General features: G+C 72.0%; 49 protein-coding genes and 1 tRNA gene. 21 read left to right on the top strand and 29 right to left on the bottom strand.

Annotated features, from left to right (window positions below; genetic code table 11):
* Positions 1 to 13 precede the first annotated feature (13 nt).
* A complete protein-coding gene (locus ACWDX6_RS19710; RefSeq protein WP_451486179.1) occupies positions 14 to 1,204 on the bottom strand; it encodes a hypothetical protein in 1,191 nt (396 codons plus the stop codon).
* A gap of 271 nt (positions 1,205 to 1,475) precedes the next feature.
* Here ACWDX6_RS19710 and ACWDX6_RS19705 point away from each other — a divergent pair, with 271 nt between their 5' ends.
* Positions 1,476 to 2,069 (top strand): histidine phosphatase family protein, encoded by a 594-nt coding sequence (locus ACWDX6_RS19705; protein WP_451486178.1) that lies wholly within the window; start codon positions 1,476 to 1,478, stop codon positions 2,067 to 2,069.
* 41 nt (positions 2,070 to 2,110) lie between these two features.
* Here the strand turns inward: ACWDX6_RS19705 and ACWDX6_RS19700 are convergent, their stop codons facing one another.
* Positions 2,111 to 3,403 (bottom strand): tetratricopeptide repeat protein, encoded by a 1,293-nt coding sequence (locus ACWDX6_RS19700; RefSeq protein ID WP_451486177.1) that lies wholly within the window; start codon positions 3,401 to 3,403, stop codon positions 2,111 to 2,113.
* A 225-nt stretch (positions 3,404 to 3,628) separates the two neighbouring features.
* Between ACWDX6_RS19700 and ACWDX6_RS19695 the strand changes: the two genes are divergently transcribed.
* Together ACWDX6_RS19695 and ACWDX6_RS19690 are read left to right on the top strand one after the other, a co-directional pair.
* Complete coding sequence (locus tag ACWDX6_RS19695) at positions 3,629 to 4,069, top strand: hypothetical protein (protein ID WP_451486176.1); 441 nt, start codon at positions 3,629 to 3,631, stop codon at positions 4,067 to 4,069.
* A gap of 164 nt (positions 4,070 to 4,233) precedes the next feature.
* Complete coding sequence (locus ACWDX6_RS19690; RefSeq protein WP_451486175.1) at positions 4,234 to 5,109, top strand: spermidine synthase; 876 nt, start codon at positions 4,234 to 4,236, stop codon at positions 5,107 to 5,109.
* Between the two features lie 28 nt (positions 5,110 to 5,137).
* Here the strand turns inward: ACWDX6_RS19690 and ACWDX6_RS19685 are convergent, their stop codons facing one another.
* Positions 5,138 to 5,692: a hypothetical protein gene (locus ACWDX6_RS19685; protein WP_451486174.1), complete on the bottom strand. Its 555-nt coding sequence runs from the start codon at positions 5,690 to 5,692 to the stop codon at positions 5,138 to 5,140.
* Between the two features lie 78 nt (positions 5,693 to 5,770).
* On the opposite strand from ACWDX6_RS19685, the gene ACWDX6_RS19680 reads away from it, so the two are divergent.
* From ACWDX6_RS19680 to ACWDX6_RS19670, 3 genes are all read left to right on the top strand, one after another.
* A complete protein-coding gene (locus ACWDX6_RS19680) occupies positions 5,771 to 6,481 on the top strand; it encodes a response regulator transcription factor (protein WP_451486173.1) in 711 nt (236 codons plus the stop codon).
* Positions 6,478 to 7,890, top strand: coding sequence for an ATP-binding protein (locus ACWDX6_RS19675; RefSeq protein WP_451486172.1), 1,413 nt, complete (start codon positions 6,478 to 6,480; stop codon positions 7,888 to 7,890). Before ACWDX6_RS19680 ends, ACWDX6_RS19675 begins: the two co-directional genes overlap by 4 nt.
* Before the next feature lie 142 nt (positions 7,891 to 8,032).
* Positions 8,033 to 9,520: a cellulose binding domain-containing protein gene (locus ACWDX6_RS19670; protein WP_451486171.1), complete on the top strand. Its 1,488-nt coding sequence runs from the start codon at positions 8,033 to 8,035 to the stop codon at positions 9,518 to 9,520.
* 95 nt (positions 9,521 to 9,615) lie between these two features.
* Here the strand turns inward: ACWDX6_RS19670 and ACWDX6_RS19665 are convergent, their stop codons facing one another.
* The 6 genes from ACWDX6_RS19665 to ACWDX6_RS19640 all read right to left on the bottom strand — a co-directional run bounded on the left by ACWDX6_RS19665 (position 9,616) and on the right by ACWDX6_RS19640 (position 15,491).
* Positions 9,616 to 10,416: an alpha/beta fold hydrolase gene (locus ACWDX6_RS19665; protein ID WP_451486170.1), complete on the bottom strand. Its 801-nt coding sequence runs from the start codon at positions 10,414 to 10,416 to the stop codon at positions 9,616 to 9,618.
* Positions 10,417 to 10,578: 162 nt separating this feature from the next.
* Positions 10,579 to 12,396 carry a rhamnogalacturonan lyase gene (locus ACWDX6_RS19660; RefSeq protein ID WP_451486214.1) on the bottom strand — a complete coding sequence of 606 codons (1,818 nt, stop codon included), beginning with the start codon at positions 12,394 to 12,396 and terminating at the stop codon, positions 10,579 to 10,581.
* 178 nt (positions 12,397 to 12,574) lie between these two features.
* A tRNA-His gene (locus tag ACWDX6_RS19655) sits at positions 12,575 to 12,647 on the bottom strand.
* A 104-nt stretch (positions 12,648 to 12,751) separates the two neighbouring features.
* Positions 12,752 to 13,354: an oligoribonuclease gene (gene orn / locus ACWDX6_RS19650; RefSeq protein WP_451486169.1), complete on the bottom strand. Its 603-nt coding sequence runs from the start codon at positions 13,352 to 13,354 to the stop codon at positions 12,752 to 12,754.
* Between the two features lie 150 nt (positions 13,355 to 13,504).
* Positions 13,505 to 14,671: a helix-turn-helix domain-containing protein gene (locus ACWDX6_RS19645; protein ID WP_451486168.1), complete on the bottom strand. Its 1,167-nt coding sequence runs from the start codon at positions 14,669 to 14,671 to the stop codon at positions 13,505 to 13,507.
* A gap of 427 nt (positions 14,672 to 15,098) precedes the next feature.
* Entirely contained in the window at positions 15,099 to 15,491 is a 393-nt protein-coding gene (locus ACWDX6_RS19640) for a hypothetical protein (protein WP_451486167.1), read from the bottom strand.
* Positions 15,492 to 15,807: 316 nt separating this feature from the next.
* On the opposite strand from ACWDX6_RS19640, the gene ACWDX6_RS19635 reads away from it, so the two are divergent.
* Positions 15,808 to 16,329, top strand: coding sequence for a universal stress protein (locus ACWDX6_RS19635; RefSeq protein ID WP_451486166.1), 522 nt, complete (start codon positions 15,808 to 15,810; stop codon positions 16,327 to 16,329).
* A 150-nt stretch (positions 16,330 to 16,479) separates the two neighbouring features.
* Complete coding sequence (locus ACWDX6_RS19630) at positions 16,480 to 17,046, top strand: GPR1/FUN34/YaaH family transporter (RefSeq protein WP_451486165.1); 567 nt, start codon at positions 16,480 to 16,482, stop codon at positions 17,044 to 17,046.
* Positions 17,047 to 17,182: 136 nt separating this feature from the next.
* On the opposite strand, the gene glmS is transcribed toward ACWDX6_RS19630, so the two are convergent.
* A complete protein-coding gene (gene glmS, locus ACWDX6_RS19625) occupies positions 17,183 to 19,000 on the bottom strand; it encodes a glutamine--fructose-6-phosphate transaminase (isomerizing) (protein WP_451486164.1) in 1,818 nt (605 codons plus the stop codon).
* Positions 19,001 to 19,041: 41 nt separating this feature from the next.
* A complete protein-coding gene (locus ACWDX6_RS19620) occupies positions 19,042 to 19,317 on the bottom strand; it encodes a hypothetical protein (protein WP_356894081.1) in 276 nt (91 codons plus the stop codon).
* Between the two features lie 188 nt (positions 19,318 to 19,505).
* Here ACWDX6_RS19620 and ACWDX6_RS19615 point away from each other — a divergent pair, with 188 nt between their 5' ends.
* Together ACWDX6_RS19615 and ACWDX6_RS19610 are read left to right on the top strand one after the other, a co-directional pair.
* Entirely contained in the window at positions 19,506 to 21,122 is a 1,617-nt protein-coding gene (locus tag ACWDX6_RS19615; protein WP_451486163.1) for a beta-N-acetylhexosaminidase, read from the top strand.
* Between the two features lie 244 nt (positions 21,123 to 21,366).
* A complete protein-coding gene (locus ACWDX6_RS19610; protein ID WP_451486162.1) occupies positions 21,367 to 22,218 on the top strand; it encodes a hypothetical protein in 852 nt (283 codons plus the stop codon).
* Here ACWDX6_RS19610 and ACWDX6_RS19605 read toward each other — a convergent pair.
* The 11 genes from ACWDX6_RS19605 to ACWDX6_RS19555 all read right to left on the bottom strand — a co-directional run bounded on the left by ACWDX6_RS19605 (position 22,208) and on the right by ACWDX6_RS19555 (position 36,108).
* Positions 22,208 to 22,852: a hypothetical protein gene (locus tag ACWDX6_RS19605; protein ID WP_451486161.1), complete on the bottom strand. Its 645-nt coding sequence runs from the start codon at positions 22,850 to 22,852 to the stop codon at positions 22,208 to 22,210. The two genes, ACWDX6_RS19610 and ACWDX6_RS19605, sit on opposite strands and share 11 nt — an antisense overlap.
* 177 nt (positions 22,853 to 23,029) lie before the next feature.
* Positions 23,030 to 24,805 (bottom strand): IucA/IucC family protein, encoded by a 1,776-nt coding sequence (locus tag ACWDX6_RS19600; protein WP_451486160.1) that lies wholly within the window; start codon positions 24,803 to 24,805, stop codon positions 23,030 to 23,032.
* Positions 24,802 to 25,353, bottom strand: a complete 552-nt coding sequence (locus ACWDX6_RS19595; protein WP_451486159.1) for a GNAT family N-acetyltransferase — start codon at positions 25,351 to 25,353, stop codon at positions 24,802 to 24,804. Before ACWDX6_RS19595 ends, ACWDX6_RS19600 begins: the two co-directional genes overlap by 4 nt.
* Positions 25,350 to 26,621, bottom strand: a complete 1,272-nt coding sequence (locus ACWDX6_RS19590; protein ID WP_451486158.1) for a lysine N(6)-hydroxylase/L-ornithine N(5)-oxygenase family protein — start codon at positions 26,619 to 26,621, stop codon at positions 25,350 to 25,352. Before ACWDX6_RS19590 ends, ACWDX6_RS19595 begins: the two co-directional genes overlap by 4 nt.
* The gene (locus ACWDX6_RS19585; RefSeq protein ID WP_451486157.1) at positions 26,602 to 28,080 is read right to left on the bottom strand and encodes a pyridoxal phosphate-dependent decarboxylase family protein; all 1,479 of its coding nucleotides are present in this window, start codon (positions 28,078 to 28,080) and stop codon (positions 26,602 to 26,604) included. The genes ACWDX6_RS19590 and ACWDX6_RS19585 overlap by 20 nt, the downstream gene beginning before the upstream one ends.
* Before the next feature lie 150 nt (positions 28,081 to 28,230).
* Positions 28,231 to 29,070: a siderophore-interacting protein gene (locus tag ACWDX6_RS19580; protein WP_451486156.1), complete on the bottom strand. Its 840-nt coding sequence runs from the start codon at positions 29,068 to 29,070 to the stop codon at positions 28,231 to 28,233.
* A 4-nt stretch (positions 29,071 to 29,074) separates the two neighbouring features.
* Positions 29,075 to 30,115, bottom strand: coding sequence for an ABC transporter substrate-binding protein (locus ACWDX6_RS19575; RefSeq protein WP_451486155.1), 1,041 nt, complete (start codon positions 30,113 to 30,115; stop codon positions 29,075 to 29,077).
* A gap of 327 nt (positions 30,116 to 30,442) precedes the next feature.
* Positions 30,443 to 31,609, bottom strand: coding sequence for an acyl-CoA dehydrogenase family protein (locus ACWDX6_RS19570; RefSeq protein WP_451486154.1), 1,167 nt, complete (start codon positions 31,607 to 31,609; stop codon positions 30,443 to 30,445).
* 2 nt (positions 31,610 to 31,611) lie between these two features.
* Positions 31,612 to 32,559 carry a hydroxymethylglutaryl-CoA lyase gene (locus ACWDX6_RS19565; RefSeq protein WP_451486153.1) on the bottom strand — a complete coding sequence of 316 codons (948 nt, stop codon included), beginning with the start codon at positions 32,557 to 32,559 and terminating at the stop codon, positions 31,612 to 31,614.
* Positions 32,556 to 34,493, bottom strand: coding sequence for an ATP-binding protein (locus ACWDX6_RS19560; protein ID WP_451486152.1), 1,938 nt, complete (start codon positions 34,491 to 34,493; stop codon positions 32,556 to 32,558). The genes ACWDX6_RS19565 and ACWDX6_RS19560 overlap by 4 nt, the downstream gene beginning before the upstream one ends.
* A 7-nt stretch (positions 34,494 to 34,500) precedes the next feature.
* On the bottom strand, positions 34,501 to 36,108 hold the full coding sequence (locus ACWDX6_RS19555; RefSeq protein WP_451486151.1) for a carboxyl transferase domain-containing protein: 1,608 nt from the start codon (positions 36,106 to 36,108) through the stop codon (positions 34,501 to 34,503).
* 87 nt (positions 36,109 to 36,195) lie between these two features.
* Between ACWDX6_RS19555 and ACWDX6_RS19550 the strand changes: the two genes are divergently transcribed.
* The 3 genes from ACWDX6_RS19550 (at position 36,196) to ACWDX6_RS19540 (ending at position 37,955) form a co-directional block, all read left to right on the top strand.
* Complete coding sequence (locus tag ACWDX6_RS19550) at positions 36,196 to 36,807, top strand: SACE_7040 family transcriptional regulator (RefSeq protein ID WP_451486150.1); 612 nt, start codon at positions 36,196 to 36,198, stop codon at positions 36,805 to 36,807.
* A 65-nt stretch (positions 36,808 to 36,872) separates the two neighbouring features.
* Positions 36,873 to 37,091 (top strand): hypothetical protein, encoded by a 219-nt coding sequence (locus tag ACWDX6_RS19545; RefSeq protein ID WP_451486149.1) that lies wholly within the window; start codon positions 36,873 to 36,875, stop codon positions 37,089 to 37,091.
* A gap of 81 nt (positions 37,092 to 37,172) precedes the next feature.
* Entirely contained in the window at positions 37,173 to 37,955 is a 783-nt protein-coding gene (locus tag ACWDX6_RS19540; RefSeq protein WP_451486148.1) for a phosphatase, read from the top strand.
* Positions 37,956 to 38,086: 131 nt separating this feature from the next.
* On the opposite strand, the gene tesB is transcribed toward ACWDX6_RS19540, so the two are convergent.
* The 3 genes from tesB to ACWDX6_RS19525 all read right to left on the bottom strand — a co-directional run bounded on the left by tesB (position 38,087) and on the right by ACWDX6_RS19525 (position 41,402).
* Positions 38,087 to 38,962: an acyl-CoA thioesterase II gene (tesB, locus tag ACWDX6_RS19535; RefSeq protein ID WP_451486147.1), complete on the bottom strand. Its 876-nt coding sequence runs from the start codon at positions 38,960 to 38,962 to the stop codon at positions 38,087 to 38,089.
* A complete protein-coding gene (locus ACWDX6_RS19530) occupies positions 38,963 to 40,120 on the bottom strand; it encodes an acyl-CoA dehydrogenase family protein (RefSeq protein WP_403294507.1) in 1,158 nt (385 codons plus the stop codon).
* Positions 40,121 to 40,247: 127 nt separating this feature from the next.
* Entirely contained in the window at positions 40,248 to 41,402 is a 1,155-nt protein-coding gene (locus ACWDX6_RS19525; RefSeq protein ID WP_451486146.1) for a helix-turn-helix domain-containing protein, read from the bottom strand.
* 167 nt (positions 41,403 to 41,569) lie between these two features.
* Here ACWDX6_RS19525 and ACWDX6_RS19520 point away from each other — a divergent pair, with 167 nt between their 5' ends.
* Positions 41,570 to 42,178, top strand: a complete 609-nt coding sequence (locus ACWDX6_RS19520) for a hypothetical protein (protein ID WP_451486145.1) — start codon at positions 41,570 to 41,572, stop codon at positions 42,176 to 42,178.
* 4 nt (positions 42,179 to 42,182) lie between these two features.
* On the opposite strand, the gene ACWDX6_RS19515 is transcribed toward ACWDX6_RS19520, so the two are convergent.
* From ACWDX6_RS19515 to ACWDX6_RS19500, 4 genes are all read right to left on the bottom strand, one after another.
* Positions 42,183 to 42,650, bottom strand: a complete 468-nt coding sequence (locus ACWDX6_RS19515; protein WP_451486144.1) for a hypothetical protein — start codon at positions 42,648 to 42,650, stop codon at positions 42,183 to 42,185.
* Positions 42,651 to 42,727: 77 nt separating this feature from the next.
* Positions 42,728 to 42,940: a DUF397 domain-containing protein gene (locus ACWDX6_RS19510; protein ID WP_451486143.1), complete on the bottom strand. Its 213-nt coding sequence runs from the start codon at positions 42,938 to 42,940 to the stop codon at positions 42,728 to 42,730.
* Complete coding sequence (locus ACWDX6_RS19505; RefSeq protein WP_451486142.1) at positions 42,933 to 43,727, bottom strand: helix-turn-helix domain-containing protein; 795 nt, start codon at positions 43,725 to 43,727, stop codon at positions 42,933 to 42,935. Before ACWDX6_RS19505 ends, ACWDX6_RS19510 begins: the two co-directional genes overlap by 8 nt.
* A gap of 85 nt (positions 43,728 to 43,812) precedes the next feature.
* Positions 43,813 to 45,267: a PucR family transcriptional regulator ligand-binding domain-containing protein gene (locus tag ACWDX6_RS19500; RefSeq protein WP_451486141.1), complete on the bottom strand. Its 1,455-nt coding sequence runs from the start codon at positions 45,265 to 45,267 to the stop codon at positions 43,813 to 43,815.
* Between the two features lie 163 nt (positions 45,268 to 45,430).
* Here ACWDX6_RS19500 and ACWDX6_RS19495 point away from each other — a divergent pair, with 163 nt between their 5' ends.
* From ACWDX6_RS19495 to ACWDX6_RS19465, 7 genes are all read left to right on the top strand, one after another.
* Positions 45,431 to 46,942, top strand: a complete 1,512-nt coding sequence (locus ACWDX6_RS19495) for a sodium:solute symporter (RefSeq protein ID WP_451486140.1) — start codon at positions 45,431 to 45,433, stop codon at positions 46,940 to 46,942.
* 83 nt (positions 46,943 to 47,025) lie between these two features.
* Positions 47,026 to 48,021, top strand: a complete 996-nt coding sequence (speB, locus tag ACWDX6_RS19490) for an agmatinase (RefSeq protein ID WP_451486139.1) — start codon at positions 47,026 to 47,028, stop codon at positions 48,019 to 48,021.
* A 255-nt stretch (positions 48,022 to 48,276) separates the two neighbouring features.
* Positions 48,277 to 49,959 carry a thiamine pyrophosphate-binding protein gene (locus tag ACWDX6_RS19485; RefSeq protein ID WP_451486138.1) on the top strand — a complete coding sequence of 561 codons (1,683 nt, stop codon included), beginning with the start codon at positions 48,277 to 48,279 and terminating at the stop codon, positions 49,957 to 49,959.
* Between the two features lie 133 nt (positions 49,960 to 50,092).
* Positions 50,093 to 53,857 (top strand): ABC transporter ATP-binding protein, encoded by a 3,765-nt coding sequence (locus ACWDX6_RS19480; protein WP_451486137.1) that lies wholly within the window; start codon positions 50,093 to 50,095, stop codon positions 53,855 to 53,857.
* Between the two features lie 72 nt (positions 53,858 to 53,929).
* Positions 53,930 to 54,373 carry a hypothetical protein gene (locus ACWDX6_RS19475; RefSeq protein ID WP_451486136.1) on the top strand — a complete coding sequence of 148 codons (444 nt, stop codon included), beginning with the start codon at positions 53,930 to 53,932 and terminating at the stop codon, positions 54,371 to 54,373.
* Between the two features lie 65 nt (positions 54,374 to 54,438).
* Entirely contained in the window at positions 54,439 to 54,846 is a 408-nt protein-coding gene (locus tag ACWDX6_RS19470) for a hypothetical protein (protein WP_451486135.1), read from the top strand.
* An 87-nt stretch (positions 54,847 to 54,933) separates the two neighbouring features.
* Positions 54,934 to 56,400 carry an aminopeptidase gene (locus ACWDX6_RS19465; RefSeq protein ID WP_451486134.1) on the top strand — a complete coding sequence of 489 codons (1,467 nt, stop codon included), beginning with the start codon at positions 54,934 to 54,936 and terminating at the stop codon, positions 56,398 to 56,400.
* The last annotated feature ends 122 nt before the right edge of the window (positions 56,401 to 56,522 follow it).

Genomic DNA, 56,522 nt, shown 5'->3' with positions numbered 1-56,522 from the left:
CGCGGGTGCGTGGTCAGCAGGGGCATTCGACGGCCTCCCTCGGGGCCCGGGCGGGGGCGCACGCCAGCGCCTCCGCCCGAAGCGCCGCCGCCCGGCGGACCGCCTCCACGGTCGGATCGTCCGGGTCGCCCGCCTCACCCCGGGCCGCCGCGAGGACCTCCCCGATCGTGGTCAGCCCGCCCAGCTCACCGCGTACCGACCGGCCGAGGGCCTCCACCGCGCCCGCCAGGCGCGCCTGCTCCCGGCAGTGGAAGGCCAGCTCGCAGGCGGACAGACACTCCGGCGCGTAGGCGTGCGGCACGGCCTCCACGGCCTGCGCCAGCTGCTCCGCCGAGCACCCGTCCACATCGAAGGTGACCCCCTCCGGGAGGGTGTCCGCGATCTCCTCCACCCGGGTCAGCCGGGCCAGCTGGCGGCGGGTCACCGACAGCTGCTTGCGTACGTCCACCACCGAGGCGGTCGGCAGATTGGAGAAGTCCTTCGGGCAGACCAGCAGCACCGACTGCGCCACCGCCGCGCCCCGCGTCAGCGCCGCCACCCGCTCCAGGGCCAGGACGTACACCGCCGCCTGCCGGGCGGCCGCGCCGACCTTCGAGGCGTCCGCCGAACCGTCGATCATCGGGAAGGACTTGATCTCGACGACCGTCCACCGCCCGTCGGGGTGGACCACGACCGCGTCCGGCTCGAGATAGGCGGGGGAGCCCGCCACCTCCAGAGCCAGCATCGGATGGTCGAGCAGCGCCCACCCGCCGGCCCCGGTCGCCTCGCGCAGCGCGAGCGCCGTGCGGGCCGCCCGCCCCTCGGGCCCGGCCGCCGCCAGATCCGGCACCCGCACCGTCCCGGGCTCGTCGATCCCGAGCAGCCGCAGCAGCTCGCGGCCGCCGTCCGCCTTGACCTTCGCCTCGAAGGCGTTGCCCCGCATGAACGCGAACTGCGACTGGCCGAACGCCGCCGGCGCACCGAGCTTCGACGCCAGCGCGCCCTTGTCGACCCCGGCGCCGTCGAGCAGGGCGCGCCGCCGGCAGCCGGGGTTGGCGGCCAGCGCCGCCAGCGCCCGCGCATCCAGCGGATGCGGCACGGCGGCCGGTCCGCGAAGCTCGGCGAGCCTTTCCCACGCTCTCGGCTTCGCCGGAGCGGGGGAGGCCCCATGCCGGAGTGTCGTCTGCGGAGGCCGAGGGGCTCCGCTGCCCAGGGATTCGCTCACCCGCGGAAGTCTCGCATCCGCCACTGACAAGTGGGGCCGGCCCGGGAGAAAGCACCCGGTCCGCCGGGGGGATTTGAAGCACCCCCGGTCTGCCTGGCGAGGAAGTACCCCGGTCTGTGGTGGGGAGGAAGCACCCGGCCCGCCCGGGGCGGAGCGCCCGGCCCGTGAGTCACGTCGCGGGCGCGGGAGCGACGGGCGTTGCCCGGTGTTCACGTGGGCGATGATGGGGGAGCACCCGTTGTGAACCCGGAGTACCCCAGGGAGAGCCTTCATGGCACCGCGCATCCTGCTCGCCCGGCACGGCCAGACCGAATGGTCGCTGCTCGGACGCCACACCGGCAGGACGGACATCCCCCTGCTCGACGAGGGCCGGCGCGGCGCGAAGCTGCTCGGTGAACGGCTGCACAGGGCGCCGTGGCGCGGCCTGCCGGAGCTGGAGATACGCACCAGCCCGCTGGCACGCGCGCGTGAGACCTGCGACATCGCCGGCTTCGGTGAGCGTGCGCGGGAGTGGGACGCGCTGATGGAGTGGGACTACGGCGCGTACGAGGGCCTGACCCCGGCCCAGATCCAGGACCTCGCCCCGGGCTGGCTGCTCTGGCGCGACGGCGTTCCCGAGGGGGAGACCCGGGAGCAGGTCGCGGCCCGCGCCGACGAGGTCGTGGAGTGGGCGCGGTCGGCGGACCGGGACGTGCTCGTCTTCGCGCACGGCCACATCCTGCGGACGATCGGCGCGCGCTGGCTGGGCGAGGACATCTCCTTCGGCTCCCGCATCCGTCTGGACCCGACCAGTCTGTCGGTCCTGGGCTGGGCCTACGGCGCGCCCGCGGTGGAGCGCTGGAACGACACGGGCCACCTGGAGTAGGGCCTGTGCCCGGCCGCCGCCGGGACGGGAGCCGGCCGGAGTCAGGAGGTCGTCGCCAGGACCCGCTGTGTCGCCGCCAGCATGCGGCGGATGCGGGACGACTGGACCTCGCCCAACGCGTCCACCACGCGTTTCGCCTCCGCCGCCGCCTCCTCCCGGCGGCCCGCGTGGGCGAGGTCGCTCGCCAGTTGGGCGCGGTAGAGGGCGAGGTTGCGGGCGAAGTGGGGATTCTGCAGGACCGTCGCGCGGTGGGCGTGGCGGGCCGCGCGGCCCCAGTCCCCCAGCGCCGACCAGCACTGGGCCTCCAGCGCCTCCAGCTCCGGCTCCCCGAAGAAGGACATCCACTCCGGGTCGCTGTCGACGGGGCCCCGGGCGAAGAGGCCGTGGGCGCGGCCGAGGGCCTGTTCACAGGCGGCCCGGTCACCGAGCCCGGCCCACGCTCCCGCCTCCCGCAGGGTGAGCAGCGAGAGCAGCCGGGCGGAGTTGAGCGGCTGCGCCGCGCGCAGCCCGGCCTGTGCCGTCCGGACCGCCTCGCGGTACCGGCCCGCGTCCCTGGCCAGGAACGACGTGTTGCAGAACGCGTGCGCCTCCAGGGCCGGATCACCGGCCACGCGCGCGGTGGCGAGGGCCTCGGCGTAGTGGGAGCGGGCGTCGTCGAGGCGGCCGGAGTCGTGGGCCAGCCAGCCGACGGAGATGGCCAGTTCGCCGGCGCCGGCGTGCAGCCGGTCCTCGGTGGAGCGGCGGGTGGCGGTGCCCGCGTCGAGCAGGGCGTACGCCGCTCGCAGCGGCTGGGCGGCCGCCTTGTAGAGCCCCTCGGCGCCGTGCCGGTCGTCGAGCAGCCGGATCCGCCGGACTGCTTCCTCGACGGCCCGCACCTCTGTCTCGCCGATCCTGTGGGTTGCGCGAGGGGCGGGGATCGCGGCGGCCGTGCCGCCCAGCCCCAGCGAGGCGGCCGCCACGGTGGCGGTGCCGCTCGTCATGAATGCGCGACGCAGCACGTCGCTCTCCTCATCGTTCCGGGTCGTGATGGCGGGTACGAGCGGTGCTTGGGCCGCGACGGCGGACCGTCGTCGGCCGCGTACCGTCTCCCGCGCCGAGAAGCCCAGGTCCGCCAGGCCCAGACCGGGGAACATGTGCAGGAACACCCGTTCGTACGCGTAGTTGGGGCAGCGGATCTCGCCCGCCTCCACGCGTCCGATGTACCGGGCGTCGCAGGCGACCTGCTCGCCGATCTCCCGCGCGGCCCGGCGGACGGCGGCGGCGAACTCCGCCGGCGACTGCTGCCCGCGGAGCCTGCGGAAGGCGAGATTGGGAACTGCCCGTGACATCGCCATGGCCGAGCCCTCTCCTGGTGCTGCCGGTGTTCCGGCGGGGCAAGAACGTACCCGCTGTGACGGGGCGGACACGCTGAGTTTGGCTACAAATCGGATATCTCGCTCGCGATCTGCCATGAACTGCCATCCTTTGCGGCGGCGTGCCGCCGTAGCCGTTGACGCGCACGGGCGTTGAACCATGCGGAGAGACGGAACGTGTCCTCTCAGGAGCGAGGAGGGGTCCCCATGATGGAGATCGGATCGCGGTCGACCGAGCGGCACGCACCCACCCCGGAAGCCGGCACCCCGCACGGCGAGGCCTGCGACCTGGTGACCGTGCCCGTGCGGCAGGGGCTGGAGGCCGTCGACATCCTGCGCCGGTGCGGTGCTCCGGTGGTCGGCCCGGTGGTGCACGACGGGGCCTGCCACACCCTCGGCTTCCTGGTCCCGCCCGGTACGGCCGAGGCCTGGGACATGCCGGGCAGCGCCTGTACGCAGACCTCGGGCCGCGGCTTTCGCGTCCCCGAGCTGCCGGAGCTCCCCGAGCCGGCCGCCGGCGGCGCCCCGCGCCCCGCGGGCTGGCTGCTGCCCCCCGGCGACGGGGGCCAGGTCACGGATCCGGCGGTGCTCCGCGAGGCCCTGGGCCAGGCGGCCCGCCTGATCGAGGCGGCCGACGGCTGCCGCTGAGGGCGACGGGTGAAACGTGGCCGACGCTCCTGCGCCACGCGATCCCGCACCGAGGCCGGGCTCTGCCCTCCGGCCCAGCTCGACGATCCCCGTCCCGCGGCCCCGCGCCCCGAGCCTCTCGCCCCCAGCCTCCCGCGAGCAGCCGTTCTCCGCGAGTGCCGATAATGGGGGGTGTGGCCAGGAACAAGCAGCGAGGACGGGTGGCGGGCGCCGTCGCCGTCGTCGAGACCGTCGACGGCGGGCTCGCCGAACTCATACCCGACCGGGAGCGGCCGCGCGGCTGGACGCTGCTGATCGACGGCGCACCGCAGTCGCACGTCGATCTCGACGACCCGGCCCATCTCTCCTTCGAATACCAGCGGCGCCTCGGCCACATCGCCGACCTCGCGGCCCCGCCGAACCGGCCCGTCCAGGCCGTGCACCTCGGCGGCGGAGCCTTCACGCTCGCCCGCTACATCGCCGCCACCCGGCCCCGCTCCACCCAGCAGATCGTCGAGCTCGACGGTCCACTGGTCCAGCTGGTCCGCCGCGAACTGCCCCTCGACGCGGCCGCCCGCGTCCGGGTCCGCTCCACCGACGCCCGGGCCGGGCTCTCCAAGGTGCAGGACGGATGGGCCGACCTGATCATCGCGGACGTGTTCAGCGGCGCCCGCACCCCCGCGCATCTGACCAGTACGGAGTTCCTCGCCGAGGTCCGCCGGGTCCTGAAGCCCGGCGGTCTGTACGCCGCCAACCTCGCCGACGGGCCGCCGCTGACCCACCTGCGCGGCCAGATCGCGACCGCCGCCACCGTCTTCCCGGAACTGGCGCTGACCGCCGACCCGACCGTGCTGCGCGGCCGCCGCTTCGGGAACGCCGTGCTGCTCGCCTCCGACCGCGAGCTCCCCGTCGCCGAGCTGACCCGGCGCGTGGCGACCGACCCGCACCCCGGGCGGGTCGAACACGGCAGGGCGCTCGCCGACTTCACCGGCGGCGCGTCCCCGGTCACCGACGCCAGCGCCAGGCCCTCTCCCGTACCGCCGGCGTCCGCGTTCCGCTAGACCCCGCCCACCGGGCCGACCGCGATCCCTACCGGTCCTCGATCTCCACCCGTGGCGCCGTGTCGTGCCAGACGCAGAAGACCGACAGCTCGCGGCCGTCCCTGGTGAACGTCACCCGGATCCAGGTCGGCTGCTTCCAGACCTGCATCTGCCAGCCCGACGCGGGGGTCGCCGAGACCAGCTCGGCCGAGGTGGGGCCGAGGTCGAAGACGACCCGGCCGCCGTCCACGGCGTAGCTCTTCACGCTGCCGCCGTCCGGGCTCCGCTCCGTGCCGGGCTTCGACGCGTCCGGCTCGCGTGACGGTGTCGGCACCGGGGTCTTCGTCGGCCTGTCGCTCGTGCGCGGCTCGGCGCTCGGGGAGGCCGGGGGCGTGCTGGGGCGCCGGGTGGAGGAGGCGAGCGGGTCACCCGCCCCGGCGGGCGGTGTCCCGGTGCTGCCGGCCGGGATGGGCAGGGCGCGCGGCGGGTCGTAGGCCGTGCCGGACAGTACCGAGTGCACGCCCCACCACGAGAGCGTGACCGCCGCGCCCGTGGCGAGCGACCACGCCAGGGCGTGAACAAGTCCTCTACGCATCCGGGCCATACTGCACCACCGCGCGCACCGGTCCACCGGAGGGTGGAGCCTCCCGGCCGTTCCCCCGTATGGCGTACGGTGCGGGCCATGGCAAGTGTGCTCGTGGTCGAGGACGACCAGTTCGTGCGCTCCGCCCTCATCCGGCACCTGACTGCGCTGCCTGCGGAATCCCACACCGTACGGAGCGTCGGCACGGCCCTGGAGGCGCTGCGCGAGGTCGCCCATTTCCGGTTCGACGTGGTCGTCCTGGACCTCGGACTGCCCGATCTCGACGGGTCCGAGGCGCTGAAGATGCTGCGCGGGATCACCGACGTACCGGTGATCATCGCGACGGCGCGGGACGACGAGACGGAGATCGTCCGGCTCCTCAACGACGGCGCGGACGACTACCTCACCAAGCCCTTCTCGGTGGAGCACCTCTCCGCGCGGATGGCCGCCGTGCTGCGCCGGTCGCGGGCCGCCGCCGGAGACGCGCCGCCGTCCCGGGTGATCCGGGTCGGCGGTCTCTCGGTCGACCCGCTGCGGCGCCAGGCGGAGCTCGACGGGGCCTCGCTCGACCTGACGAGGCGGGAGTTCGACCTGCTGGCCTTCCTCGCCGGCCGGCCGGGGGTCGTCGTGCCCCGCAAGGAGCTGCTGGCCGAGGTGTGGCAGCAGTCCTACGGGGACGACCAGACCATCGACGTACATTTGTCATGGCTCCGGCGTAAGTTGGGCGAGACGGCCGCCCGGCCCCGCTATCTGCACACACTGCGCGGAGTGGGCGTGAAGCTGGAGCCGCCCCGGGAGACCCAGCCGTGAGATGGGCGCTCGTCAAGGTGGCGCTGGCCGTCACCGCCATGGTCGTCGTCGCCTTCGCCGTACCCCTCGGGCTCGTCGTCAGGGAGATGGCCAGCGACCGCGCCTTCTCCAACGCCGAGCGGCGCGCCGCCGGACTCGCTCCGGTCCTCGCGATCACCACCGACCGCGAGGAGCTGGACCGGGCCGTCGCCACCACCGAGGACGGGGCCGCCGGGCGCATGGCCGTCCACGTCCCGGCCGCCGACGAGCCCGGCGGTGAGGCCCTGGAGATCGGGACGCGCCGGGCGAGCGAGGAGGACCTGCGGACCACCCGGAAGCTGGGGCGGGCCACCATCGCCGAGGTCCCGGGCGGCTCGGCGCTGCTCCAGCCCACCGCCCTGAGCTCGGGCCAGGTGGCGATCGTGGAACTCTTCGTGCCCGAGGGCGAGGTGTCGAACGGTGTCGCCACCGCCTGGCTGGTCCTGGCCGGGGTCGGCATCGCGCTGATCGTCGGCTCGGTCGCCGTCGCCGACCGGCTCGGCGTACGGATGGTCCGGCCCGCCCAGCGGCTCGCCGGGGCCGCCCACGACCTGGGCGAGGGGAGGCTCGGCGCCCGCGTCCCGGAGGAGGGGCCGCCGGAGCTCAAGTCGGCCGCGATCGCCTTCAACTCCATGGCCGACCAGGTCGTCCAGCTGCTCGCCAACGAGCGTGAGCTGGCCGCCGACCTCTCCCACCGGCTGCGCACCCCGCTGACCGTGCTCCGGCTCAACGCGGCCTCGCTCGGCTCTGGTCCGGCCGCCGATCAGACCAGGGCCGCCGTCGAGCAGCTGGAGCGTGAGGTCGACACCATCATCCGCACGGCCAGGGACGCCAAGCCGCAGACGCGGGCGGCCGGGCCCGGCACCGGGTGCGACGCCTCCGAAGTCGTACGGGAGCGGATGGAGTTCTGGTCCGCGCTCGCCGAGGACGAGGACCGCAAGGTACGGGTGGCGGGCGTCGAACGGCCGGTGCGGATCCCGGTCGCCCGCCCCGAACTCGTCGCCGCCCTGGACGCGTTGCTCGGCAACGTCTTCCGCCACACCCCCGAGGGCACCGCCTTCTCCGTGGACGTGCACAACGGCGACGACGCCGTCATCGTCCTGGTCTCCGACGCCGGGCCCGGCATCGCCGACCCGGCGGCCGCACTGGCCCGGGGCAACAGCGGCCATCGTGACGGTTCCACCGGCCTCGGTCTGGACATCGTGCGCCGGATGGCCGAGTCCACCGGTGGGGACGTCCGCATCGGCCACTCGGTCCTCGGCGGCACCGAGGTCCGCGTCTGGATCGGGCTCGGCGGCAGGCGGTCGGGCGGTACGGGAGGGCGGCGCGGACAGCGGGACGGCCGCCGCAAACGGGGCGGGCCGGGCGTCCGCAGGGCCTCGGAGGGCTGAACCTTTCGCCCTCCCGATGGCTCCCTTAAGCCGAGCCTAAGAATCCTGAACCCCGCACTCCTCGTACGTATTTGTCGGTTTCTCCCTCGCTAGCGTGCTGCCGCACCCACCCCCACCCCCGGCAGACAGAGGCAGGCACGCGATGGGCACCAGTTCGCACCGGCGCAGGGCGAGCGGCAGGACCAAGGCCGTCGGCGCGGTCGTCGCGGCGGCGGTGATCGGCGGCGCGGTCCTCGCGTTCACCGGCACCGCCCAGGCGGCGGCCGTCGGCGCCGCCTACACCAGGACCAGCTCCTGGACCGGCGGTTACACCGGCCAGTACGTCATCACCAACGAGACCTCCACGGCCCAGTCGGACTGGACGCTGGAGTTCGACCTGCCCGCCGGGACGACCGTCGGCTCGCTCTGGAACGGCGAGCACACCGTCTCCGGCCGTCACGTCACCGTGAAGCCCGCGAGCTGGAACAAGCGGCTGGCCCCCGGCCAGTCCGTCACCGTCGGCTTCGTGACGTCGGCCGCCGGAGAGGCCGGCGACCCCGCCGACTGCCTGATCAACAAGGCCGCCTGCTCGGTCGGCGGCGCCACCCCGACCCCGAGCGGCCGCCCCACCGGGCAGCCCACGGCCACCGCCGCTCCGACGTCCTCCGCGACCCCCACCGCGTCGGCCACGCCGAGCCGGCCTGCCACCCCGACCGCGTCCCCGAAGCCCACCGCGAGCGCCACCGGGTCTCCCGGCACCGCCGCGACGTTCGCGCCGTACGTCGACACCTCCCTCCACCCGGCGTACGACCTGCTCGCCACCGCCGCCGCCACGGGTGTGAAGGAGTTCAACCTCGCCTTCGTCACCTCCGGCGGCACCTGCGCCCCGCTGTGGGGCGGGGTCACCGGCCTCGCCGACGACAAGGTCGCGGCCCAGATCGGCGCCCTGCGGGCCAAGGGCGGCGACGTCCGGGTCTCCTTCGGCGGCGCCGCAGGCCATGAGCTCGCCCTCAACTGTGCGACCGCCAGCGATCTCGCCGCCGCCTACGGCAAGGTCGTCGACCGGTACAAGTTGACCAAGGTGGACTTCGACATCGAGGGCGCGGCCCTGCCGGACACCGCCGCCAACACCCGCCGCTCCCAGGCCATCGCCCAGCTCCAGAAGTCCCACCCCGGCCTGAACGTCTCCTTCACCCTGCCCGTCATGCCCGAGGGCCTCACCCAGCCGGGCGTCGACCTGCTCGCCGACGCGCGGAGGAACGGTGTCCGGGTCGACGCCGTCAACATCATGGCGATGGACTACGGACCGGCCTACAGCGGCGACATGGGCCAGTACGCGATCCAGGCCGCGACCGCCACCCAGGCCCAGATCAAGGGCGTCCTCGGCCTCTCCGACACGGCTGCCTGGAAGACCGTCGCCGTCACCCCGATGATCGGCGTCAACGACGTCACGACCGAGATCTTCACGGTCGAGGACGCCACCCAGCTGGTCGACTTCGCGAAGTCCAAGGGCATCGGCTGGCTGTCGATGTGGTCCTCGACCCGCGACAAGCAGTGCGCGGCCGGCGCCGTGAACCACGCCGACGCCACCTGCTCCTCGATCCTCCAGCAGCCGCTGGCCTTCACCAGGGCGTTCTCCGCCTACAACTGAGGGCCGACCACGACCACCACGCCCCCCCACACCGCGCGCCCCGGCCGATCCACCCCACCACCGGCCGGGGCGCGCATCCCCTCATGACGCTCCCGTCAGCCCGCCTCCACCTCGGTCAGGAACTCGCCGATCAGCTTTCCCCACACCGCCGGGCTCTCGGCGAACGGCGCGTGTCCGGTTGCCAGTTCGGTCAGGCGTGCGCCCGGGATACCGTCGGCGACCGCCCGGTGCAGGGCGGGTGCGACGAGCCGGTCCTCGGTCGTCGAGATGACCAGGGTGGGCACGGCCACCCGGGCCAGGTCGTCCCGGACGTCCGCCCGGGCCACCAGGTCCGCGTGCTCGGGCGTCCCCGCCGGGATCGACTCGCCCGTCAGCCGGACGACGCCCTCCACGACCTCCGGTGTCATCGGATCGAGCATGGCCGGGCTGAACACCAGGGGGACGAGGAGACGGGCCACCCACGTGTGCCGGCCGCTGTCCGCGAGGTCCCGCCAGAGCAGCGACGTCTGCCGCAGGGCGTGGTCGGCGTAGGCGAACGGCGCGGTCAGGACGAGGGCCGCGACCCGCTCCGGGTGCCGGACCGCCGCCCGTATCGCGATCGTCGTCCCCAGGGAGTAGCCGCAGACGGCGAAACGCTCGACGCCCGCCGCGTCGGCGGCGGCCACCAGTCCGTCGGCGAGCGCGTCCAGCTCCAGCGGGGCCGTGGCGCGCGGCGCGGCGCCCGTCCCGGGCAGGTCGAATCCGACGACCCGGCGGCCGCCCGCGGCCAGCTCCTGCCGGATCGGGCCGTAGTTGGACTCGATGCCCCCGCCGGAGCCGTGGGCCAGCAGCAGCGCGCGGCCGGCCGCGTCGCCCGCCCCGGCAGCCGTCACGGATGTCGTCCTGGACGTGGTCATGGAGAGGCCCCCCGCATCTGTGGTACGCATCTGTAGCGAGCGTTACGAAAATAATGGCGTCAGGATGTCACAACACGTCCGTCCCGCCGGGCGGTTCGTGAGCTTCGGACTCGACGGCGCCTGGCCGGGGGCGAACCCGCCCCCGACCGGCCTCTCCTGTCCTTACGGGGTCGTGATCAGCGGACGCGGGGCGGTCCGCATACCGGCGCCCAGGTGGAAGCTCGGGTGCGGGGGCTGGTTGTAGGCGGTGTTCTGCCAGGCCAGCCCCGTGCGGTACATCGTGTCGTGCAGCAGGGTCGTGATCCTCGTACCGGTCTCGTGCGGGGTGGAGTAGATCCGCAGCGCACGGTTGTCCGCCGTACGCCACACGACCTCCTCGCGCCAGTCGCCGAGGATGTCACCGGAGAGCGCCGGAGTCGCCTTCGTACTGTTGTTGGAGGCGACCGAGGCGCCGGTGAGAAGCCGGGTCTCACCCCCCGTGCCGTACTTGTCGATCCGGGTGCCGTCGAGCAGCTCGCGGGTGGTGTCGCCGTCCCACCAGTTCAGGAAGTTCGCCGAGGAGGGCTCGCGCCCCTTGGCCGCCCCGGCCCCGTCCCGTATCGAGGTGTCGGACGAGGACCACACCTCCGCGCCGTCGTTGCCCGCCCAGATGTCCCCGGCGAGCCCGCGCCCGTTGTCGCAGCAGGCCGCCAGCTGCCAGCGGATCGTGCCGTTCGCCGGGTTGATGTAGAGCTCGGAGGGCTGGGAGGACGACTCCGACACCTTGAAGTACTCCAGGCCCGGCGTCGACGGGTCGAGGTCGCCGAGGTGCTGGGCGTCGCCGTGGCCCTTCCTGGTGGTCCACAGGCCGTTGCCGTTGTCGTCCACGGCCATCGACCCGTAGACGATCTCGTCCTTGCCGTCGCCGTCGACGTCACCGACGGACAGGCTGTGCGAGCCCTGCCCGTCGAATCCCTTTCCGGCGTTCGCGGAACTCGACGAGTCGAAGGTCCAGCGGCGGGTGAACTGGCCGCCGCGCCAGTCCCAGGCCGCGATCACGGACCGGGTGTAGTAGCCGCGCGCCATGATGAGCGAGGGCCGGGCGCCGTCCAGGTAGGCGGTTCCGGCGAGGAACCGGTCGACCCGGTTGCCGTAGTTGTCGCCCCAGGAGGAGACGGTGCCGCGCGCGGGGACGTAGCCGGTGGTGCCCATCGCGGCGCCGGTGAGCCCGTTGAACATGGTCAGGTACTCGGGCCCGGCCAGGACGTATCCGCCGCTGTTGCGGTGGTCGGCGGACGCGCTGCCGATCACCGTGCCGCGCCCGTCGACCGTTCCGTCGGCGGTCTTCATGGCGACCTCGGCCCGGCCGTCGCCGTCGTAGTCGTACGCCTGGAACTGGGTGTAGTGCGCGCCGGAGCGGATGTTGCGGCCGAGGTCGATCCGCCACAGCCGGGTGCCGTCGAGCCGGATGCCGTCGACGATGGTGTTGCCGGTGTAGCCGGACTGCGCGTTGTCCTTGGCGTTGGTCGGCTGCCACTTGAGTACGAAGTCCAGCGCGCCGTCCCCGTCGAGGTCGGCGACGGACGCGTCGTTGGCCTCGTAGGTGTACGCCACCCCGTCGGGTGTGGTGCCGCCGGCCGGGGGAGTGAGGGGCACGTCCTTGTAGCCGGTACGGAACTGGACGGCGTGGACGGAGTCGCCCTGTTCCACGCCGCCGACGACGGCGCGGACGGTGTAGTCGGCGTGGCTGGGCGCGCCGGCGTGGAAGTAGTTGGTGGAGGCGGTGACGGGGGCGGCGTTCACCTTCGTACCGGCCCGGTAGACGTTGAAGGCGACGGTGTCCGGGTCGGTTCCCAGCCAGCGCCAGCTCACGAGGTTGCCGGTGCCGGTGTGGACGCTGACCACGCCCCGGTCGAGCCGTTCCGCCTGCCGCGCGGTGGCGGCGGCCGCCGCCCCGGGGCTGCTGACGGCGAGCCCGGCGGCGGCGAGGACACCGGCCATGAGCAGGACCGGAAGGCCGTGGCGACGGGCGGGGCGGGGTGGTTGCGGGTGCTGCACGAGTCCTCCTGCGGGGGGAAGAGAGCCGTTGCGTACCTCGCAGTCGCCGCCGCGCCGGGATCGGTTGCCCGGAGAACGCTCAAGGCCCCGGTTCCGAAGAACCGGGGCCTTGAGCCATCAGGGTGAGTAACGGGACTCGAACCCGCGACATCCTGGACCACAACCAGGTGCTCTACCAGCTGAGCTATACCCACCACGACCGGCGGTTTTCCCGAAGGTTTCCCCGACCGGCCGAGAAGAAGTCTACAGGGTCCCGGCGGGTGCTCGCGCCCGCATTACGTCGGGCGCGAGCGGGGGCTCATTCCGCGGGCAGGACGTGGCGTGCGGCGATCTGCCGGGCGGTGTCCGAGTCCGGGCCGGGCTGCGGGACGAAGATCGCCTCGCGGTAGTAGCGCAGCTCGGCGATGGATTCGCGGATGTCGGCGAGCGCACGGTGGTTGCCGCTCTTCTCCGGACTGTTGAAGTAAGCCCTCGGGTACCAGCGGCGGGCCAGTTCCTTGATCGAGGACACATCGACGATCCGGTAGTGGAGGTGGCTCTCCAGAGCGGGCATGTCCCGGGCGAGGAAGCCGCGGTCGGTGGAGACCGAGTTCCCGCACAGCGGTGCCTTGAGGGGCTCCTTGACGTGCTCGCGTACGTAGGCCAGGACCTGGGCCTCGGCGTCGGCGAGGGTGGTGCCGCCGGGCAGGGCGTCGAGGAGGCCGGAGGCCGTGTGCATCCGGCGCACGATCTCCGGCATGGTCTCCAGCGCCGCGTCCGGCGGGCGGATCACGATGTCCACCCCTTCGCCGAGCACGTTCAGTTCCGAGTCGGTGACCAGCGCGGCCACCTCGATGAGTGCGTCGTCCGTCAGCGAGAGCCCGGTCATCTCGCAGTCGATCCACACCATGCGATCGTTCATGCGTCCTACCTTATGGGGTCGGTCGTGATCGGACCGGCTCGTGGCTCCTGGCGCCTGTCCGGCGGATCGGGGCCGGACAGGCCGACGGGCGCCCAGGGGGGTGTCCCGGGGCGCCCGCCGTCTTGCGGTGCGCGGCTTGTGGCGCGCGGTCTAGTGACTCCGCTGGCCCGGCAGGGCCGGGCGGCCGGCCGCGTACATGTCGGACTGCGGCTTGCCGTGTTCCAGCGGGGCTCCCGGGCGCCGGACCGCGGGGGAGACCTGCGGGGGCACGACCGGGTCCATGACCGCCGTGGCCGTCTCGCTCTGCGGGCGACGGGCCCGGTAGGCGGCGCGGTAGGCGGCCGGCGACGAGCCGAGCTGCCGCCGGAAGTGGCCGCGCAGCGCCACCGGGGAGCGGAAGCCGCAGCGGCCCGCGACCTCGTCGACGGAGTAGTCGGAGGTCTCAAGCAGCCGCTGAGCCTGCAGCACCCGCTGCGTGATCAGCCACTGCAACGGCGCGGAGCCCGTCAGCGAGCGGAACCGGCGGTCGAAGGTCCGCCGCGACATGTACGCGCGTGCGGCGAGCGTCTCGACGTCGAACTGCTCGTGCAGGTGCTCCAGCGCCCAGGCCACGACCTCCGCGAGGGGGTCGGAGCCGATCTCCTCGGGTAAAGACCTGTCGAGATAGCGCTCCTGACCGCCGCTGCGCCGCGGCGGGACGACCAGCCGGCGCGCCAGGGCGCCCGCGGCCTCCGCGCCGTGGTCGGTCCGCACGATGTGCAGACAGAGATCGATTCCGGCCGCCGTTCCGGCGGAGGTGAGGACGTCGCCGTCGTCGACGAAGAGCTCCCGCGGGTCCACGTGGACCGAGGGGTAGCGCTTGGCGAGCGTCGGCGCGTACATCCAGTGCGTGGTCGCGGGCCGGCCGTCCAGGAGGCCGGCGGCGGCCAGGACGAACGCCCCGGTGCACAGTCCGACGATCCTGGCGCCTTCCTCGTGCGCCCGGCGCAGCGCTTCGAGCGCCTCCGGCGGTGGCGGCGAGGTGATCGACCGCCAGGCCGGTACGACGACGGTGCCGGCCCGGCTGATCGCGTCCAGGCCGTACGGCGCGGTGAGTTCGAGCCCCCCGGTGGTCCGCAGAGGGCCGTCCTCGCCGGCGCACACGAGCAGCCGGTAGCGGGGCACCCCGGCGTCCTGCCGGTCGATTCCGAACACGGAGAGCGGGATGGAGCTCTCGAAGATGGGGCCGCCGCTGAACAGCAGCACTGCGACGACTTCGCGACGGCGGCGCCCGGAAAGTTTCCGGGCGGCCTCCGGTGCGGCGGAGTCCTGGCTCATGACGCTAAGCCCCCCTCGGTGTTCGCGTCTCCCTGGTCCTGTCGCTCCTGCACGTTTCCCCTCGGTTTTGCACGAGACCCCAGTCTTCGATACCCATGATCGAATCTACTGCGTTCCGTGGCGCCGGCGTGACAAGTTCTCGATCCGGCACATTGTCGACAAGGCAACTTGGCGCGAAGCATTCGATCAGGAAGCGTTCCACTCACGGCCCGCGCAGGGAAGTGCGCGTTCCGTGCATGGCCCGTCCCCGTAGGGTGCGCGGGCCCGCCGCGGGGCTTTCTCGCCTGGTGGCGACGGGGTCGGGGAGCGGTTCCGTCAAGGACTCGCCGACCTGTGGAAGTTGGCTGAAAACATACGGGTGTGGGTGTGCGAACCTGTCAGCTCTACGGGGTGTTCGTCAGGTCGGGGCGCGGCGCGCCGGCCCGCGTCACCCGTGACGGTGCCGCCGACCGCCCGCCGGGCGCGGTGCGCGGTGCCCGGTGGCCTCGGCCCGCAGCCCGCGCTCGGAGCGGCGCAGCAGCACCCGGCAGGCCGCCGTCACCGCGAGAAGTCCCAGGGCCGCGCCCGCGGCCCCGGCCAGCGAGGTGCCGTAGACGACGAGGACGACCGGGACGAGCCCGCAGCAGAAGACCGCCCAGCGGACGACGTCGCCCGCCGTGTCCCCCGCCGCCCCGGCGCCGCCGCTCGCTCTTCCCGTGGGCTCCGTCGTCGCTCCCGCCGCGGGCGCCGTCGACGCCGGGCGGCCCGGCGCGCGGCGACGGCCGCGCGGCGGAGCGGGGACAGGGGGCTGGGCGGCGGTGGCTGCCGATGGTGCGGGCACGGGCGGTCTCCCTGCGACGGTGGCTGGACCAGTGGCAACGAGGAGCGGAACGTTCCGGTCACTGCCGGGGGCGTCCGTTCGGCCCCCGTACGGACACCTGTAGGACACAACCGGCATTGCCATAACGGGACGGGCTCGTGCATGCTCCCTGGGACGCCGGGCGACCGCCGCGCGCAGCACGGCCGGCTCTGGGCGCGGGAGGAGTGTCGCCGTACCCTTGGGGGTATGGGGTTGGGAAGATGATTCCCGGACACAGCTCCGCCGCCAACCGTTGTTCCGTTCCCTTCCCAGAAGGATCTTCTTCGCCGAGACACCGATGGCCGGTCACGAATTCTCCGAACCCGCGGACCGCAAGCGCGTCGCCGACTCCACGGTGGACCCCTTGGCGGTGGAACAGCCACGTCACTCCTGTGATCCCGCTTTCCGGCATGGAGTGGTCGTCGGTTTCGACGGCTCGACCTCCAGCGAGCGAGCCCTCGCGTACGCCATCGGCATGGCCCGCCGCTCCGGCTCCGGTCTGATCATCGTGCATGTCGCCAACCGGCTGCCCACCACGGTCTGGGCGGGGTGCGAGCCCCCGGTCTTCGTCGACGTACCGGACCACCGCACCGAGGTCCTCGGCCTGGAGCTCGCCTGCGCGGACTATCTCGCCGAGGTTCCCTGGATCCTCGTCGAGCGCGGCGGCGACATCTGTCATGAACTGGAGGAGGTCGGCCGGGAGTACTCGGCCGACGCGATCGTGGTCGGCTCCACGCACGGCATCGTCGGCCGGATCTTCGGCTCGGTGGCCGGACGGCTCGCGCGCCGCGCCCAGCGGCCCGTCGTCGTCATCCCGTAGCACGCCTCCCTCGCCTTCCTCTCCAACTGCCTTGGCTCGGCCATAAATTCGGCCATCCTCAGGTGAATTGTGCGCTTGTGAAGGGTAGATAAGGGTCACCGGAACAAAGCGGCCCAAGCAGCACAACTGCCCGTCTGAAGGGAGCCCGCCGTGGACAATGACGTCGCCGCGGGAAACAGCACCTCCATGCTCGGCCAACTCGCACTCGGACTCACTCTGCTGGCCTTCGGGCTCGGCGGCACCGGTGTGATCGACAACGTCGCGGCGTCCGACGCCGCGGCCCTCGCCACCTGGGTCGGCGGGGTGGCACTCTTCCTCGCCGGTCTGCTCGCCCTGCACGCGGGCGACGGCCCGACCGGCACCGCCTACGCGGCGCTCGGCGCCTTCTGGTTCACCTGGGGGACCGGGGCGGGCGGCGGCGCGTCGGCCGAGGCGTCCGGGCTCTTCCTGCTGCTGTGGGCGCTGCTGGCGCTCACGCTGACGATGGCGGCCAAGGGCAGCGGTCTGTTCGGGCAGGGTGTGTACGGGCTGCTGTTCGTGGCGCTGCTGCTGGACGGCATCGGCGCCCTCGCCGGCAACGGCGGCCTCGCCAAGGCGGGCGGCTGGATCGCGGCGGTCGCGGGCCTCGCGGCCTGGTACGGCGCCACGGCGGCGGTGGCCCACTGGCCGATGTCGCTCGGCCGCATGTCGCGGAAGAACGCGACGGCCACCACCTGACGCGAACCGAGCCCCCAGAAAAAGCGAAGCGGTCCCTGCGTGCAGGGACCGCTTCGTGTGTCCGGTCGAGCGTCCGGGGACAGGCCGGACGCGCCGCTCGACCGTGGTCGAGTCTCCGGGGGACAGGCCCGGAGGGCTACTCGACCGTGACGGACTTGGCCAGGTTGCGCGGCTTGTCGATGTCGCGGCCCATGGCGAGCGCCGTGTGGTAGGCGAGGAGCTGGAGCGGGATGCCCATCAGGATCGGGTCGAGCTCGTCCTCGTTCTTCGGCACGACGATGGTGTGGTCGGCCTTCTCCTGCGGCTGGTGCGCGACGGCGAGGATGCGGCCGCTGCGGGCCTTGATCTCCTCCAGGGCGGCGCGGTTCTTCTCCAGCAGGTCGTCGTCGGGGACGATGGCGACCGTCGGCAGGGCCGGCTCGATCAGCGCGAGCGGACCGTGCTTCAGCTCGGAGGCCGGGTACGCCTCGGCGTGGATGTACGAGATCTCCTTGAGCTTCAGGGAGGCCTCGAGCGCGACCGGGTAGCCGCGTACGCGCCCGATGAACATCATCGACTGGGCGCCCGCGTACTGCGCGGCGAGCTCCTTGATGTCGTCCTCGGACTTCAGGATCTCGCTGATCTGCGCGGGCAGCTTGCGCAGGCCTTCGATGATCCGCTTGCCGTCGGTCACCGAGAGGTCGCGGATGCGGCCCAGGTGCAGGGCGAGCAGGGCGAAGGCGACGACCGTGTTGGTGAAGCACTTGGTGGAGACGACGCAGACCTCGGGACCGGCGTGGACGTACACGCCGCCGTCGGCCTCGCGGGCGATCGCCGAGCCGACGACGTTGACGACGCCGAGGACGCGCGCGCCCTTGCGCTTCAGCTCCTGGACGGCGGCGAGCACGTCGTACGTCTCACCGGACTGGGAGACGGCGATGTAGAGGGTGTCGGGGTCCACGACCGGGTTGCGGTAGCGGAACTCCGAGGCCGGCTCGGCGTCGGCCGGGATACGGGCCATGGACTCGATCAGGCCCGCGCCGATGAGGCCGGCGTGGTACGAGGTGCCGCAGCCGAGGATCTTGATCCGGCGGATGGTGCGGGCCTCGCGGGCGTCGAGGTTGAGGCCGCCCAGGTGGACGGTGGAGAAGCGGTCGTCGATCCGGCCGCGCAGCACGCGGTCGACCGCGTCGGGCTGCTCGGAGATCTCCTTGTGCATGTACGTGTCGTGGCCGCCCATGTCGTAGGAGGCGGCCTCCCACTCCACGGTCTCCGGGGTGGCGGTGGTCGACGCGCCCGAGGTGGTGTACGTACGGAAGTCGTCGGCCTTGAGGGTGGCCATCTCGCCGTCGTCGAGGGTGACGACCTGGCGGGTGTGGGCGATCAGCGCGGCGACGTCGGAGGCGACGAACATCTCCTTCTCGCCGATGCCGAGGACGACCGGGGAGCCGTTGCGGGCCACCACGATGCGGTCGTTGAAGTCGGCGTGCATGACGGCGATGCCGTACGTGCCGTCGATCACCTTGAGCGCCTCGCGGACCTTCTCCTCCAGGGTGGTGGCCTGGGAGCGGGCGATGAGGTGGGTGATGACCTCGGTGTCGGTCTCGGAGGCGAAGACGACGCCGTCGGCCTCCAGCTTGGCGCGCAGCTCCGAGGCGTTGTCGACGATGCCGTTGTGGACGACGGCGACCTTGTTCTCGGGGTCCAGGTGCGGGTGCGAGTTGATGTCGCTGGGGGCGCCGTGGGTGGCCCAGCGGGTGTGGGCGATGCCGGTGGTGCCGGTGAAGCGCTTGGGGACGCGGGCTTCCAGGTCGCGGACCCGGCCCTTGGCCTTGACCATCTTCAGACCGCTGGCCTTCGGGCTGGTGATGACGATGCCGGCAGAGTCGTACCCCCGGTACTCCAGCCGCTGCAGTCCTTCGAGCAGCAGCGGGGCGACGTCACGCTTTCCGATGTAACCGACAATTCCGCACATAAAGGTTTAACCCCTCCAAGTCAGTGGGCGTGCTCGGCCGCTCAGCCGTAGACGATGCGGCGCAGCTGCCGGAGCGAGAGCTCCGGTGGTGCCACCGCGCGGTGCGGCAGTTCGGCCGCGATGCGTTCGAAGATCTCCGCGTTCACGGCCCCACGGGACTGCAGTTCCCGATGACGCCGACGGACGAAGTCCTCGGTCGACTCGTCGAAGTACGCCAGCACGTCGAGCACCACGCGGGCCGCCTCACCGCGCTGGAGCGCGGTGCTGCGCACCAGATGGTCGATGAGGTCGTCGTGTGACGGGCGGCGTTCGAGCACCCGTGAATACTGAGGGGTACCGGTGGTTCTTTGCAAGAAATCTGCCCGCTATCGGGCAGCACCCCTCATGATCGACGCTTTTGCCCCTTGAAATTGGTCTACACCTTGACCGGGGTGGGGGTGCACGGTACGGATGGTGACCGACCGGATACGCATCCCCACAGTCGCGAAGCCCGTCGAAAGGGACCATGCCTGTGAAACAGCGCAGAACGTTCCCCCGTGTGCTCGGTGCCGTGCTCCTCGTCGCCGCGGCCGGTATCTCCTCCGTCGGAGCCACCGCCCCCGCCGCCGCCCCGGCCCCCGCACCCGCCCCGCGCCCGCTCGGCCAGATCGTCCCCGCCCCCGCCTCCGTGGCGCCCCGCGGAGCCCCGTACGCCATCACCGCCGCCACCCGCATCCGGGTCGACGAGGACTCCCGCGAGTCCCGCGCCATCGGCGACTACCTCGCCGGCGTCCTGCGCCCCTCCACCGGCCATCCGCTGCCCGTCGTCGACGAGAAGAGGGGACGCGGCGGCATCCTGCTGCGCCTGTCGCCCCGCGACCGGGCCCTCGGCGAGGAGGGCTACCGGCTGACGTCCGGCCCGGGAGGCATCACCCTCACGGCCCAGCGGCCCGCCGGGCTCTTCCGCGGCGTCCAGACCCTGCGCCAGCAGCTGCCCGCCGCCGTCGAGGAGGACACGGTGCGGCCGGGACCCTGGACGGTCGCGGGCGGCACCATCACCGACACCCCCCGCTTCGCCTACCGGGGCGCCATGCTCGACGTCTCCCGGCACTTCTTCACCGTCGACGAGGTCAAGCGCTACATCGACCAGCTCGCCCTCTACAAGATCAACAAGCTGCATCTGCACCTCTCCGACGACCAGGGCTGGCGCATCGCCATCGACTCCTGGCCCCGGCTCGCCACCTACGGCGGCTCCACCGAGGTCGGCGGCGGCCCCGGCGGCCACTACACCAAGGACGACTACAAGGAGATCGTCCGCTACGCCGCCTCCCGCTACCAGGAGGTCGTCCCCGAGATCGACATGCCCGGACACACCAACGCCGCCCTCGCCTCGTACGCCGAGCTGAACTGCGACGGCGTCGCGCCGCCGCTCTACACCGGCACCGCCGTCGGCTTCAGCTCGCTGTGCGTGCCGAAGCCGGTCACGTACGACTTCGTGGACGACGTGATCCGCGAACTCGCCGCGCTGACCCCCGGGAAGTACCTCCACATCGGCGGCGACGAGGCGCACTCCACCACCCACGAGGACTACGTCGCCTTCATGGACCGGGTGCAGCCGATCGTGGCGAAGTACGGCAAGACCGTCATCGGCTGGCACCAGCTGACCGGGGCCCGGCCGGCCGAGGGCGCGCTCGCCCAGTACTGGGGCCTCGACCGCTCGTCGGGGGCCGAGAAGGAGCAGGTCGCGGCGGCCGCACGGGCCGGGACCAAGGTGATCCTCTCGCCCGCCGACCGGGCCTATCTCGACATGAAGTACACCAAGGACACCAAGCTCGGCCTCTCCTGGGCCGGCTACGTCGAGGTCCAGCGGTCCTACGACTGGAACCCGGCCACCCTCCTGCCCGGCCTGCCCGAGTCGGGCATCGCGGGCGTCGAGGCGCCGCTGTGGACGGAGACGGTCTCCGAGAGCGCCCACATCGACCACATGGCGTTCCCGCGCCTGCCGGGCATCGCCGAACTGGGCTGGTCCCCGGCGGCCTCCCACGACTGGGAGGCGTACCGGGAGCGGCTGGCGCAGCAGGGGCCGAGGTTCGAGGCGCTCGGCATCGGCTACTACCGTTCGCCGCAGGTTCCGTGGCCGTAGGGCGCAGACCGTAGGCCATAGCCGGAGGTCAGCCGGGTGGCGCGCTCTGCGTGCGCGGCGGGGCGGCGGCGCCGAGACTGGCGGCATGTCCGTGCCGCAAGGGGAGCCGTCCCGGCCGACGCCCGAGCCACCGCTTGAGTCCGCGTCCCCGCCGGAGCCACCGCTTGAGTCCGCGCCTGCGCCCCCGTCCCCGTCGTCGGCTCCACCGCCGCCGACGGGGACCTTCTTCGACAAAGCGGCGTACGTGGTGGCGCCCGGCACCGCCGCCATCGGGCTGCTGTACTACTTCGGCAGCGTGTACACCGACGCCTATTACGCCAGCTTCGGTGTCCCCTCGGCCGACCTGCAGCTCTCCGTCCAGGCCTACCTCGCCAAGAGCCCGGACGCCATCTTCGGCCCGGTGTGGTTCCTGCTGGTCTGCGGACTGTCCGTGCTGCTGGTGCTCGGCCGGATCGGCCATGTGCTGGCCCACCCCGGGAAGGAGCGCCGGCGCCGCACGGTGAGCCGGTGCTTCTTCGTCGCCGGCATCCTCATGGTGCTGCTGGGATTTCCGCTCTTCTTCGGAGGGCTTCCCGTCCCTCTCCCCGCGAGTTGGTGGGTGACTCCGATCGTCCCGTCGCTCGTGGCGGCGCTGGGCGCCACCCTGGCGTTCTTCTCCGTGCAGCAGCGTCTTCAGGCGAGCGCCGACGACCCGGACCGGCACGAAGGGACCGCCGACCGGATGTGGTCCGCGGGCGGCGCCCTGCTGATCGGACTGCTGGCCCTGAGCCTGTTCTTCGGCACGACCCGGTACGTGGTGATGCAGGGGGAGACCCTTGCCTCGAACGAGATCCAAGGGGGGTTCCGGGAGAGCCTGCCGGTGGTGGTCTATTCGAGTATCCCGATCGTCCACAACGCGACGGCCATCGGTTACCGGGACATGGGCGACGGAAAGGGACCGTACCGGCACCGGTACGTCGGATTCCGCCTGCTCGTGAAGTCTCCGACCCGTTTTTATCTGGTCTCGTACGCCTCACGGACCATGGACTATCTGACGGTCGTGCTGCCCGACGACGAGTCCCTGCGCGTGGAGCTGACCTCGCCCGTCACGGGATGACGTCGCCCTCGGTCCCGGGGTCCACCGATGGGGTGTCGGTCGGCGTGATGTCGGTCGGATCGGTGGTCGGATCGGTGGTCGGATCGGTCGGCGTGGTGTCGGTCGTCGGTGACTCGGTGACGGTGGAGCCGTTCTCGACCGCCTCCCCCGAGTAGGGCACGGTGAGCGTTTCGCCCTCCTCGGTCGGGATGGTCACCACTCCGGAGTAGGACCCCGCCACGAACGACGTGTGATCGATGGTCATCTCACACTCCTGCCCGTCGGGCAGCAGATCGGGGCAGTTGCCGCGCCCCACCAGCGTCTGCCCCTGGCCGGGGTCGTCGGGCTGCGACTGCGGATCCTTCAGGGGGAAGCCCCTGCCGCTCTCGTTCTTGACCTTGATCTTCCCGCCCGTGCGCTGGTTCACCTTGGCCGTCGGCACACGGACCGGAGCCGCCTGGCCGCCTCCGCCCTTCCCCGGGAAGACGGTCCCCAGGGTCTCCCCCTGTCCCGTCTCCGTCGGAGAGGCCGCCGTCTCCGTTCCCTCCCCCTGCTCCGTGCCGCCGCCCCCGCCCCCACCCCCGCAGGCGGCCGATCCGGCGAGGGCCACGGCCATCGCCGCTCCGACGAGGACACGGGCGATTCGAGGCTTCACGGCGTCAGCACCTCCGCTACCGGCCGGCGGGTCCGGCCCCTGGCCAACCTGGCACAGCCACCGGACGCAGCGGACCCGATTCGTGCGGTGACACAGCGTGATCGCCTGAATGGAGGGGGGACGTACGGCGAGGGCCCGGGCGGAGGACCGTAAACTCCGCCCGGGCCCTCGCCGGTCTCAGTGGGCGAACCGCGCGATCGGGTTCACCAGGTCGCCGACGAGCTGGAGCGCCGCCGACGGGTCCGCCAGGTCCACCATCTGCTTGTTGTTGCGCAGCTGGAGCCGGTTGAGGGCCGACAGTGCGAACGTCTCCGCGAACATGTCGTACTGCGCGAACTTGTCCGCCAGCTCCGGCTTCGACTCCTGGTAGCGGCGCACGCACTCCGCGACCGTCCGCCAGAACGCGTCCTCGTCGAGCACGCCCTCCGCCGCCAGCGTCGCCCCCAGGAAGCGGAAGAAGCAGTCGAAGACATCCGTGAAGATCGACAGCAGCTTCATGTCCTCCGGGACCTCGGCCCGGATCCGCTCCACCGCGGGCGGCAGGACCGCGTCCGGGTCCATGACGCAGATCTCCTCGGCGATGTCCTTGAACACCGCCCGGACGACCGCGCCCCGCTCGTCGAGGACGAGGATCACGTTCTCGCCGTGCGGCATGTAGACCAGGTCGTAGGCGTAGAAGCAGTGCAGCAGCGGCAGCAGGTACGCGTCCAGATAGCCGCGCAGCCACTCCGTCGGGGCCAGGCCGGAGTCCTTGACCAGCGCGCCCGCGAACGAGGCGCCGTCGTGGTCGACATGGAGCAGCGAGGCCATGGTCGCGAGCCGCTCACCGGGGGCGAGGGACGGCACCGGCGACTCGCGCCACAGCGCGGCGAGCATCTTGCGATAGGGCGAGTAGCGGTCGGTGGCGGCCTCGTACTCCAGGTGCCGGTAGCCGATCGCGGCCCGCTCCCGGATGATCGAGAACCGGGCGGCCTTCAGCACCGGGTCGGACTCGATGAGGCCGTGCAGCCAGTCGTTGATCGCCGGGGTGGCCTCCATGTACGCCGCCGAGAGCCCGCGCATGAAGCCCATGTTGATGACGGACAGTGCCGTCTTCACGTAGTGCTTGGCCGGGTCGGAGGTGTTGAAGAAGGTACGGATCGACTGCTGCGCCAGATAGGCGTCGTCGCCCTCGCCCAGGTACACCAGCCGCTCCTGGGCGACCTCGGCGGCGAAGGTGACGGAGAGCTTGTTCCACCACTGCCAGGGGTGGGCCGGCATCAGCAGGTAGTCGGCCAGGTCCAGGCCCCGCTCGGCGAGGATCGCGGCGAAGCCGTCGACCGCCTTGTCGCCCAGCTCGGCGCGGATGAAGGTCTCGTACTCCAGGCCAGCACCCGCCGTGAAGGTGGTGCGGTCGCGGCGCGCCGCCAGCCAGATCAGGTGGAGGGGTGTCGCGGCCTCGGGGGCGTACGCGCGGTACTCGTCCACGCCGAAACCGAGACGGCCGTTGTTGGCGACGAAGCAGGGGTGGCCCTCGGTCATCCCGGTCTCGATGGCCTGGAAGTCCGCGCGCGCCAGCTCGGCGGCGGGGACGCGCGGCTTGGTCGCCTTGTACGCCGTACCGGCCAGGGTGGAGGAGATCTCCTCCAGATAGACCGGCAGGATCTCGTCGCTCAGGCCGAGCGAGCCGCGCAGCTCGGTGATGAACCGCAGCGCGTCGAGGGGGAGCTGCTCGTCGCCGCGGTGGCAGCTGATCGAGTCGGGGTAGACCTGCCAGTGGTCGAGCGCGAACCGGTCGGCGGTGAAGCGGTACTCGGTCGTGCCGTCGTCGCTGAGGACCGTGTAGCGGCTCTCGCCCAGCTCCCGAGGGTCGAGCAGCCGCTCGTGGATGAACTCGGCGAGGGCCTTGCGGATCAGCGCGCGGTTGGCGTCGGCCCAGCGGGCGGGCGTGAGATGGGAGACCGGACCAGTCATGCCGTCGCCGCCTCGAACTGGGCGCGGGTGCAGAAGCTGAGCAGCGCGTTCTTCTCCGGCTTGGCGATCTCCCGGTCGGGGACGAAGCCGACGGCCGCGTTGAGCGCGTGGACGGCGGTGTTGCGGACGTCCGGCTCGACGACGACCCGGGCGGTCGCGGGGTCGGCGAACAGCTCGCGCATCACGGCGGTGATCACGGCGCGGGTGAAGCCGTGCACGGGGGTGTCGCTCGGGGCGACCAGGAAGTGCATGCCGACGTCGCCGGGCCGGGCGTCGTACAGGCCGACCAGCTCGACCTTCGAAGGGTCGTACCGCTCCATGAGGAAGGCGGGCTCGCCGTCGTGGAGACCGAGGAAGGCGTCATGGTGCTCGGCCGCCGCGATCGCCATGTACTCGCGCTCGACGTCCTGCAGCTTCGCGTCCTGCATCAGCCAGAAGGCGGCCTTGGGGTGGGTGACCCAGGGGTGGATCAGCTCGGCGTCGGCCAGCGGGTCGAGGGGCCGGAAGGCGAACGTGCCTATGCCGGCGGTGGTGAGGGTGGTGCTCATACCGCGAACTCCTGGAAAGCGATGGTCTTCTCGACGGGGTAGTAGTCGGAGCCCAGCATCGCTCCGATGATGTAGGCGTTGCGGTACGCCCCCATGCCCAGGTCGGGCGAGGTGATGGAGTGCGTGTGCACACCGGCGTTCTGCAGGAAGACGCCGCGGCCCGTCGTGTCGATCGAGTAGTTGCGGGCCACGTCGAAGCGGCCCTGGCCGTCCCACTTGAGGCGGTCGCGGACCGGCTCCAGGAAGGCGGGGACGGTGTACTTGTAGCCGGTGGCGAGGATCAGGCCCTCGGTCTCCAGCGTGAAGTCCTTCTCCTGCTCCTCCTGGTGGAAGCCGAGCGTGTACGTGCCGCTCGTGTCGTCGTACGCGGCGGAGTGCAGCGCGGAGTTGGTGAGCAGCCGGGTGGGGACCGGGCCCGCCAGGTTCTTCTGGTAGAGCAGGTCGAAGATGGCGTCGATCAGCTCGCCGTCGATGCCCTTGAACAGGCCCTTCTGCTGGGTCTCCAGGCGGTAGCGGGTCTGCTCGGGCAGCGCGTGGAAGTAGTCCACGTACTCCGGCGAGGTCATCTCCAGGGTGAGCTTGGTGTACTCCAGCGGGAAGAAGCGCGGGGAGCGGGTGACCCAGTTGAGCCGGTAGCCGTGTACGTCGATCTCGGTGAGGAGGTCGTAGTAGATCTCCGCCGCGCTCTGGCCGCTGCCGACCAGGGTGATCGACTTCTTCTTCTGGAGCGCCTCCTTGTTGGGGAGGTAGCGCGAGTTGTGGATCAGGTCGCCGCCGAGGCCCTGGCAGGGCTCGGGCAGGTGCGGCGGGGTGCCGGTGCCGAGCACGATCCGGCGGGCGCGGAACGTTTCTTCGGCCTCGGTCGCGACGACGTACTCCTCGCTCTTCTCGTCGTACGAGACGGAGGTGACGGTCGTCGAGAAGCGGATGCTGCTCAGTTTGGCGGCCGCCCAGCGGCAGTAGTCGTTGTACTCCGTCCGCAGCGGATAGAAGTTCTCGCGGATGTAGAAGGAGTAGAGCCGGCCCTTCTCCTTCAGGTAGTTGAGGAAGGAGTACGGCGAGGTCGGGTCGGCCATGGTCACCAGGTCCGACATGAACGGCGTCTGGAGGTGGGCGCCTTCCAGGAACATGCCCGAGTGCCATTCGAAGTCGGGCTTGGACTCCAGGAAGAGGCCGTTCAGATGGTCGATCGGCTCGGTCAGGCAGGCCAGGCCGAGGTTGAACGGACCGAGCCCGATGCCGATGAAATCAAGAGGCTGCGTGGACAAGGTTCTCTCCCAGGTACTGCTCGGCGTGGCCGGCTATCAGATCGAGGACGGCCGCGATGTCGGCCACGGTCGTCTCGGGGTTGAGCAAGGTGAACTTCAGGTACTGGCGACCGTCGACCTTCGTCCCGGCGACGACGGCCTCGCCGGAGGCGAAGAGCGCCTTGCGGGCGTAGAGGTTGGCCCGGTCGATCTCCGCGGGGGAGGTGACGGCCTCGGGGATGTAGCGGTAGACGAGGGTGGACAGCTGCGGTTCGACGACCACGTCGTAGCGGGGGTCCGCGGCGAGCAGGTCCCAGCCGGCCCGTGCCAGGTCGCAGACCTCGTCGAAGAGCTCGCCGATCCCGTCGGCGCCCATCACGCGCAGCGTCATCCACAGCTTGAGCGCGTCGAAGCGGCGGGTGGTCTGCAGCGACTTGTCGACCTGGTTGGGGATCTTCCCCCACAGTCCTTCGGACGTGGGAGGTGCCCCCATGGCGACCGGCTGGCGCGGATTGAGGTAGTCCGCGTGGTAGGTCGCGTGGCCCAGGGTGGCGCCGTCGCGGACCAGGACGGCGGAGGAGCTCACCGGCTGGAAGAAGGACTTGTGGTAGTCGACGGTGACCGAGTCGGCCCGCTCGATGCCGTCCAGGAGGTGGCGGCGGGTGCGGGAGGCGAGCAGTCCGCAGCCGTAGGCCGCGTCCACGTGCATCCAGGCGCCGTACTCGGCGGCCAGGGCGGCGATCTCGGGCAGCGGGTCGATGGAGCCGAAGTCGGTGGTGCCGGCGGTGGCGACGATCGCCATCGGGACCAGGCCCTCGGCGCGGCAGGCCTCCAGCTCGGCGGCGAGGACGACGGACTGCATGCGCTTGGTCCGGTCGACCGGGATGGAGATGACGGCGTCGGCGCCGAGGCCGAGGAGGGTGGCCGACTTCTGGACGCTGAAGTGGCTGCACTCGGAGGAGAAGATGCGGAGCTTCGCCAGGTCCCGCGTCTTGGCCTCCTCGCGGGCCAGCAGCAGCGCCTGGAGGTTGGACTGCGTACCGCCACTGGTGAAGACGCCGTCGGCGGCCGGTCCGAGGCCGATCCGGCGGGTGGTCCAGTCGATGAGCTTGCGCTCGATCAGGGTGCCGCCGGCGCTCTGGTCCCAGGTGTCCAGCGAGGAGTTGACCGCCGAGAGGACGGCCTCGCCGAGGACGGCGGGGATGACGACCGGGCAGTTGAGGTGGCCCAGGTAGCGCGGGTGGTGGAAGTAGACGGCGTCGCGGAGGTAGACGCTCTCCAGCTCGTCGAGGGCGGCGGAGGAGTCGCCGAGTGGCTGGTCGAGGTCGACGGCGTCGATGAACGGGGCCAGTTCGGCGGGCGTGACGCCGGTGAACGGGCGTCGGGTCGTGGCGAGTTTCTCCGCCACCCGCTCGACTCCTTCGATGACGGAGCGCCGATAGCTCTCCGCCGTGGCGTCGTTGAGCAGGTGCGAGCGCATGCGGGGTCCTCCCGGAGGGACGGGGACTCGGTCGCTTCCTCCGGACAGGGAAGAGGGGGGCGAGGGAGCGACGTACGAAGTGAGGTTAGCCTAACCTAAGTTCGTATCGCAACGTCCCTCGCCCCCTCGGGAAGCGGGTCTCGCGTACGGCTACGACTCGTCGTCCGGGGCCTCGCGCAGTGCGTCCTCGCTCAGCCCCTTGCGCCAGTAACCGACGAACGTGACGCGCCGACGGTCCAGTTGACGCTCGTTCACGAAGTGACGGCGCAGCGCCTTCACGGAACCCGACTCTCCCGCGATCCAGACGTACGGAGCCTCACCGGGCAGCTCGGCGCCGCGCACCGCGTCCACGGCCGACGGCGCGCCCTCCTCGCGGACCAGCCAGGTGACGGTGGCGTCGGCCTCCGTCGCGAGCTCCAGCCGGTCGCCGGAGTAGGGGACTTCGAGATACACCCGCGCCCGCGTCTCGGCCGGCAGCCACTCCAGGATCGCGGACGCGGCCGGCAGGGCCGTCTCGTCCGCCCAGATCAGTACGGAGTCGGCGTCGGCCGGCAACCGGAAGCGGACGCCCGTGTTGTCGGCGACCGCCGGTCCGAGCACCACGACCTTGTCACCCGGCCTGGCCTGCTGCGCCCAGCGGCAGGCCGGGCCGCCGTCCTCGTGCAGCGCGAAGTCGATGTCGACCTCGTCGGGCGCCGTGCGCTGCTCGCGGACGGTGTACGAACGCATCACGGCGCGCTCGTCGTCGGGCATCGCCCGCCAGGCGCCCAGCACGGCGTACAGGTCCGGGTCGTCCAGCGGCGGCAGGGCGGGCTCAGGCTGCCCGGGATGGGGCAGGAAGAGGGAGAGCGACTGGTCGCGGCCCCCGGAGGCGAAGGACTTCAGGTCCTCCCCGGTGAACGTGATCCGGACCAGGGACGGGCCGAGCCGCCTCGTCCGGTCGACCTGGAGGGAGAAGAACTGGAACGGGGCGGTCTCGGCGGTCGTCATCGGGTCAGGACACCTTCTTCGCGTTCTCCAGGGCCTTGGCCAGGTCCTCCAGGAGCGGGGCGCACTTGGCGTAGGAGTAGATGGGCTCGGTCACGCGGGGGGCGACCTGGCCGGCCTTGACGGCGGGCAGCGCGGCCCACGTCGGCTTGGCCTTGAGCTGCTCCGGCTGGAGGGTGCCGGTGCGGTTGTCGAGCAGGATGAGGTCGGCCTGGTACTTGTCGACGTTCTCCCAGCTCAGACCCTCGAACCAGCCGCCCTGGTCCAGCTTGGTCGGGACGACCAGGTTGACGCCGAGCTCCTGGAAGAAGAGCGTGTCGGTCGGGCGGACCGGGGTGGAGACGTAGAACAGGTCGGGCGAGCCGGAGCCGATCAGGACCTTGATGTCCTTCTTGCCCTTGGCGGCCTTGCGCACCCGCTCGGCGGCGGCCTCGAAGCGGGCCTTGTCGTCGAGGATCTTCTTGGTCTTGACGTCGGCGCCGAGAGAGGCGGCGAGGTCGGCGTGGCGCTGGAGCACGGCCGGCATCGACTTGTCGGCGGCCCACAGCGCGACGCTCGGGGCGACCTTGAGGATCTTGTCCTTCTGCTCGGCCGGGACGTACCAGAGGTCGTTCTTCTCCCACATGTCCGTGATCAGGAGCTCGGGGTTGAGCTTGAGGTACTCCTCGATCTTGAACTCGCCCCAGACGTTGCCGATGATCTTGACCTTCTTGATGTCGAGATCGCCGGCCTGGACGTCGGGCTTGTCCTCGTTCGTCTTGGGGTCCTTGACCGTGGTGGGACCGAAGACGCCCGCGACCTCGATGCCGAAGTCGAGGAGGGCGGCGGCCGTTCCGGTGAAGGCGACGATGTTCTTCGGCGTGGAGGCGGACTTGGCGACCTGGCCGCGGTCGTCCTTGAACTCCCAGGAGCCGGACTTCTCGGCGGTGCCGGTGCCGGACTTGGTCTCGCCGCCGCAGGCGGTGAGCGCGGCACCGAGCCCGAGGACGCCGCCCGCGGCGAGGAGGCCGCGACGGGTGAGATGAGTGGCTCGGGCGTTGCTGGGCATGGCGAAGTCGCTTTCGGTACGTGCCGGGGTCGGCCTGGGCTGGGCAATTCGAGGGTAGGTTAGCCTAACCTCACGTGGATCAGTAGGGCCGGGATCGTAGGCGGTACGTCACACGCCAGGGGCTTGGGCGGGGGTTACGCGTCCCCGGCCGCGGCGGTCGTGTTCGGCGCATTCGTGAACGCGACGGCCGGGCACCTGAGTTGACCGCCCTCGCGAGCTTCTGGCGGGCGGCCACACTTGCAGCGAGGGCGGCCACCCAGAAGCCAACGGGGGCGGCCCAACCCCGGCCGCCCCCTCCTGCCCAACCCGCGCAAGGCCGTGGCACCGTCAGGCCGGCAGCCCCAGCTCCCGCGCGATCAGCATGCGCTGGACCTCGCTCGTGCCCTCGCCGATCTCCAGGATCTTGGAGTCGCGCCACATCCGGGCCACCGGGTACTCGTTCATGAAGCCGTAGCCGCCGTGGATCTGGGTCGCCTCGCGGGCGTTGTCCACCGCCACCGTCGAGGAGTACAGCTTCGCCAGCGCCGCCTCCTTCTTGAACGGCTCGCCGAGCACCAGCCGGGACGCCGCGTCCCGCCAGCCGACCCGGGCCATGTGAGCCCGCATCTCCATGTCCGCGATCTTGAACTGGACGGCCTGGTTGTCGCCGATCGGCCGGCCGAAGGCGTGACGTTCCTTCGCGTACTTCACCGACTCGTCGACACAGCCCTGCGCCAGCCCGGTCGCCAGCGCCGAGATCGCGATCCGCCCCTCGTCCAGGATCCGGAGGAACTGCGCGTACCCCCGGCCCTCCTCGCCCAGCAGGTTCGCCGCCGGGACCCGTACGTCGTCGAAGGAGAGCTCGCGGGTGTCCGAGGCGTTCCAGCCCACCTTGGAGTAGGGCGCGGCGACCGTGAAGCCGGGGGTGCCGGAAGGCACGATGATCGAGGAGATCAGCGGACGGCCGTCCGGCTTGCGGCCGGTGACGGCGGTGACGGTGACCAGGCCCGTGATGTCCGTACCCGAGTTGGTGATGAAGCACTTGGAGCCGTTGATGACCCACTCGCCGGTGGACTCGTCGCGCACGGCGGTGGTGCGGCTGCCGCCGGCGTCCGAGCCGGCGCCGGGCTCCGTCAGGCCGAACGCGCCCAGGATCTCGCCGGAGCACATCCGGGGCAGCCACTCCTGCTTCTGCTCCTCGGTGCCGAAGCGGTAGACCGGCATCGCGCCGAGCGAGACGCCCGCCTCCAGGGTGATGGCCACGGAGGAGTCGACCCGGGCCAGCTCCTCCAGGGCGATGCCGAGTGCGAGGTAGTCGCCGCCCATACCGCCGTACTCCTCCGGGAAGGGCAGGCCGAACAGGCCCATGCGCCCCATCTCGCGGACGATCTCGTACGGGAACTCGTGGCGCTCGTAGTAGTCGCCGATCTTCGGGGCGACGACGTCGTGGGCGAACTCCTCGACGGTGCGGCGGAGTTCCTCGTGCTCTTCGGAGAGCCGGTGGTCGAGGGACATGGCTAGGACTCCTTGTGAGAGTTCGCCGCGAGCGCGCGGACGGTACGGGAAGGGCTCGGTCGGCCCAGCTGGTCGGCCATCCACACGCTGGTGGCGGTGAGGGCGGCCAGATCGACCCCGGTCTCGATGCCGAGGCCGTCGAGCATCCACACGAGGTCCTCGGTGGCGAGGTTGCCGGTGGCGCTCTTGGCGTACGGGCAGCCGCCGAGGCCGCCGGCGGAGGCGTCGACGGTGGTGACGCCGTGCCGCAGCGCGGCGAGGGTGTTGGACAGGGCCTGGCCGTAGGTGTCGTGGAAGTGCACGGCGAGGCGGGAGGTGGGGACCCCGGCCTCGTTCAGCGCCGTCAGCAGGGCCTCGACGTGACCGGGGGTGGCGACGCCGATGGTGTCGCCGAGGCTCAGCTCGTCGCAGCCCATCTCGGCCAGGGCCTTGGTGACCCGGACGACCTGGTCGACCGGGACCGGGCCCTCCCACGGGTCGCCGAAGCACATCGAGAGATAGCCGCGCACCTTCAGGCCCTGCTCTATGGCGCGGGTGACGGTCGGCGCGAACATGGCGAGGGCCTCGTCGACCGTCCGGTTGAGATTGGCCTTGGCGAAGGACTCGGTGGCGGAGGCGAAGACGGCGATCTCGCGGGCGCCGAGGGAGAGGGCGCGGTCGAGGCCGCGCTCGTTGGGCACGAGGACGGGCAGCCGGGCCCGTACGCCCTGGAGGAGCGGGAACAGCTGCTCGGCGTCGGCGAGTTGGGGCACCCACTTGGGGTGGACGAAGCTCGTCGCCTCGACGGTCGTCAGACCCGCGTCGGCGAGCCGCCGGACGAACTCGGCCTTCACGGCGGTCGGGACGACCGTCTGCTCGTTCTGCAGCCCGTCGCGGGGCCCGACCTCGTGGATCCGGACGCGGGCGGGGAGCCCGGGGGCGGGCACCTTCATGGGCAGGCCCGTGGTCATGATTCCTCCCTGGGGGTCACCACGGCGAGGACCTGGTCCATGGCGACGGTGGTGCCGGGCGTGACGTCCAGCTCGGTGACGGTGCCGGCGTGCGGGGCGGAGATGACGTGCTCCATCTTCATCGCCTCGACGACGAGCAGGCTCTGACCGGCCTCCACCTCGTCCCCGACGGCCACCTTCACGACGGTGACGGTTCCCGGCATGGGCGCGGCGAGCGTGTCGGCGCCCCCGTGCCGGGCGCCGGACAGGGCGGCGGCGACGGGGTCGTGGTCCTGCACGTGCCAGGAGTCGCCGTCCCTGCCGAGCCAGATGCCCTCCGGGGAGGGGGCGAGCCGGAAGCGGTGCGTGAGCCCGTCGAGGTGGACGGTGACCGCGTCGGCCGTGACGCTCGCCCCGGCGGGCGCCTGGGCCGTGACGGGTTCGAACCCCGCCACGCGCAGCGGGAACTCCAGGGGGGCCGGGCGGCCGCCGAGGCGCCATCCGTTCGGTACGGAGAACGGGTCGGTCCAGCCGGCCGAGGGGGCCGGGGCCAGCCGGGCGAGCCGTACGGCGGCCGCCGCCGCGTAGACCTCGTCCGGTACGGACTTCGGGACCAGGCTGTCCGCCTCGCGCTCCACCAGACCCGTGTCCAGGTCGCCGCTCACCACCGACGGATGTGCGAGCAGCCGGCGCAGGAAGCCCGCGTTCGTCGGGACGCCCAGGGTGACCGTCTCCGCGAGCGCCGCGCGGAGCTTGCGCAGCGCCGTCGGGCGGTCCGCGGCGTGGACGATGACCTTCGAGAGCATCGGGTCGTACAGACTGCCGACCTCCGTGCCCTCGCTCAGGCCCGAGTCCGTCCGCACGCCGTCGCCCTGCGGCTCGCGCAGCGACAGGACCGTGCCGCCGGAGGGCAGGAAGCCGCGGGAGGGGTCCTCGGCGCAGATGCGGGCCTCGATCGCGTGACCGGTCAGCGTGATGTCCGACTGGGCGAAGGACAGCTCCTCGCCCGCCGCCACCCGCAGCTGCCACTCGACCAGGTCGATCCCGGTGATCAGCTCGGTCACCGGGTGCTCCACCTGGAGACGGGTGTTCATCTCCATGAAGTAGTACGAGGAGGGGTCCACGCCCGGGACGATGAACTCCACCGTGCCCGCGCCGACATAGCCGCAGGAGCGGGCCGCCTCCACCGCCGCCGCGCCCATCTCCGCGCGGATCTCGGGCGTCAGCAGGACGCTCGGCGCCTCCTCGATGATCTTCTGGTGGCGTCGCTGGAGCGAGCACTCGCGCTCGCCGAGGTGGACGACGTTCCCGTGGGCGTCCGCGAGCACCTGGATCTCGATGTGGCGGGGCCGGTCAATCCACCGCTCCACCAACAGCGTGTCGTCACCGAACGACGACCGCGCCTCGCGCCGCGCCGCCGCGATCTCCTCCGTCAGCGTCGACAGGTCGCGCACCAGGCGCATGCCCTTGCCGCCGCCGCCCGCCGAGGGCTTCAGCAGCACGGGCGCGCCCAGCTCCCGGGCGGCGGCCTCCAGTTCGGGATCGGCGGCGCCCGGCACGACCGGGACGCCCGCCGCCTTCACGGTCTCCTTCGCCCGGATCTTGTCGCCCATCAGCGAGATCGCCGTAGCCGGCGGCCCGATGAAGACGAGACCGGCCTCCGCGCACGCCTCGGCGAACGCGGCGTTCTCGGCGAGGAACCCGTATCCCGGGTGGACCGCCTGGGCCCCGGTGCGCCGTGCGGCCTCCAGGAGCGCCGGGATCGAGAGGTAGGACTCCGAGGCGGCCGGCGGACCGATCCGTACCGCCGTGTCGGCCTCCCGTACATGACGGGCCTCCGCGTCCGCGTCGCTGTACACGGCGACCGAGCGCACGCCCATCGCCCGCAGCGTACGGATGACGCGGACCGCGATCTCGCCGCGGTTGGCGACCAGAACTGTGTCGAACATGGTCATCTGTCACTCACATCCGGAAGACGCCGAAGGCGGGTTCGTTCAGAGGGGCGTTGGCGCAGGCGGTGAGCGCGAGGCCGACCACCTGCCGGGTCTCCATCGGGTCGATGACCCCGTCGTCCCACAGCCGCGCCGTCGCGTAGTAGGCGTTGCCCTGGGTCTCGTACTGCTCGCGGATCGGGGCCTTGAAGGCGTCCTCGTCCTCCGCGCTCCAGTCGTCGCCGAGCTGGTCGCGCTTGACCGTCGCGAGCACGGACGCGGCCTGCTCGCCGCCCATGACCGAGATCTTGGCGTTGGGCCACATCCACAGGAACCGGGGGGAGTAGGCCCGGCCGCACATCGAGTAGTTGCCCGCGCCGTACGAGCCGCCGACGACGACCGTCAGCTTCGGCACCCGTGTGCACGCCACCGCCGTCACCATCTTGGCGCCGTGCTTGGCGATGCCGCCCGCCTCGTAGTCCCGCCCCACCATGAAGCCGGAGATGTTCTGCAGGAACAGCAGCGGGATCCCGCGCTGGTCGCACAGCTCGATGAAGTGGGCGCCCTTCTGGGCGGACTCGGAGAACAGGATGCCGTTGTTGGCGACGACCCCGACCGGATGGCCGTGGATCCGGGCGAAACCGGTGACCAGCGTCTGCCCGTACTCCGCCTTGAACTCCTGGAAGCGCGAGCCGTCCACGATCCGCGCGATGATCTCGCGGGCGTCGTAGGGGGTACGGGAGTCCACCGGCACCGCGCCGTAGAGCCCCGCCGGGTCGACCTTCGGCTCCTCGACCGGCTCGACCGACCAGGGGAGCGGACCGCGCTCGGGGAGCGTGGCGACGATGTTGCGGACGATGCGGAGCGCGTGGGCGTCGTCCTCGGCGAGATGGTCGGTGACCCCGGACGTACGGGAGTGGACCTCGCCGCCGCCGAGCTCCTCGGCCGTCACCACCTCACCGGTCGCGGCCTTCACCAGCGGCGGCCCGCCCAGGAAGATCGTGCCCTGGTTCCGTACGATCACGGCCTCGTCGCTCATCGCCGGGACGTAGGCGCCGCCGGCCGTGCACGAGCCGAGGACCGCCGCGATCTGCGGGATGCCGGCGCCGGACATCCGGGCCTGGTTGTAGAAGATCCGGCCGAAGTGCTCCCGGTCGGGGAAGACCTCGTCCTGCAGCGGCAGGAAAGCGCCGCCCGAGTCCACGAGGTAGAGGCAGGGGAGACGATTCTCCAGCGCCACCTCCTGGGCCCGCAGGTGCTTCTTGACGGTCATGGGGTAATAGGTGCCGCCCTTGACCGTCGCGTCGTTGGCGACGATCACGACCTCACGGCCGGAGACCCGTCCGATGCCCGCGATGACCCCGGCGGCCGGTGCCTGGTCGCCGTACATGCCGTTCGCGGCGAGCGGGGCGAGCTCCAGGAAGGGTGAGCCGGGGTCCAGGAGCGTGTCCACCCGGTCCCGCGGCAGCAGTTTGTCGCGCGCGGTGTGCCGGGCGCGGGCCTTCTCCCCGCCGCCGAGCGCGGCCTCGGCGAGCTTGGCGCGCAGGGTCGCGGCCAGCTCGTGATGGGCTGCCTCGTTGGCCTGCCAGGCCGGCGAGGCGGGGTCCGCCGCGCTCGTCAGCACAGGTGCCTGCTGCATCGACTGAGCTCCCTTGCTCGGTTAATGAGCGTTAACGTATATCGCTCAGGTTAACGACCGCTAACCGCATTGTCTAGAATCGATCGCATGACCACCACCGCCAGGACCGACGCCCCGACGCGACGCGAGCAGATCCTCAAGGAGGCTGCCCGCCTCTTCGCCGAGCGCGGCTTCCACGGCGTGGGCGTCGACGAGATAGGAGCGGCGGTCGGCATCAGCGGGCCGGGTCTGTACCGACACTTCCCCGGCAAGGACGCGATGCTGGCGGAGCTCCTCGTCGGGATCAGCGAGCGGCTGCTGACCGGTGGCAAACGCTGCGCCATGGAGCGGGAAAAGGACTCGGCCCCGCCCGAGGCGCTGCTCGACGCGCTCATCGAGGGCCATATCGACTTCGCGCTCGACGACCGTCCGCTCATCACCCTCCACGACCGTGAGCTGGACCGCCTCCGGGAGAGCGACCGGAAGCTGGTGCGTCAGCTGCAGCGGCAGTACGTCGAGCTGTGGGTGGAGACCGTCCGCGAGACGTACCCCGCCCTCGTCGAGGCGGACGCGCGAGCCGCCGTGCACGCGGTATTCGGCCTGCTGAACTCGACCCCTCACCTCGCCCCCGCGGGGTCACTCCCGGGCCGCACCGCGACGGCCGAGCTCCTCCACCGCCTGGCGCGGGGCGCTTTCGCGGCGGCGGCCGACGGGGTGTGACGGGGGTCTGACGGGACGGTGCCGGAGCACATGCGTGTGTCCGGCCGGGGGCTCATCCTGGAGGCATGAGTGACGACGTACGGAGGCCGGTCGTCGTCCTGGGAGTCGTGCCTGGCGACCCACCGTTCCGTCCGGTCCAGGCCGGCGGGGAGACACTGGGCGTGGCCCACGACATGATGGACGTGATCAGGCTGGCGCGTCGGGTCGGCTGGAAGCACGTCGATCTCGATGACCCCGCGCAAGTGAGATGGGTCGGCGGCGGCAAGTACAAGTGGCGCTTGTGAGGGGCCTGTGGGCGGCGCCGCCGACCGTCCGGCGTTCGAGACGGACGGACCCCGGCGGCACATGACGGCACAATGGGGGCCATGCCGATACTCAGCCGCCCCGCCCTTGTCGAGCACCTCGTCCGGACCCGGATCGCGGGAGACGTCGCCACCCCGCGTGACAACAACCTCTCCCACTACCGCAAGCTCGCCAACGGCGACCGGCACTACTGGCTGGGCCTGGAGCTCGGAGACCGGTGGACCGACGAGCAGGACGTGCTCGCCGTGATGGCCGAGCGGTGCGGCGTGAACGACGATCCCGCCCACCGGGCCGGGCAGGACACCATCGACCCCGAGCTGACGGTCGACGGCCTCGACCGGATGGCCGCCCGCCTGCGCAAGGCGGCCGCGGGCAAGGAGCGGGTGCTGTTCGCGACCGGCCACCCGGGCGCGCTGATCGACGTCCACAGCCGGGTGGCGGCCGCGCTGCGGGCGGCTGGCTGCGAGATCGTACGGATCCCCGGCGGGCTCACGGCCGACGAGGGGTACGTCGTGCAGTTCGCCGACGTCGCCGTCTTCGAGCGGGGCGCGACCCTCTGGCACACGCACTCGCCGGAGCCCATGAACGCGGTCCTCGACGGCCTGGAGCTCATGGGCGAGCCGCGACCGGACCTCGTGGTCGCCGACCACGGCTGGGCCGGCCGGGCGGCCCAGCGCGGCGTCGACTCCATCGGCTACGCGGACTGCAACGACCCGGCCCTCTTCATCGGCGAGGCGGAGGGCACGATGCAGGTCACCGTCCCGCTGGACGACCACGTCATCGACCCGCGCTACTACGAGCCGCTGACGGCGTACGTCCTGGACGCGGCGGGCCTGACCGCCTGAGGCTTGGCGGCCGGGCGACGGGCGGCTCCGGGCCGGCCGGGCGGCAGGGTCGCGCCATGGGCGGACCGGGTATCCGTCCATGCGGTCGAGGCGTCGCTCGGGCGGGGGCTTTCCGCGTCTCCGGTGCGTCCTCAGTCCCGTCGCGGGACGCGGACGACACCCTCCTGGATGACGGAGATCGCCAGCTTCCCGTCCTGGGTGTAGATCCGCGCCTGGCCCAGGCCGCGGCCGCCCGAGGCGGACGGCGACTCCTGGTCGTACAGCAGCCATTCGTCGGCACGGAACGGCCGGTGGAACCACATCGCGTGGTCCAGGGACGCGCCGACCACGTCGCCGACCGCCCAGCCGCCCCGCCCGTGGGCGAGGAGCACCGAGTCGAGCAGCGTCATGTCGGAGACGTACGTCGCCAGGCAGACGTGGAGCAGCGGATCGTCGGCCAGCTTGCCGTTCGTACGGAACCACACCTGCGAGCGCGGCTCGCGCGGCTCCCCGACCGAGCCCCACGGCGGGGTGTCGGCGTACCGCAGGTCCACCGCGGCCCGCGCCTCGATCAGCCGCCGGGCCACGTCCTCCGGGAGGTGCCGGGGCAGCATCTCGGCGGCCGTCGGCAGGGTCTCCGGATCCGGCGCGGCCGGCATGTCGTCCTGGTGCTCCAGCCCCTCCTCGTACGTCTGGAAGGACGCGGAGAGGTGGAAGATCGGCTGCCCGTGCTGGACGGCGACGACCCGGCGGGTGGTGAAGGAGCGGCCGTCACGAATCCGGTCGACCTGGTACACGATCGGCGCGCCCGGGTCCCCCGCACGCAGGAAGTACGCGTGCAGGGAGTGCGCGAGCCGGTCACCGGGGACCGTCCGGCCCGCCGCCACCAGCGCCTGGGCGGCCACCTGGCCGCCGAAGACGCGGGGGACGAGGGCCGAACGGGACTGCCCCCGGAAGAAGTTCTGCTCGATCTGCTCCAGGTCGAGCAGATCGAGCAGGACATCCAGAGCGTTGTGCGCTTCGGGCACTTACAGACCCATCGACTTGGCGATGATCGACTTCATGATCTCGCTGGTGCCGCCGTAGATGCGGTTGACGCGGTTGTCGGCGTACAGGCGGGCGATCGGGTACTCGTTCATGTAGCCGTAGCCGCCGTGCAGCTGGAGGCAGCGGTCGATCACGCGGTGCGCGACCTCGGTGCAGAACAGCTTGGCGGAGGCGGCCTCGGCGGGCGTGAGCTCACCGGCGTCCAGGGCCTCCAGGGCGCGGTCGGCGACGGCCTCGGCGGCGTCCACCTCGGCCTGGCAGGCGGCCAGCTCGAACTTGGTGTTCTGGAAGTGCGCGACCGGCTTGCCGAAGACGGTGCGCTCCTGCACGTACTGCTGCGCGAACCGGACGGCGGCCTTGGCCTGCGCGTACGCGCCGAAGGCGATGCCCCAGCGCTCGGAGGCGAGGTTGTGGCCGAGGTAGTAGAAGCCCTTGTTCTCCTCGCCGAGCAGGTCCTCGACGGGCACCTTCACGTCGACGAACGCCAGCTCGGCGGTGTCGGAGGTGCGCAGGCCGAGCTTGTCCAGCTTGCGGCCGATGGAGTAGCCCTCGGACGTGGTGTCCACGGCGAAGAGGGAGATGCCGTGGCGGCGGTCCTCGGCCGTCGGGGCGGACGTGCGGGCGCAGACGATCACGCGGTCGGCGTGCACACCGCCGGTGATGAAGGTCTTGGCGCCGTTGAGGACGTAGTGGGTGCCGTCCTCGGAGAGCTTGGCGGTGGTCTTCATGCCCGCGACGTCGGAGCCGGTGCCCGGCTCGGTCATCGCGAGGGCCCACATCTCCTCGCCGGAGACGAACTTCGGGAGGTAACGCTTCTTCTGCTCGTCGGTGGCGAGCATCTTGAGGTACGGCAGGGCGAGCAGCACGTGCACACCGGAGCCGCCGAACTGGACGCCCGCGCGGGCGGTCTCCTCGTAGAGGACGGCCTCGAACTTGTGCGTGTCCAGGCCCGCGCCGCCGAACTCCTCGGGGACGTTGATGCCGAAGATGCCCAGCTCGCCGAGCTTGTAGTAGAACTCGCGCGGCGCCTGGCCCGCGGCGAACCACTCGTCGTACACGGGGACGACCTCGGCCTCGATGAAGGCGCGGATGGTCTCCCGGAACGCCTCGTGGTCCTCGTTGAATACGGTACGGCGCACGAGCCGCCTCCTCCGGAGTCCTGGGCGCCTGGCCCACTATGCCTAAGCGCTTGCTCAGTCAAGTTACCCACCGGTTCACGCCGCTGTCCAGATCCGGGGCGCCCAGGGTTGCCCAGATCACGTCCGCTCACGCCTTGGGCACCTCGCCGGGGACCCAGCTGAGGCCGACGGAGTCGTACTCCCACGCCGGGCGGCCCCGCAGACCGCTCGTCCGAAAGGGTGCGCCGTCCTCGTCCCCGATCCGGACCGTGCCCCGGCGCCCCTCCGAGCTCCACTCCAGCTCCAGGTACCAGCGGCAGTCGCACCCCGCCGCCCCCGCCGAGACCAGCAGCTCCGCCGGCTCGGCGGCGCTGACCGCGTACGGGAAGGAGACCGCCGGGAGCGTCCGGCCCTCCTCCCCGGAGGCGTCGTACCCGTCCAGCGCCCGCGCCACCGGCCGCTGCCGGTCCAGGTCCACCTCGAAACGGCGCGGCGTCACCGCCCCGCCGCACCCGCCGCCCATCCGGTACGCCGCCCACGGCAGCGGCGCGCCCCGCTCCACCACCCGCACGTGCAGCGCCTGGAGCACCACCGCCGCCGCGCCCTTCCCCTGCACCGACACCCGCACCAGCGTCTCGCCGCCGTCCACGGCCCCCTGCGCCGCCGCCCAGCTCCGCACGTCGGCCGACCCCGGCGGGGGAGGGGGCGTCCGCTCCACGAGGTAGGTGTGCCCGCACCCGTCCTCATAGATGTGCGAGGCGACCGTCCACGTCAGCGGCGCCGGTGGTTCGGCGGCCCGCTCCCGGGTCTTCCCGGGCAGGAGTACGGCTCCGAGCGTCACCGTCCCCACGACCGCCAGCGCCCCGACGACCAAGCCCACCCACCCCCACCGGCGCCTCCGCCGCTCGGACGGGAGGCCCGGCACGCGGGCGTGCACGGGTTCCAGCTCGGGATCGGGCTCGGACGCAGGCTCCGGGGTCGGTTCGGGCTCCGGAGCCGGCTTCGGTTCCGGGCCGGGCTCGGGCTCGGTGTCGGGCCCCGGCACCGGAGGGCGACGGGTGCGGTCCGCACGGCTCCAGGCAAGCTCCAGGGCCCGCCGCTCCTCCTCTTCCGCCCCGCACAGCAGGGCGAGGTGGTCGACCACGGCGAACTCCTCCGGGACGGTCGCGCCGGAGCAGTAGCGGTGGAGGGTGGACGCGCTGACGCTCAGGCGCCGGCCCAGCGCCTCGTAACTGCGCCCGTCCCGCGTCTTCAGCGCGTGCACGAGCCGCGCGAACTCCTCGACGGCGGCGTCCTTCGGCATTCCATCCCCCTTGACCCTGCGTCCCACTCTTCACGTCTTTGCACGTCAGCGGGGGTGGAATGGTTCCGGGACGGATGGTGGGCGCGTGATCGTTGCAGGCGGCGGGCGCCGGCCCCACGCTGGTTGAGCACTGACCGAATGAACGACCCGACGGGGGATCCACCACCATGAACAAGCTCCGTACCGCACTCGCCACCGCCGCCGCTGCCGCCCTGGGCCTCGCGGCCCTCGCCACGGCCCCGGCGCAGGCCGCTGCCCAGCCCGCCTTCCTCGCCGCCTCCCAGATGCCGCCGTCGTCGACGCCGTGGACCGCCACCCAGGTCTTCACCGGCGTCCCGGAGAACGGCGGCGCCCTCTGCGCCCCGTACAAGATCCCGGCGCAGAACACCCGCTACCGCGAGTTCACCACCGAGCTGGACACCAACGGCGTCCAGATCACCACCGTCGCCCGCACCGAGGCCGACGCCGCCAAGTTGGTCGACACCCTCCGCAAGGCCCTCGCCGGCTGCGGCCCCCTGCTGGAGCGGCAGAACCCGGGCCTCCAGGCCGTCAGTGCCTCCCACGGCAAGCTCACCGTCGAGGAGGGCGCCTGGGTCTACAGCCTGGACACCGCCGACCCGCAGATCGGGATCTCCGACATCCACCTCTTCTCCGTCGGCCGCGACGGCCGCACCGTCACCCTCGTCCGCTGGGGTCAGATGGGCGACCTGAAGGACGCGCCCCTGGGGGACTTCAGGAACACCACCCGTACCGCCGTGAACAAGCTCTGGCAGTGAGGCCTCAGCAGGTGAGCCCCTGAGAGCGAAGCCAGTCGCACTGCGTCTCGCCCGACGTCCTGCCCCCGTCGTACGCCCGGGGGTCCCGGTAGCCGGGCCCGACGGGCTCGTGGTCCTCGAACACGCCGTCTCCGTCCAGATCCCCGCCGTCGGGGTCGATCCTGCCGCCCGGGTTCCGACAGTTCGCCCGGTCGGCGGGGTCGGTGGTGCAGAGACCCTTCTCCGCAGGTTCCTCAGCCTTCGCCGTCTTCTGTGCGGCCGCGTGCTGGGCGGTGGCTTGGCGCTGCAGGCTCTCACCCACGGCACGGGTCTCGGCGACGAGCGAGACGTGAGCGCTCTGGTGGTTCTGCCGCGCGGGCTCCGGGGTGCCCGATCCGCAGGCTGTCAGGGGTACGGAAAGGAGGCAAGCGGCGGCCGCGACGATGCCCATGGCGGACCGCGCCGACTTGCGAGTGTCTCCGTTGATGCTCATGAGTGGCCCCACCGGCGGTTCAGGCTTGGCTCAAACGCTACGGGTGGGCATCGCGCCGGTCAAAGGGGGTGGGTGTCCTACTGCCCGGCCTTGAGATCAGCGACGAACGCGGCCCAACCAGCGGCGGTGAAGACGAGGGCGGGGCCGTGGGGGTTCTTGGAGTCGCGGACCGGGACGCCCGAGCGGTAGCCGTCCAGGACCTCGACACAGCTGCCGCCATCCCCGCTGCTGTAGGACGACTTGCGCCAGCCGCTCAGCGCGGCCGCGTTCGGGATCGTGCGGTCAGTCATGGCGCTCGTATTCCTTTGCCGTCGCCCTCAGTAGGGCCAGCGATTCCTTGCGGGGGAGGGCGTCGCCCAAGGCGAGAGTGTAAGTCCGCTGCAATGTCTCGACCAGGGCGGGCGAGTCGTGCAACTTGCCCATGAGCACCCCCTCGCCGTAGGCGACCGGAGGCTGGTCGTCGAACATCATCAGCGACAACATCCCCTGAAGCAGAGGGTGATAGCCAGCCCCGAAGGGCAGTACGTGCACGCGAATCCGCTCACACTCCACCATGCCGACGATGTGGGTCAGTTGCTCCGCCATGATCTCCGGGCTCCCGACGTGGCGGCGCAGTACCGCCTCGTCCATGAGCGCGCAGAACAGCGGAGTGACGGGGTCTGAGAGGATCTTTCCCCGCTCCAGTCGTGTGACAAGGAGCCTGTCGCATTCCTCTTCGCTCCTGGGAGTGACACTCGGCCGCAGAACCGCACGGGCGTACCCCTCCGTCTGGAGGACGCCCGGCACGAGGGACAGCGCGCACTCCTGGACCACCGTCGCCTGTCGTTCGAGTTCAAGCGCCGCCCCGAAGTAGTCCGGGACTGCCATCTCCTGCTTCGGAAGGAAACTCTGCAGCACGTCCCCCGTACCCAGCGCCCTGTCCAGTCGGCGCGCGTCCTCCTGTGAGGGGATCCGGCGGCCCGCCTCGATGTGGGCGATGTGTGAGCGGGTCATGATCGCGCTGTCCGCCACCTCCTGTTGGGTGAGGCCGGCGGCTTCGCGTTGGGCCTTCAGCCACTGGCCGTAGACGTTGGTCATGGTCAACTCCCTTGCGGCGAAAGCTCCGTCATGCCAGACCCGCTGGCCAGGTTAGCCCCGCTGGTCTCCCTCTGTGAGGGAATCGCTACAGAGCGCCAAGGGCGAACCACAGCTCCATCCGTACGTCCGCGTCGTCCAGGTCCCTGTCCAGGAGGGTGGCGCAGCGGGCGATGCGCTGGCGGACGGTGTTGCGGTGGATGTCCAGGGCGACGGCCGTGCGGTCCCAGTTGCCGTGGAGGGAGAGCCAGGCGCGCAGGGTCTCGGTCAGCGGCTCGGAGAGGGGCGCGAGGAGGGTTCGGGCGTACGCGGCCGATTCCGCCGGGTCCATCAGGCCGCCGAAGCCGGAGGGCCGGTGGCGGGCCAGGGGGGTCCGGGCCGCCTCGGCCCGCCGCAGCGCCCGGGCGGCCTGGGCGTCGGCGGCGGCGAGGTCGCGGGCCTCCACCGGGGCGCTGGCCCCGAGGACCCAGCCCGGCTGCGGCTCGACCTCCCGCCCGGCGGGCAGCAGGAGCCGTACCGCTCCCTCGGCCGGCGCGTCGACCAGGGGCGTACCCAGGGCCGCCGCCAGGGTCGCCGCCGACAAGGCGGTTCCGTCGCCGCCGCGCGCGTGGATCACGGTCCAGGGCCCGGTGCCCAGGGCCTGCGCCGTCTCCGCCGGGGACGCGCCGAGCAGCAGCCGGACCAGGGCCGCGTCCCGGGCCGAGACGTCGGCGCCCCGGTGTGGAGCCGTCAGCAGTGACAGCAGGACCACCGCCACCCCGGCGATCGTGTGGTCGGCCGCCTCCCGGCGCTCGGCCGCGAGGCCCAGGGCCAGCCCCTCGCCGCCACCCAGCGCGTACACCGCGAGCCGCAGCCCGCCCCCCTCGCCGCTCGCGGAGGCCGGTCCGCCCGGGCGCGGGCCCACCACCGCCACCAGCTCCCGCAGCGCGTCGCTCGCCTCCGGCGGGACCGCGCGGCCCGCCGCCGCGTACTCCGTGCCGTCCGCCGCGAAGAGCGCCGCCCGCCCGCCGAGCCGGGACGCCAGCGCGCCGAGCACCGCCGGGACGGGCGCGGGCCGGGCCGCCGCCGTCGCCAGCGACTGCTGCGCCTCGGTCACCCGGCGCAGCTCCTGGTGGCGGGCCTCCGCCATCAGCCGCCAGACCGCCCGGGCCACCGCCGTGAACGGCGTGTGCGGGGGCACTTCGAGCAGCGGCAGCCCATGGCGCTCGCACGCCTCGACGAGCGCCGCTGGGACCGTGTCGTACACCGGTGTGACGCCGAAACCGAGCGCCGCCGCCCCCGCCTCCACCACCCGCTCGACATACCGCGCCGGGTCGGTGAGCTGCACGCCCGCCGTCATCAGCAGCTCGCCCCCGAGGAGATACGGATAGGGGTCGGCCATCTCCGAGGTGTGCACCCAGTGGACGGAGGCGTCCTCGGGCCCGGCGAGCAGGCGCAGGCCGAGATCCCGGCGGCCGAGCAGTGCCGCCAGCGAGACCGGTGGGGCCGGGGGGGTGGAGGCGGGCTCCTGGGGCGCGGGCATCGCCATGGATCCTTCGTACATCCGGAGCGGAAACGATGGATGAAACGTACACTTCTGCGTCGCTTTCCGGCCACCTACTGTCGTGGCATCCAGCGGCCGCGGGTACGGGCGGATGTCCCCGCGATCAGTCACTGGAGTCACTCCACCCGCACGACACGCCACCGAAGTGACCGAGGGAGGGCCCATGGCCGTCGACTACGCAGTGATCGCCCTGTATCTGGCCGGCATGCTCGCGATGGGCTGGTGGGGCATGCGCCGCGCCAAGTCCAAGAGCGAGTTCCTGGTCGCGGGCCGCCGGCTCGGGCCCTGGATGTACTCCGGGACCATGGCAGCCATCGTCCTCGGCGGCGCCTCCACCATCGGCGGCGTCGGCCTCGGCTACAAGTACGGCCTCTCCGGCGCCTGGATGGTCTTCACGATCGGCCTCGGCCTGCTGGCCCTCTCCGTCTTCTTCTCCGCCCGGATCGCCCGCCTGAAGGTCTACACCGTCTCCGAGATGCTCGACCTGCGCTACGGCGGCCGGGCCGGCGTCATCTCCGGTGTGGTCATGTGGGCGTACACGCTGATGCTCGCGGTCACCTCGACCATCGCGTACGCCACCATCTTCGACGTCCTCTTCGACCTGCCCCGCACGGTCGCGATCGTCCTCGGCGGCGCCATCGTCGTCGCGTACTCCACGCTCGGCGGCATGTGGTCCATCACCCTCACCGACATGGTGCAGTTCGTGGTCAAGACCATCGGCGTGCTCCTCCTGCTGCTGCCCATCGCGGTCATCAAGGCCGGCGGATTCGCCGAGATGAAGGCGCAGCTGCCCACCGAGTACTTCGCACCGCTCGGCATCGGCGGCGAGACGATCTTCACCTACGTGCTGATCTACACCTTCGGCATGCTCATCGGTCAGGACATCTGGCAGCGGGTCTTCACCGCCCGGACCGACAAGGTCGCCAAGTGGGGCGGCACCGCCGCCGGTACGTACTGCCTGGTGTACGCGCTCGCCGGCGCCGTCATCGGCACGGCCGCCAAGGTGCTGTACCCGAAGCTGCCCAGCGCCGACGACGCCTTCGCGACGATCGTGAAGGACGAACTGCCCATGGGAGTGCGCGGACTCGTGCTCGCGGCGGCGCTCGCCGCCGTCATGTCCACCTCCTCCGGCGCGCTCATCGCCTGCGCCACCGTCGCCAACAACGACATCTGGTCGCGTCTGCGCGGCGTGGTGGTGTCCTCGAAGGAGGACGAGCACGACGAGGTGAAGGGCAACCGCCTCTTCATCCTGATCATGGGCATCGCCGTCATCTGCATCGCCATCGCCCTCAACGACGTCGTCCAGGCCCTGACCGTCGCCTACAACCTGCTGGTCGGCGGACTGCTCGTGCCGATCCTCGGCGGGCTGCTGTGGCGCCGCGGCACGGTGCAGGGCGCGCTGGCGGCCGTGACGGTCGGCGGCCTGTCCGTCATCGGCTTGATGGGGGCTTACGGAATCTTGGCAAATGAGCCTGTTTACTATGGTTTGTTGGCATCACTTGCCGCCTATGTGATCGTTTCCCTGGTGACCCGCCCGACGGACGCCGCCGTGCTGGCGAACTGGCGGGCCCGGCTGGCGGGTCAGGACCCCGAAGCCGCCGAGGGAGCCCGAGCCGCCGAAGGCGGCGAGGCCGACGAGACGCCGGAGACCGTGCCGGCCGCCCCGACCGGCTGACGCACCGCAGACTTCCGGTCGGGGGCCCCGAGACCCGAGGCCCCCGACCGGACCCCACCGACACACCCCAGGAGGACCCGACCATGAGCAGCAGCGACCAGAGCGCTTTCCGAGGCCCGATCGACTCGTCCCGCATCCCGCGGTACGCCGGTCCCGCGACGTTCGCCCGGCTGCCGCGGCTCGACGAGGTCGGCACCGCCGACATCGCCGTGGTCGGCATCCCCTTCGACAGCGGCGTGTCCTACCGGCCCGGCGCCCGCTTCGGCGGCAACGCGATCCGCGAGGCGTCCCGCCTGCTCCGCCCGTACAACCCGGCGCAGGACGCCTCGCCGTTCGCCCTCGCGCAGGTCGCCGACGCCGGTGACATCGCCGCCAACCCGTTCAACATCAACGAGGCCGTCGAGACCATCGAGGCGGCCGCCGACGACCTCCTCGCCACCGGCGCCCGCATGATGACTCTCGGCGGCGACCACACCGTCGCCCTGCCGCTGCTGCGCTCCGTCGCCAAGAAGCACGGCCCGGTCGCCCTGCTCCACTTCGACGCGCACCTCGACACCTGGGACACGTACTTCGGTGCCGAGTACACCCACGGCACGCCGTTCCGCCGGGCCGTCGAGGAGGGCATCCTCGACACCTCCGCCCTCTCGCACGTCGGTACGCGCGGCCCGCTGTACGGCAAGCAGGACCTCACCGACGACGAGAAGATGGGCTTCGGCATCGTCACGTCGGCGGACATCTACCGCCGCGGCGCCGACGAGGTGGCCGACCAGCTGCGCCAGCGCATCGGCGACCGCCCGCTGTACATCTCCATCGACATCGACTGCCTCGACCCGGCCCACGCGCCCGGCACCGGCACCCCCGAGGCGGGCGGCATGACCTCCCGCGAGCTCCTGGAGATCCTGCGCGGCCTGTCCTCCTGCAACCTGGTCGGCGCCGACGTCGTCGAGGTCGCCCCCGCGTACGACCACGCCGAGATCACGGCCGTGGCCGCCTCGCACACGGCGTACGAGCTGACGACGATCATGTCCCGCCAGATCGCGGAGGGCCGCGCGGCGACCGCGGACCAGCCCGCGAAGTAGGCCGCGCCCGGCCCGGTGGCCGGCGCTCAGCGCCGGTCACCGGGCCGTGAGGCTCGGGCCGTGAGGCTCGGGCCGTGAGACTCGGGCCGTGAGACCTGGGCCACGGCCCATGGCCACGGCCCCTGGCCGGGGAACCGACCACGTCGGCCCCCCCCGCACCGCACGCCCCCGCCGGGGCGGTCGAGAATCGACCGCGACCCGCCGTACCGCCGCCCCTCGCGGCCGGCGGACGGTACGCGACGGAAGGGACACCCCATGACCCACGACCACGACCTGGTACTGCGGCCCACCGCCGCCCAGACCGAGGCCGCGCTCAACCCGCCCGCCGGGCGCAACGGCGGCGACCTCGTCGTCGAGACCCTCTCCGGCCTCGGTGCGACCACCGTCTTCGGGCTGCCCGGCCAGCACGCCCTGGGCATGTTCGACGCGCTGCGCCGCTCCTCGCTCACGTACGTCGGGCTGCGAGTCGAGAACAACGCCGGCTTCGCGGCCGACGCCTACGGCCGGATGACCGGCGAGGCGGCCCCGCTGCTGCTCTCCACCGGCCCCGGCGCGCTGATGTCGCTCGCCGCGCTCCAGGAGGCGGCCGCCGCCTCCGCCCCCGTCCTCGCGATCGGCAGCCAGGTCCCGGTGGCCGGGCTCGGCGGCGGGCGGCACGGCTATCTCCACGAGCTGCGCGACCAGCAGGCGTCCTTCCGGGACATCGTGAAGTCCGTCCACACCGTCCGCACCCAGTCCCAGATCCCGTCCGCGATCGCGGCCGCCTGGGAGTCCGCGCTGACCGCCCCGCACGGGCCGGTCTGGGTGGAGATCCCGCAGGACGTGCTGCTCGCCGAGACGACGCTTCCCGTCGTCACGGCGATGGACGCCACCCCGGAGGAGGTTGTGCCGCGCCCCGAGCTGACCGCCGTGGCCGCGCATCTCCTCGCGAACGCCGAGCGGCCCGCGATCATCGCGGGCGGCGGCGTCGTCCGCTCCGACGCGTCCGGCAAGCTGCGGGCGCTCGCCGAGCGGATCCAGGCCCCGGTCGTGACGACCTTCGGCGGCAAGGGCGCCTTCCCGTGGGAGCACCCGCTGTCGCTCCAGTCCTGGCTGGAGGACCGGCACACCACCGACTTCCTGGAGGACGCGGACGTCCTCCTCGTCGTCGGCTCCGGCCTCGGCGAGCTGTCCTCGAACTACCACACCTTCGCCCCGCGCGGCCGGGTGATCCAGATCGAGGCCGACGCCGGCAAGCTGGAGTCCAACCACCCCGCCCTCGGCATCCACGCGGACGCGCGTCTCGCCCTCCAGGCCCTCCTGGAGACGACGGAGGTACGGCACGACCCGACCGCCCCCGAGCGGGTGCGGGCCGTCCTGACCAAGGTGCGGGACCGGATCGCGGCCCAGGACCTCGGCCTGGAGCAGCGGATCGTGGCATCGGTCCGCGAGGCCCTCCCGGACACGTCCCCCAGCTTCTGGGACATGACGATCCTCGCCTACTGGGCCTGGTCGGCCTTCGACGCGCGCCACCCCAACACCATGCACTCGGCCCAGGGCGCGGGCGGCCTCGGCTACGGCTTCCCCGCGGCTCTCGGCGCGGCCGCGGCCGACCCGACCCGCCCGGTCCTCGCGGTCTCCGGCGACGGCGGCGCGATGTACTCGATCGCCGAGCTGGCGACGGCGAAGCAGTACGGCTCCGACGTCACCTGGCTGATCGTCGACGACGGCGGCTACGGCATCCTGCGCGAGTACATGACCGACGCCTTCGGCGAGGCCACCGCCACCGAACTCGCCCGCCCCGACTTCGTCGCCCTGGCCGAGTCCTTCGGCGTCCCGGCCGTCCGCACGACCCCGGAGTCCCTGACGGCCGACCTCGCCAAGGCCCTGTCCACCCCGGGCCCCTCGGTGGTGGTCCTCCCCGCCCTCCTCCGGATGTTCGAACCGACGCACCTGTAAGGGGTACCCCTCCTGCGGCTCCCCTACGGTCTCCGGTCCTAGGACCGGAGACCGTACTTCGCCGTGGCGGGATGAAATCCCCCGCCACCCGCGTTGGGCCTTCCGGTAGAGCAGGACGAACGGGAGGCACCACGTGGCGGCGGCGGATCCGAAGCGAGAGGGCTGGGCGCGCAGGCTGGCCGGTTACGCGTGGCGGTACAAGAAGAACGTCGTCCTCGCGCTCGGGTCCTCGCTCGCCGGCATGGCCGTGCTCGCGCTCGTCCCGCTCATCACCAAGGTGATCATCGACGACGTCATCGGAGCGGGCACGCGATCCCTCGCCGTCTGGACCGGCCTCCTCATCGCCGCCGCGGCCGTCGTCTACGTCCTCACCTACATCCGCCGCTACTACGGCGGACGGCTCGCCCTCGACGTCCAGCACGACCTCCGTACCGAGATGTACGGCACCATCACCCGGCTCGACGGACGGCGGCAGGACGAGCTGTCCACCGGTCAGGTCGTCGGACGGGCGACGAGCGACCTCCAGCTCATCCAAGGGCTCCTCTTCATGCTCCCTATGACGATAGGGAACGTCCTGCTCTTCCTGATCTCGCTGGTCGTCATGGCCTGGCTGTCGATCCCCCTCACCCTCGTCGCCCTCGCCGTCGCCCCCGCCCTCTGGTACATCGCCAAGCGCAGCCGGACCCGTCTCCACCCCGCCACCTGGTACGCCCAGTCCCAGGCAGCCACCGTCGCCGGTGTCGTCGACGGGGCCGTGACCGGCGTCCGGGTCGTCAAGGGCTTCGGCCAGGAGGACCAGGAGACCGGCAAGATCCGTGACGCCAGCCGCCGGCTCTTCGCCGGGCGGATGCGCACGATCCGGCTGAACTCGCGGTACACCCCCGCGCTCCAGGCCGTCCCCGCCCTCGGCCAGGTCGCCGTCCTCGCGCTCGGCGGCTGGCTCGCCACCCGGGGCGAGATCACCCTCGGCACCTTCGTCGCCTTCTCCGCCTACCTCGCCTCGCTCGTCGGCCCCGTCCGCATGCTCGCCATGGTCCTCACCGTCGGCCAGCAGGCCCGCGCCGGCGTCGACCGCGTCCTGGAGCTGATCGACACCGAGCCGGTGATCAAGGACGGGACCAAGGAACTGCCCGCCGACGCCGACGCGACCGTCGAGTTCGACGACGTCGGCTTCGCGTACGAGGACGGCCGCCCCGTCCTCGACGGCTTCTCCCTGGAGATCCGCTCCGGCGAGACCGTCGCCGTCGTCGGCGCCTCCGGCAGCGGCAAGTCCACCGTCTCGCTCCTCCTGCCCCGCTTCTACGACGTGAGCCACGGCGCCGTCCTCGTCGGCGGCCACGACGTCCGCGAGCTGACCCTGGACTCCCTGCGCGCCGCCATCGGGCTCGTCCCGGAGGACAGCTTCCTCTTCTCCGACACCGTCCGCGCCAACATCGCGTACGGCAACCCGGACGCCACCCAGGAGCAGATCGAGACCGCCGCCCGCGCCGCCCAGGCGGACCGTTTCATCGCCGAGCTGCCCGAGGGCTACGACACCAAGGTCGGCGAGCACGGGCTCACCCTCTCCGGCGGCCAGCGCCAGCGCATCGCGCTCGCCCGCGCGATCCTCACCGACCCCCGGCTGCTCCTCCTGGACGACGCCACCTCCGCCGTCGACGCGCGCGTGGAGCACGAGATCCACGAGGCCCTCGCCTCGGTGATGGCCGGCCGCACCACCCTCCTCATCGCCCACCGCCGCTCCACCCTCAACCTCGCCGACCGGATCGCCGTCCTCGACGACGGCCGGCTCTCCGACATCGGCACCCACGAGGAGCTGGAGGCCCGCTCCGCGCTCTACCGCGAGCTGCTCACCGACCCCGATGAACTCGGCGGCGTCTCACCCGGTCACACCACCCCGGTGGAGATCCCCGAGGACCACACCCTCCGTGCCGAACTCGACGCCGAATTCGACGCCGAGCGCGGCATCACCCCCGCCCTGTGGGTACGGGACGAGGCGGGCCCCGAGGAGACCCGGGCGCCCGGAGCCACCCCCGAACTGCTCGCCGCCGTCGAGGCGCTGCCGCCCGCCACCGACACCCCCGACGTCGACGAGGCCCAGGCAGTCACCCCGGAGGAGGCGTACGGACTGCGCCGCCTGCTGCACGGGTTCGGGGTCCCGCTGCTCATCAGCCTCGGCCTGGTCGCCGTCGACGCCGGGATGGGCCTGCTGCTGCCCGTCCTGATCCGCCACGGCATCGACGACGGCGTCAACCGGCTCGCCCTCGGCGCCGTCTGGGCCGCCTCCGGACTGGCCCTGCTGACCGTGCTCGTGCAGTGGGCCGCGCAGACCGCCGAGATCCGGATGACCGGCCGCACCGGCGAGCGGGTGCTCTACGCCCTCCGCCTGAAGCTCTTCGCCCAGCTCCAGCGGCTCGGCCTCGACTACTACGAGCGCGAGCTGACCGGCCGGATCATGACCCGGATGACGACGGACGTGGACGCGCTGTCCACCTTCCTCCAGACCGGTCTCGTCACGGCCTTCGTCTCCGTCGTGACCTTCTTCGGCATCATGGTCGCGCTGCTCTTCCTCGACCTCCAGCTCGCCCTGGTCGTCTTCGCGACGCTCCCGGTCCTCGCGGTCGCCACGTACTTCTTCCGCCGCTCCAGCGTGAAGGCGTACGAGCTGGCCCGTGACCGGATCAGCGTCGTCAACGCCGACCTCCAGGAATCCGTCTCCGGCCTGCGGATCGTCCAGGCGTTCCGGCGCGAGCGCTCGGGAGCGGCCCGGTTCGCCGAGCGCAGCGACGCCTACCGCGAGGCCCGCGTCCGCGGCCAGTGGCTGATCTCGATCTACTTCCCCTTCGTCACACTGCTCTCCTCCGTGGCCGCCGCGGCCGTCATGATCGTCGGCGCGAACCGCATCGAGGCCGGCACGCTGACCACCGGCGCGCTCGTCGCCTACCTCCTCTACATCGACCTCTTCTTCGCCCCCGTGCAGCAGCTGTCCCAGGTCTTCGACGGCTACCAGCAGGCCACCGTGTCGCTGAGGCGGATGCAGGAGCTCCTCCAGGAGCCGACGTCGACGGCCGCCGCCGACAAGCCCAGGGACGTGCCGTCGCTGCGCGGGGAGATCGCCTTCGAGGACGTCTCCTTCGCGTACGGCGACGAGGAAGCGGCCCTCACCGGCATCGACCTGCGGATCCCGGCCGGGCAGACCGTCGCCTTCGTCGGCGAGACGGGCGCGGGCAAGTCGACGCTGGTCAAGCTGGTCGCCCGGTTCTACGACCCGACGAGCGGCCGGGTCACGGTCGACGGCGTCGACCTGCGGGACCTGGATCTCACGGCGTACCGCCACCGGCTCGGGGTCGTCCCGCAGGAGGCGTACCTCTTCGCCGGGACGATCCGCGACGCCATCGCGTACGGCCGCCCCGACGCGACCGACGCCGAGGTCGAGGCGGCCGCCCGCGCGGTCGGCGCGCACGACATGATCGCGACCCTGGAGGGCGGCTACCTCCACGAGGTCGCCGAACGCGGCCGCAATCTCTCCGCGGGTCAGCGCCAGCTGATCGCGCTGGCCCGCGCGGAGCTCGTCGGCCCCGACATCCTGCTCCTGGACGAGGCGACGGCCGCTCTCGACCTGGCCACCGAGGCCCAGGTCAACCAGGCCACCGACCGCCTCGCGGGCCGCCGCACGGCCCGCCCGACGCCCGACGGGCACCCCTCGGCCAGGGCTGACGCGCGCACCACCCTGGTGGTCGCCCACCGGCTCACCACGGCCGCCCGCGCGGACCGTGTGATCGTCATGGACCGCGGCCGGGTCGCCGAGGACGGCACCCACGAGGAGCTGCTGGCCCGGGGCGGTCTGTACGCCGCGCTCTGGCGGACGTTCGTCGGCGAGGAGGAGCCGGAGCGGGTGTGAGTAGTCGGCACCCGTGGAGATGAGTACACCGGCGCGTTCACCGGGTGCTCCGGGCGGGGTTGAATCGCACGTATGAGCAACGACCAGCCCCGCCCGGAGCACCCGGCCGCCACCCCCGCCCCCGAGGCGCCCGCCTCCGACGCCCCGGAGGTCTCCGCCCCGGCCGTCCGCGCCCGCGCCGCGGCCGCCGTCGAGATCCGTCCGAACGAGGCCCGCCGCTTCCGCACCCGCGCCCTGTGGGCCGGGCTGCTGCTGATGCCCGCGACGGTCGTGGCCGGGGTCCTCGGCCTCATGTCGGAGAACGCCGGCCGCTGCGTCGGATACCGCGAGGGGTGCTCGGACACCCCGGGCTCGGTCTACCTCACCGCACTCGCCGTCGCCGCCGCGGCCTGGATCCACGCCCTGTGCACCCCGGACGGGGAGTCCCAGCCCGCTCCCTCCCGCAAGGCCGCGTTCTGGACCATGATCGGCGCCGAGTGCGTCTTCCTGCTGCTCGTCCTGACCTACTTCGGCTGAACGCAACCGCCGCCGCCTCCGCTGCGTCGTACGCATGTACGGCAAAGAGGCGGGAGGGGAGACGGATGTTCGGTGGGACCGCGGGGAGTACGCCCGGCCTGAGGCTGCTGGCGCACCTGATCACGCTGCTGCTCGCCGCCGGCGCCCTCACGCTGGCCGGCCCCGGCACGGCCGCCGCCGCCGCGGCCTCCCTCTGCGCCGGCCGCCCCACGAAGACGGTCCCCTTCGCCACCGGCGAGCTGCGCCTCTACAAGAGCCGCCAGTACGTGTGCGCCCTCACCGTCGCCAGGACCCCCGGGGCCCGCCGTCCGATGGCCGTCTCGCTCCAGCCCCGGGGCGGCCGCGCCGCCGTCGACAGCGGCCGCTTCACCCGCCAGGCCGGCCCCGTCACGGTCCACGCCCTCAACCGCTGCGTCCGCGCCTCCGGTTCCGTCGCCGGCCGCGGCGGATCCACCGGATGGATCCTGTGCTGATACAGAGGTAAGGGCCAACCAGGTCTGGCGGTACGCACGTTGCCCCCGCTAGGTTCGCGACACCGTTGTGAACCAAGGGGAGGGTGAATGCGCAAGTCGCTGAGATGGCTGCTGTCGCTCACGGTGCTCATAGGCACCGTCGGTGCGACCGGTGCGGCTACCGCCGCGGAGCCGGCCACCGGCACGTTCGGCGGAGCGTCCGCCGACCGTCCGTCCGCCACCGCGAACAGCACGGACATCAAGGACCGGATCCTGGCGATCCCCGGGATGAGCCTGATCGAGGAGAAGCCGTACGCCGGGTACCGCTTCTTCGTCCTGGAGTACACCCAGCCGGTCGACCACCGGCGCCCGTCGGCGGGCACCTTCAAGCAGCGGCTCTCCCTCCTCCACAAGGACACGAGCCGCCCCACCGTCTTCCACACCAGCGGATACGGCCTGAGCACCAACCCCAGCCGGCGCGAGCCCACCCGGATCATCGACGGCAACCAGGTCTCCATGGAGTACCGCTACTTCACGCCGTCCCGGCCGCAGCCCGCCGACTGGTCCAAGCTGGACATCTGGCAGGCCGCCAGCGACCAGCACCGCATCTTCACGGCCCTGAAGGGCGTCTACGGGAAGAAGTGGCTCTCCACCGGCGCCTCCAAGGGCGGTATGACGGCCACGTACTACGAGCGCTTCTACCCGCGGGACATGGACGGCGTCGTCGCCTACGTGGCCCCCAACGACGTCGTGAACAAGGAGGACTCGGCGTACGACCGGTTCTTCGAGACCGTGGGCACGAAGGAGTGCCGCGACCGGCTCAACGCCATGCAGCGCGAGGCGCTGATCCGCCGGGAGCCGCTGCAGAAGAAGTACCAGGAGTGGGCCGCCTCCGAGGGCGCCACCTTCCGGACCGTCGGTTCGCTGGACAAGGCGTACGAGGCCGTCGTCCTCGACTTCGTCTGGGGCTTCTGGCAGTACTACGGCGAGGACGTCTGCGGCTCCGTCCCGGACGCGCGCACCGCCAGTGACGACGAGGTCTACGAGACGATCGACGCCTACTCCGGCTGGTCCTTCTACACCGACCAGGGCCTGGCGCCGTACACCCCGTACTTCTACCAGGCGGCGACCGAACTCGGCTCGCCCAGCATCAGGCAGCCGCACCTGGAGGGCCTGTCCCGGTACGGCTACCAGCCCGCCCGGAACTTCGTCCCGCGCGAGATCCCGATGAAGTTCAAGCCGTGGGTGATGCGCGACGTGGACGACTGGGTCCGCAAGAACGCCCACCAGATGCTGTTCGTGAACGGCGGCAACGACCCCTGGAGCGCGGAACCGTTCCGCCTCGGCAAGGGCGCGCGTGACAGCTACGTCTACACCGCCCCGGGCGCCAACCACGGCGCCAATGTCGAGGCCCTCGTCGAGGACGAGCGCGCCAAGGCCACGGCGCGCATCCTCGCCTGGGCCGGCGTCGACGCGCAGACGGCCCAGGCGGCGCGGCCGCTGGCCCGCTTCGACGCCCGGCTCGACAAGCCGGCCGACGAGGAGCTGACCCGGGAGCACGGCCTGCGCCCGTGACACCGACGGTGGGCCGCGCCCGGGGGCTCTCCCCCCGGGCCATGCGAAAGACCCGCACGCCGTTCGACGTCGGGTCGGGGATTCAGGGGGTTACGCGGGCCGGAGGCTCACGGTGTACGTGG

The organism is Streptomyces sp. NPDC003027, assembly GCF_053591435.1.
Note: the sequence above shows the minus strand (reverse complement) of the source record. Positions and strands in the feature narration are given on the sequence as shown.

Coding starts and splice junctions, on each gene's coding strand:
- ACWDX6_RS19635 (WP_451486166.1), top strand. CDS start 15,808: ATGGCCGGTCACGAATTCTCCGAACCCGCGGACCGCAAGCGCGTCGCC.
- ACWDX6_RS19515 (WP_451486144.1), bottom strand. CDS start 42,650: ATGAGCATCAACGGAGACACTCGCAAGTCGGCGCGGTCCGCCATGGGC.
- ACWDX6_RS19600 (WP_451486160.1), bottom strand. CDS start 24,805: ATGACTGGTCCGGTCTCCCATCTCACGCCCGCCCGCTGGGCCGACGCC.
- ACWDX6_RS19570 (WP_451486154.1), bottom strand. CDS start 31,609: ATGTCCCTCGACCACCGGCTCTCCGAAGAGCACGAGGAACTCCGCCGC.
- ACWDX6_RS19695 (WP_451486176.1), top strand. CDS start 3,629: ATGATGGAGATCGGATCGCGGTCGACCGAGCGGCACGCACCCACCCCG.
- ACWDX6_RS19565 (WP_451486153.1), bottom strand. CDS start 32,559: ATGACCACGGGCCTGCCCATGAAGGTGCCCGCCCCCGGGCTCCCCGCC.
- ACWDX6_RS19705 (WP_451486178.1), top strand. CDS start 1,476: ATGGCACCGCGCATCCTGCTCGCCCGGCACGGCCAGACCGAATGGTCG.
- ACWDX6_RS19510 (WP_451486143.1), bottom strand. CDS start 42,940: ATGACTGACCGCACGATCCCGAACGCGGCCGCGCTGAGCGGCTGGCGC.
- ACWDX6_RS19660 (WP_451486214.1), bottom strand. CDS start 12,396: ATGGCCGGTGTCCTCGCCGCCGCCGGGCTCGCCGTCAGCAGCCCCGGG.
- ACWDX6_RS19465 (WP_451486134.1), top strand. CDS start 54,934: ATGCGCAAGTCGCTGAGATGGCTGCTGTCGCTCACGGTGCTCATAGGC.
- ACWDX6_RS19685 (WP_451486174.1), bottom strand. CDS start 5,692: ATGGCCCGGATGCGTAGAGGACTTGTTCACGCCCTGGCGTGGTCGCTC.
- orn (WP_451486169.1), bottom strand. CDS start 13,354: ATGAACGATCGCATGGTGTGGATCGACTGCGAGATGACCGGGCTCTCG.
- speB (WP_451486139.1), top strand. CDS start 47,026: ATGAGCAGCAGCGACCAGAGCGCTTTCCGAGGCCCGATCGACTCGTCC.
- ACWDX6_RS19560 (WP_451486152.1), bottom strand. CDS start 34,493: ATGACCATGTTCGACACAGTTCTGGTCGCCAACCGCGGCGAGATCGCG.
- ACWDX6_RS19580 (WP_451486156.1), bottom strand. CDS start 29,070: ATGACGACCGCCGAGACCGCCCCGTTCCAGTTCTTCTCCCTCCAGGTC.
- ACWDX6_RS19495 (WP_451486140.1), top strand. CDS start 45,431: ATGGCCGTCGACTACGCAGTGATCGCCCTGTATCTGGCCGGCATGCTC.
- ACWDX6_RS19595 (WP_451486159.1), bottom strand. CDS start 25,353: ATGAGCACCACCCTCACCACCGCCGGCATAGGCACGTTCGCCTTCCGG.
- ACWDX6_RS19575 (WP_451486155.1), bottom strand. CDS start 30,115: ATGCCCAGCAACGCCCGAGCCACTCATCTCACCCGTCGCGGCCTCCTC.
- ACWDX6_RS19505 (WP_451486142.1), bottom strand. CDS start 43,727: ATGACCAACGTCTACGGCCAGTGGCTGAAGGCCCAACGCGAAGCCGCC.
- ACWDX6_RS19540 (WP_451486148.1), top strand. CDS start 37,173: ATGCCGATACTCAGCCGCCCCGCCCTTGTCGAGCACCTCGTCCGGACC.
- ACWDX6_RS19475 (WP_451486136.1), top strand. CDS start 53,930: ATGAGCAACGACCAGCCCCGCCCGGAGCACCCGGCCGCCACCCCCGCC.
- ACWDX6_RS19485 (WP_451486138.1), top strand. CDS start 48,277: ATGACCCACGACCACGACCTGGTACTGCGGCCCACCGCCGCCCAGACC.
- ACWDX6_RS19690 (WP_451486175.1), top strand. CDS start 4,234: ATGGGGGGTGTGGCCAGGAACAAGCAGCGAGGACGGGTGGCGGGCGCC.
- ACWDX6_RS19665 (WP_451486170.1), bottom strand. CDS start 10,416: ATGACCACGTCCAGGACGACATCCGTGACGGCTGCCGGGGCGGGCGAC.
- ACWDX6_RS19555 (WP_451486151.1), bottom strand. CDS start 36,108: ATGCAGCAGGCACCTGTGCTGACGAGCGCGGCGGACCCCGCCTCGCCG.
- ACWDX6_RS19500 (WP_451486141.1), bottom strand. CDS start 45,267: ATGTACGAAGGATCCATGGCGATGCCCGCGCCCCAGGAGCCCGCCTCC.
- ACWDX6_RS19525 (WP_451486146.1), bottom strand. CDS start 41,402: ATGCCGAAGGACGCCGCCGTCGAGGAGTTCGCGCGGCTCGTGCACGCG.
- ACWDX6_RS19615 (WP_451486163.1), top strand. CDS start 19,506: ATGCCTGTGAAACAGCGCAGAACGTTCCCCCGTGTGCTCGGTGCCGTG.
- ACWDX6_RS19470 (WP_451486135.1), top strand. CDS start 54,439: ATGTTCGGTGGGACCGCGGGGAGTACGCCCGGCCTGAGGCTGCTGGCG.
- ACWDX6_RS19700 (WP_451486177.1), bottom strand. CDS start 3,403: ATGGCGATGTCACGGGCAGTTCCCAATCTCGCCTTCCGCAGGCTCCGC.
- ACWDX6_RS19670 (WP_451486171.1), top strand. CDS start 8,033: ATGGGCACCAGTTCGCACCGGCGCAGGGCGAGCGGCAGGACCAAGGCC.
- ACWDX6_RS19645 (WP_451486168.1), bottom strand. CDS start 14,671: ATGAGCCAGGACTCCGCCGCACCGGAGGCCGCCCGGAAACTTTCCGGG.
- ACWDX6_RS19550 (WP_451486150.1), top strand. CDS start 36,196: ATGACCACCACCGCCAGGACCGACGCCCCGACGCGACGCGAGCAGATC.
- ACWDX6_RS19520 (WP_451486145.1), top strand. CDS start 41,570: ATGAACAAGCTCCGTACCGCACTCGCCACCGCCGCCGCTGCCGCCCTG.
- glmS (WP_451486164.1), bottom strand. CDS start 19,000: ATGTGCGGAATTGTCGGTTACATCGGAAAGCGTGACGTCGCCCCGCTG.
- ACWDX6_RS19545 (WP_451486149.1), top strand. CDS start 36,873: ATGAGTGACGACGTACGGAGGCCGGTCGTCGTCCTGGGAGTCGTGCCT.
- ACWDX6_RS19585 (WP_451486157.1), bottom strand. CDS start 28,080: ATGCGCTCGCACCTGCTCAACGACGCCACGGCGGAGAGCTATCGGCGC.
- ACWDX6_RS19680 (WP_451486173.1), top strand. CDS start 5,771: ATGGCAAGTGTGCTCGTGGTCGAGGACGACCAGTTCGTGCGCTCCGCC.